The 57671-nt window shown below is 64.1% G+C and carries 54 protein-coding genes and 1 tRNA gene (1 of these 55 running past the window's edge); 35 read left to right on the forward strand and 20 right to left on the reverse strand.

Annotated elements, in window-relative coordinates:
* Window positions 1–191, reverse strand: a 191-nt coding sequence (locus G404_RS0104165; RefSeq protein ID WP_028639974.1) for a transposase, incomplete at its 3' end; no start/stop codon positions are given.
* Between the two features lie 178 nt (window positions 192–369).
* Here G404_RS0104165 and G404_RS0104170 point away from each other — a divergent pair.
* Window positions 370–2598 (forward strand): NACHT domain-containing protein, encoded by a 2229-nt coding sequence (locus tag G404_RS0104170; protein ID WP_028639975.1) that lies wholly within the window; start codon window positions 370–372, stop codon window positions 2596–2598.
* Window positions 2599–2916: 318 nt separating this feature from the next.
* On the opposite strand, the gene G404_RS0104175 is transcribed toward G404_RS0104170, so the two are convergent.
* The gene (locus G404_RS0104175; protein ID WP_028639976.1) at window positions 2917–4974 is read right to left on the reverse strand and encodes a M13 family metallopeptidase; all 2058 of its coding nucleotides are present in this window, start codon (window positions 4972–4974) and stop codon (window positions 2917–2919) included.
* Between the two features lie 55 nt (window positions 4975–5029).
* Entirely contained in the window at window positions 5030–5785 is a 756-nt protein-coding gene (locus G404_RS0104180; protein WP_028639977.1) for an enoyl-CoA hydratase/isomerase family protein, read from the reverse strand.
* 87 nt (window positions 5786–5872) lie between these two features.
* Between G404_RS0104180 and G404_RS0104185 the strand changes: the two genes are divergently transcribed.
* Window positions 5873–7183: an APC family permease gene (locus G404_RS0104185; RefSeq protein ID WP_028639978.1), complete on the forward strand. Its 1311-nt coding sequence runs from the start codon at window positions 5873–5875 to the stop codon at window positions 7181–7183.
* A gap of 32 nt (window positions 7184–7215) precedes the next feature.
* Here G404_RS0104185 and G404_RS0104190 read toward each other — a convergent pair.
* Window positions 7216–7291, reverse strand: a tRNA-Ala gene (locus tag G404_RS0104190).
* A 180-nt stretch (window positions 7292–7471) separates the two neighbouring features.
* Window positions 7472–7789 (reverse strand): FYDLN acid domain-containing protein, encoded by a 318-nt coding sequence (locus G404_RS0104195; protein WP_028639979.1) that lies wholly within the window; start codon window positions 7787–7789, stop codon window positions 7472–7474.
* A 185-nt stretch (window positions 7790–7974) separates the two neighbouring features.
* Between G404_RS0104195 and aroA the strand changes: the two genes are divergently transcribed.
* The 10 genes from aroA (at window position 7975) to G404_RS0104245 (ending at window position 17073) form a co-directional block, all read left to right on the forward strand.
* Window positions 7975–9318 carry a 3-phosphoshikimate 1-carboxyvinyltransferase gene (aroA, locus tag G404_RS0104200; RefSeq protein ID WP_028639980.1) on the forward strand — a complete coding sequence of 448 codons (1344 nt, stop codon included), beginning with the start codon at window positions 7975–7977 and terminating at the stop codon, window positions 9316–9318.
* Entirely contained in the window at window positions 9315–9938 is a 624-nt protein-coding gene (locus tag G404_RS0104205) for a (d)CMP kinase (RefSeq protein WP_028639981.1), read from the forward strand. Before aroA ends, G404_RS0104205 begins: the two co-directional genes overlap by 4 nt.
* 126 nt (window positions 9939–10064) lie before the next feature.
* On the forward strand, window positions 10065–10430 hold the full coding sequence (locus G404_RS18010) for a PilZ domain-containing protein (RefSeq protein ID WP_051280166.1): 366 nt from the start codon (window positions 10065–10067) through the stop codon (window positions 10428–10430).
* 144 nt (window positions 10431–10574) lie between these two features.
* Entirely contained in the window at window positions 10575–10937 is a 363-nt protein-coding gene (gene rpsF / locus G404_RS0104215) for a 30S ribosomal protein S6 (RefSeq protein WP_028639982.1), read from the forward strand.
* Between the two features lie 3 nt (window positions 10938–10940).
* Window positions 10941–11165 (forward strand): 30S ribosomal protein S18, encoded by a 225-nt coding sequence (gene rpsR / locus G404_RS0104220; RefSeq protein ID WP_028639983.1) that lies wholly within the window; start codon window positions 10941–10943, stop codon window positions 11163–11165.
* A gap of 12 nt (window positions 11166–11177) precedes the next feature.
* On the forward strand, window positions 11178–11774 hold the full coding sequence (rplI, locus tag G404_RS0104225; protein WP_028639984.1) for a 50S ribosomal protein L9: 597 nt from the start codon (window positions 11178–11180) through the stop codon (window positions 11772–11774).
* A 121-nt stretch (window positions 11775–11895) separates the two neighbouring features.
* Window positions 11896–12327 carry a VOC family protein gene (locus G404_RS0104230; protein ID WP_028639985.1) on the forward strand — a complete coding sequence of 144 codons (432 nt, stop codon included), beginning with the start codon at window positions 11896–11898 and terminating at the stop codon, window positions 12325–12327.
* A 73-nt stretch (window positions 12328–12400) separates the two neighbouring features.
* Window positions 12401–14206, forward strand: a complete 1806-nt coding sequence (locus G404_RS0104235) for a M2 family metallopeptidase (protein ID WP_028639986.1) — start codon at window positions 12401–12403, stop codon at window positions 14204–14206.
* A 135-nt stretch (window positions 14207–14341) separates the two neighbouring features.
* Window positions 14342–15292 carry an aldo/keto reductase gene (locus G404_RS0104240; protein ID WP_028639987.1) on the forward strand — a complete coding sequence of 317 codons (951 nt, stop codon included), beginning with the start codon at window positions 14342–14344 and terminating at the stop codon, window positions 15290–15292.
* Between the two features lie 89 nt (window positions 15293–15381).
* Window positions 15382–17073, forward strand: a complete 1692-nt coding sequence (locus G404_RS0104245) for a hypothetical protein (RefSeq protein WP_156906187.1) — start codon at window positions 15382–15384, stop codon at window positions 17071–17073.
* Window positions 17074–17085: 12 nt separating this feature from the next.
* Here the strand turns inward: G404_RS0104245 and G404_RS18015 are convergent, their stop codons facing one another.
* Genes G404_RS18015 through G404_RS0104265 form a run of 4 tightly spaced genes read right to left on the reverse strand, consistent with a single transcriptional unit; the run spans window position 17086 to window position 20497 of the window.
* Window positions 17086–17631 (reverse strand): SOS response-associated peptidase family protein, encoded by a 546-nt coding sequence (locus G404_RS18015; RefSeq protein ID WP_051280169.1) that lies wholly within the window; start codon window positions 17629–17631, stop codon window positions 17086–17088.
* 5 nt (window positions 17632–17636) lie between these two features.
* On the reverse strand, window positions 17637–18293 hold the full coding sequence (locus G404_RS0104255) for a pentapeptide repeat-containing protein (protein ID WP_028639989.1): 657 nt from the start codon (window positions 18291–18293) through the stop codon (window positions 17637–17639).
* Window positions 18294–19751: a hypothetical protein gene (locus G404_RS0104260; protein ID WP_028639990.1), complete on the reverse strand. Its 1458-nt coding sequence runs from the start codon at window positions 19749–19751 to the stop codon at window positions 18294–18296.
* Window positions 19748–20497 carry an ABC transporter ATP-binding protein gene (locus G404_RS0104265; RefSeq protein ID WP_028639991.1) on the reverse strand — a complete coding sequence of 250 codons (750 nt, stop codon included), beginning with the start codon at window positions 20495–20497 and terminating at the stop codon, window positions 19748–19750. The genes G404_RS0104260 and G404_RS0104265 overlap by 4 nt, the downstream gene beginning before the upstream one ends.
* 150 nt (window positions 20498–20647) lie before the next feature.
* On the opposite strand from G404_RS0104265, the gene G404_RS0104270 reads away from it, so the two are divergent.
* The 3 genes from G404_RS0104270 (at window position 20648) to G404_RS0104280 (ending at window position 25980) form a co-directional block, all read left to right on the forward strand.
* On the forward strand, window positions 20648–22801 hold the full coding sequence (locus G404_RS0104270; protein ID WP_028639992.1) for a penicillin acylase family protein: 2154 nt from the start codon (window positions 20648–20650) through the stop codon (window positions 22799–22801).
* A 40-nt stretch (window positions 22802–22841) separates the two neighbouring features.
* A complete protein-coding gene (locus G404_RS0104275) occupies window positions 22842–24290 on the forward strand; it encodes an AMP nucleosidase (protein WP_051280241.1) in 1449 nt (482 codons plus the stop codon).
* A 148-nt stretch (window positions 24291–24438) separates the two neighbouring features.
* Window positions 24439–25980 (forward strand): hypothetical protein, encoded by a 1542-nt coding sequence (locus G404_RS0104280; protein ID WP_156906188.1) that lies wholly within the window; start codon window positions 24439–24441, stop codon window positions 25978–25980.
* Between the two features lie 25 nt (window positions 25981–26005).
* Here the strand turns inward: G404_RS0104280 and G404_RS0104285 are convergent, their stop codons facing one another.
* The 3 genes from G404_RS0104285 to G404_RS0104295 all read right to left on the reverse strand — a co-directional run bounded on the left by G404_RS0104285 (window position 26006) and on the right by G404_RS0104295 (window position 28209).
* Window positions 26006–26539: a YbjN domain-containing protein gene (locus G404_RS0104285; RefSeq protein WP_028639995.1), complete on the reverse strand. Its 534-nt coding sequence runs from the start codon at window positions 26537–26539 to the stop codon at window positions 26006–26008.
* 110 nt (window positions 26540–26649) lie between these two features.
* Window positions 26650–27405, reverse strand: a complete 756-nt coding sequence (locus G404_RS0104290) for an alpha/beta fold hydrolase (RefSeq protein WP_028639996.1) — start codon at window positions 27403–27405, stop codon at window positions 26650–26652.
* 18 nt (window positions 27406–27423) lie between these two features.
* Window positions 27424–28209 carry a sulfite exporter TauE/SafE family protein gene (locus G404_RS0104295; protein ID WP_425411614.1) on the reverse strand — a complete coding sequence of 262 codons (786 nt, stop codon included), beginning with the start codon at window positions 28207–28209 and terminating at the stop codon, window positions 27424–27426.
* Window positions 28210–28410: 201 nt separating this feature from the next.
* On the opposite strand from G404_RS0104295, the gene G404_RS18020 reads away from it, so the two are divergent.
* The 9 genes from G404_RS18020 to G404_RS0104340 all read left to right on the forward strand — a co-directional run bounded on the left by G404_RS18020 (window position 28411) and on the right by G404_RS0104340 (window position 37484).
* On the forward strand, window positions 28411–29007 hold the full coding sequence (locus G404_RS18020; RefSeq protein ID WP_051280171.1) for a DUF4402 domain-containing protein: 597 nt from the start codon (window positions 28411–28413) through the stop codon (window positions 29005–29007).
* Complete coding sequence (locus tag G404_RS0104305) at window positions 29004–29561, forward strand: DUF4402 domain-containing protein (RefSeq protein ID WP_028639998.1); 558 nt, start codon at window positions 29004–29006, stop codon at window positions 29559–29561. Before G404_RS18020 ends, G404_RS0104305 begins: the two co-directional genes overlap by 4 nt.
* Window positions 29562–29927: 366 nt before the next feature.
* Window positions 29928–30425 carry a DUF4402 domain-containing protein gene (locus G404_RS18025; protein ID WP_051280172.1) on the forward strand — a complete coding sequence of 166 codons (498 nt, stop codon included), beginning with the start codon at window positions 29928–29930 and terminating at the stop codon, window positions 30423–30425.
* Window positions 30426–30555: 130 nt separating this feature from the next.
* Window positions 30556–31071 (forward strand): DUF4402 domain-containing protein, encoded by a 516-nt coding sequence (locus G404_RS18030; protein WP_084601022.1) that lies wholly within the window; start codon window positions 30556–30558, stop codon window positions 31069–31071.
* Window positions 31072–31350: 279 nt separating this feature from the next.
* Window positions 31351–31863, forward strand: a complete 513-nt coding sequence (locus G404_RS18035) for a DUF4402 domain-containing protein (RefSeq protein WP_084601024.1) — start codon at window positions 31351–31353, stop codon at window positions 31861–31863.
* Window positions 31864–31901: 38 nt separating this feature from the next.
* Window positions 31902–32435 carry a DUF4402 domain-containing protein gene (locus tag G404_RS0104325; protein WP_084601026.1) on the forward strand — a complete coding sequence of 178 codons (534 nt, stop codon included), beginning with the start codon at window positions 31902–31904 and terminating at the stop codon, window positions 32433–32435.
* 50 nt (window positions 32436–32485) lie between these two features.
* A complete protein-coding gene (locus G404_RS18040) occupies window positions 32486–33481 on the forward strand; it encodes a fimbrial biogenesis chaperone (RefSeq protein WP_211230728.1) in 996 nt (331 codons plus the stop codon).
* Window positions 33482–33585: 104 nt separating this feature from the next.
* Entirely contained in the window at window positions 33586–36327 is a 2742-nt protein-coding gene (locus G404_RS0104335) for a hypothetical protein (protein ID WP_051280242.1), read from the forward strand.
* A 146-nt stretch (window positions 36328–36473) separates the two neighbouring features.
* Window positions 36474–37484, forward strand: coding sequence for a LacI family DNA-binding transcriptional regulator (locus G404_RS0104340; protein WP_028640001.1), 1011 nt, complete (start codon window positions 36474–36476; stop codon window positions 37482–37484).
* A gap of 64 nt (window positions 37485–37548) precedes the next feature.
* On the opposite strand, the gene G404_RS0104345 is transcribed toward G404_RS0104340, so the two are convergent.
* Window positions 37549–39924, reverse strand: a complete 2376-nt coding sequence (locus tag G404_RS0104345) for a TonB-dependent receptor (protein ID WP_028640002.1) — start codon at window positions 39922–39924, stop codon at window positions 37549–37551.
* A gap of 166 nt (window positions 39925–40090) precedes the next feature.
* On the opposite strand from G404_RS0104345, the gene G404_RS0104350 reads away from it, so the two are divergent.
* Window positions 40091–41119, forward strand: coding sequence for an AraC family transcriptional regulator ligand-binding domain-containing protein (locus G404_RS0104350; RefSeq protein ID WP_028640003.1), 1029 nt, complete (start codon window positions 40091–40093; stop codon window positions 41117–41119).
* Here G404_RS0104350 and G404_RS0104355 read toward each other — a convergent pair.
* The 6 genes from G404_RS0104355 to wrbA form a co-directional block, all read right to left on the reverse strand.
* On the reverse strand, window positions 41104–41568 hold the full coding sequence (locus tag G404_RS0104355) for a low molecular weight protein-tyrosine-phosphatase (protein WP_028640004.1): 465 nt from the start codon (window positions 41566–41568) through the stop codon (window positions 41104–41106). The genes G404_RS0104350 and G404_RS0104355 overlap by 16 nt on opposite strands.
* A gap of 128 nt (window positions 41569–41696) precedes the next feature.
* The gene (locus tag G404_RS0104360) at window positions 41697–42824 is read right to left on the reverse strand and encodes a glycerophosphodiester phosphodiesterase (protein WP_028640005.1); all 1128 of its coding nucleotides are present in this window, start codon (window positions 42822–42824) and stop codon (window positions 41697–41699) included.
* Between the two features lie 14 nt (window positions 42825–42838).
* Complete coding sequence (locus G404_RS0104365; RefSeq protein WP_028640006.1) at window positions 42839–43759, reverse strand: carbon-nitrogen hydrolase family protein; 921 nt, start codon at window positions 43757–43759, stop codon at window positions 42839–42841.
* Between the two features lie 7 nt (window positions 43760–43766).
* Window positions 43767–44354: a GNAT family N-acetyltransferase gene (locus G404_RS0104370; RefSeq protein WP_028640007.1), complete on the reverse strand. Its 588-nt coding sequence runs from the start codon at window positions 44352–44354 to the stop codon at window positions 43767–43769.
* On the reverse strand, window positions 44351–44758 hold the full coding sequence (locus tag G404_RS0104375; RefSeq protein WP_028640008.1) for a ketosteroid isomerase-related protein: 408 nt from the start codon (window positions 44756–44758) through the stop codon (window positions 44351–44353). Before G404_RS0104375 ends, G404_RS0104370 begins: the two co-directional genes overlap by 4 nt.
* Before the next feature lie 133 nt (window positions 44759–44891).
* Window positions 44892–45491: an NAD(P)H:quinone oxidoreductase gene (gene wrbA, locus G404_RS0104380; protein ID WP_028640009.1), complete on the reverse strand. Its 600-nt coding sequence runs from the start codon at window positions 45489–45491 to the stop codon at window positions 44892–44894.
* Window positions 45492–45807: 316 nt separating this feature from the next.
* Here wrbA and purC point away from each other — a divergent pair, with 316 nt between their 5' ends.
* The 8 genes from purC to purQ all read left to right on the forward strand — a co-directional run bounded on the left by purC (window position 45808) and on the right by purQ (window position 55688).
* Window positions 45808–46593, forward strand: coding sequence for a phosphoribosylaminoimidazolesuccinocarboxamide synthase (gene purC, locus G404_RS0104385; RefSeq protein WP_028640010.1), 786 nt, complete (start codon window positions 45808–45810; stop codon window positions 46591–46593).
* 82 nt (window positions 46594–46675) lie between these two features.
* Entirely contained in the window at window positions 46676–48490 is a 1815-nt protein-coding gene (locus tag G404_RS0104390) for a hypothetical protein (RefSeq protein WP_028640011.1), read from the forward strand.
* A gap of 18 nt (window positions 48491–48508) precedes the next feature.
* Entirely contained in the window at window positions 48509–49402 is an 894-nt protein-coding gene (locus G404_RS20970) for a CocE/NonD family hydrolase (RefSeq protein ID WP_342663692.1), read from the forward strand.
* On the forward strand, window positions 49399–50406 hold the full coding sequence (locus tag G404_RS20975; protein WP_342663693.1) for a CocE/NonD family hydrolase: 1008 nt from the start codon (window positions 49399–49401) through the stop codon (window positions 50404–50406). Before G404_RS20970 ends, G404_RS20975 begins: the two co-directional genes overlap by 4 nt.
* Before the next feature lie 30 nt (window positions 50407–50436).
* On the forward strand, window positions 50437–53280 hold the full coding sequence (locus G404_RS0104400) for a M16 family metallopeptidase (RefSeq protein WP_245584385.1): 2844 nt from the start codon (window positions 50437–50439) through the stop codon (window positions 53278–53280).
* 48 nt (window positions 53281–53328) lie between these two features.
* Window positions 53329–54738 carry an amidase gene (locus G404_RS0104405; protein WP_028640013.1) on the forward strand — a complete coding sequence of 470 codons (1410 nt, stop codon included), beginning with the start codon at window positions 53329–53331 and terminating at the stop codon, window positions 54736–54738.
* 34 nt (window positions 54739–54772) lie between these two features.
* Complete coding sequence (gene purS / locus G404_RS0104410) at window positions 54773–55006, forward strand: phosphoribosylformylglycinamidine synthase subunit PurS (protein WP_028640014.1); 234 nt, start codon at window positions 54773–54775, stop codon at window positions 55004–55006.
* A gap of 1 nt (window position 55007) precedes the next feature.
* Window positions 55008–55688: a phosphoribosylformylglycinamidine synthase subunit PurQ gene (gene purQ, locus G404_RS0104415; protein WP_028640015.1), complete on the forward strand. Its 681-nt coding sequence runs from the start codon at window positions 55008–55010 to the stop codon at window positions 55686–55688.
* On the opposite strand, the gene G404_RS0104420 is transcribed toward purQ, so the two are convergent.
* Entirely contained in the window at window positions 55685–56140 is a 456-nt protein-coding gene (locus tag G404_RS0104420) for an Lrp/AsnC family transcriptional regulator (RefSeq protein WP_028640016.1), read from the reverse strand. The two genes, purQ and G404_RS0104420, sit on opposite strands and share 4 nt — an antisense overlap.
* Window positions 56141–56274: 134 nt before the next feature.
* Here G404_RS0104420 and hppD point away from each other — a divergent pair, with 134 nt between their 5' ends.
* Together hppD and G404_RS0104430 are read left to right on the forward strand one after the other, a co-directional pair.
* Window positions 56275–57405: a 4-hydroxyphenylpyruvate dioxygenase gene (hppD, locus tag G404_RS0104425; protein ID WP_245584386.1), complete on the forward strand. Its 1131-nt coding sequence runs from the start codon at window positions 56275–56277 to the stop codon at window positions 57403–57405.
* Window positions 57402–57671: the 5' end (the start) of a VOC family protein gene (locus G404_RS0104430; protein ID WP_028640018.1), read on the forward strand. The gene runs 273 nt beyond the window's last position; only the first 270 of its 543 coding nucleotides appear in the window; it begins with the start codon at window positions 57402–57404; its stop codon lies beyond the right edge, outside the window. The genes hppD and G404_RS0104430 overlap by 4 nt, the downstream gene beginning before the upstream one ends.

Consider the following 57671-nt stretch of genomic DNA (forward strand, 5'->3'; position numbering starts at 1 on the left):
CAGTCGCGTTCGCGATAGCCGTTGCGCTGGACAAGCCGGTCGGCGGACTTCTCACCGTGACCAGCGCCTGTCAGCCCGCCAACCTCCATCTCCATCAGCCGACCGGCGGCAAACGAGATCATGTCGCGCAAAATATCCGCGTCGGGGGCCTTCTCGACAAGCGCGCGCAAGTGCATCAGGGAATCGGTCATCGTGGTTCTCCAGGTTAGAGCTTCGCAACCCAAACCTATCCGAAAATCACGGTGACCACCCGCGCTGCTGGCCGGACGCTACAGCGCAATATCGAAAGCGCGCGTCCGGCCAGCAGCGCTACCCTCACAACCTACACCACGTACCGGGACGCGACCCAAATGGCATAGGAATGAGACGATGAAACCGCGCTGGAAGAATTTTGAAGAGCAAGTGCGCGAGATAGCCTCTCTGATCTACGCCAGACCGTGCGAGCCGGGGCGAATCGCGGGGAATGATATTGATGGGATCATCGAAAATGACGGTTTCACGCGGACGTTGCTCGAAATAACGGTTAACTGCACGCTGGAAAAGGTCCGGGCGGATATAAACAAGCTGGTACTTGCAAGGAATTCCCTCTTCGGCAGCGGCATCCTGTCGCGTGCGCTAGTAGTTATCGACAAGGAACCTACCACGGCAATGCTCGAAGGGGGGGCGAGCAACAACGTGATCGTGCTTAATCACAATCAACTTGCGGCCCAATTTATCGAATACGAGCGATACAGGCAATGTCGAACGACTTATCCATTTGGAAGTGCGATTGATCCTGAAACCGGAGAAATAGACGGGACTGAATACGTGCCGGTCAAATATGTCGATACGGCTACGTCCCGGGAGGTTTTGCCAGGGGATATCGCTAGCGAACTTCTTAGCGGTAAGAACGTTGTACTTCTTGGAGAATATGGCAGCGGCAAGAGTCGCTGCGTTTCGCAGGTATTTTCTATCGTCGCTGCAGATTGGGGGCTGACCTTTCAGTTCCCTTTGGCAATCAACTTGCGCGAATGTTGGGGGCTCGAACGCGCGGACGAGGTAATCAGGCGTCACTTTAACAAGCTCGGTTTGGACGACATGGCAGCGTCCGCGGTTCGAGCCTACAATCGCAAAAATATCGTATTCTTGCTCGATGGGTTTGATGAGATCGGCACCCAATCGTGGAGCACGGACGACGCCCGATTGCGCCAGCTAAGAGCCAACGCCCTTGTCGCCGCTAAGGATGCCGCGCAGAATGCAGGGGCTGGCATTCTAGTAACAGGCCGCGAACATTACTTTTCATCCACGAAGGAAATGCTCTCTGCACTGGGTTTGGCGCCGAGCAACACTAGAATACTACGGGTGAATGACGAATTTACGACTGACGAGATGCTTGCGTACTTCCAAGCCGCGCAGATCAGTGTCGCCCTTCCGGAATGGCTTCCTCGCAGGCCGCTGATTTGCCAGACAATCGCGCAGCTTGAAGAGAACGAGCGGGAGGACATGTTCGGTGTTGGTAACAATGAAGCAGGGTTCTGGAACTACTTCATCGATGTGATCTGTAAGCGTGATGCCCGTATCAACGCATCCTTTGATGCAAATACTATCTACGAAGTTTTCGTCACCATTGCTGCGGGGACACGTAACAAGCCGGGTGACGTGGGTCCTATAGACCAAAGGGAGTTGCAGGAGGCTTTTGAAAGTGTTGTGGGCCAGATACCTGTCGAGGAGGCCGCAGTTATGCTTCAACGGCTGCCTTCACTCGGCAGGGTTGCTCCAGATTCCGGGGATCGCCAATTCATCGACTCATACATTCTTGATGGACTGCGGGCGCACCACGTCCACAGGCTGGTCATCGGCGACGAGTCAGGAAAACGCAACGCTAGTTCTGAGAAATGGACCAATCCTCTACAACCGCTTGGTCAGAAGGTCCTCGCTTCTCGGGCAACTCTATCTCCCGGCGGCTACCTGAACTTGGCGAAGATGAGCGCGCAAGCTAAAAATCGCACTCTGGCGGGCGACATCGTTGCAGGACTGATGCGGGTCAACGGAGGAACTGACTTCAACGGATTGGCCCTCACGGATGCAGCTATCTCTGAGTTGGACTTCATCGACGGAACATCTGTAAATCTAACGATCGAGCAATCCACAATTGAATTGGTGGTTGTCCCACAGTCGCCTCCGCACGCCACGTTCCTTCGGTCGAATCTGATTGGAAAGATCCAGGGGGCGTCGTCGGTCTCCGGACTTGGGGAGTGGGTTAGAGACAATGAGATTGAAAATTTTGATTCGGTTAGCACGACCAGCCGCATCCGAGATGCGGGACTTTCGCCTTCCCATGAGGTTCTGGTCACGATTATAAAGAAAACCTTCTTCCAACCAGGTAGCGGCAGAAAAGAAGAGGCGCTTTTACGCGGTTTCGCTGCCGGCGCCTTTGGTAAGGTTGCTCCGAAAGTTCTGAATATACTAGTCACGGCAGGTGTCTTGACCTTCTTTCGTGGCGATGAGGGACGCGTTTATGCGCCGAACAGAAGTGCGGCTGGTAGAATGAAAACAATGCTTGATGAACTGCGGTCCAGCGCTGATCAGATATGGATTGAGGTCGGATTACTCCAATAATCGTCTCTGAATGGTCGGCAGGAACAGGAGTGTGATTTGCAGCCCCGGCAGCGGCTATAATGGCGGATTCGGCCGGACGGCCTGACGTAACCCAACTGTCTGATTTTGGCAGATTGCGACGTTCGCGCTGCCCGAACTGATCGTCGCAAACTGGGTCGACACCTGCCGCTTCCGTTCGGGCGCGACCAATGGCAGCTATCCTCCTCCGAGGGTCCGCAACCGGTCTTTCGAGATTCCTCCATTTCCTGCCGTTCATGGTTGACGCAAGACATACGCAATGCGGACAAGCCCTGCGCGGAATGTGTCCGCGCTGCCCGATCACCACACGTGGACGCGTTTGTCGGGTGGCAGGTACAGTTTGTTGTCGGGTTTCACATCGAACGCGGTGTACCAGGCGTCGACATTGCGCACGACCGCGTTCACCCGCACCATGTCGGGGCTGTGCGGATCGCCCAGCAGCTGTTCGCGCAAGGCCTCGTCACGGATCTTGGCCTGCCAGCTTTGCGCATAGGCCAGGAAGAACCGCTGATCGCCGGTCATGCCGTCAATCGTCTGCGCATCGCCATGGCGCTTCTGATACAGTTTCCACGCGGCATAGGCCGCCTCCAGCCCGCCCAGGTCGGCAAGGTTTTCGCCCAGCGTCAATGCGCCCTTGATATGGACCCCCGGGATCGGTTCGATCGCATCGTATTGCTGGACCAGCGCATCGGTATGGATCTTGAATTTGGCCAGTGTGGCCGGTGTCCACCAGTTCTTCAACCGGCCCTGCCCGTCGAACTGGCGCCCTTCATCGTCAAAGCCATGGCCCATTTCGTGGCCGATGGTGGCGCCGGCGGCGCCATAGTTGACCGCCGGATCGGCATTGGGATCAAAGAACGGCGGCAGCAGTTCCGCCGCCGGAAAGGTGATCTGGTTGGTGGTGGGATTGTAATAGGCGTTCACCGTCTGCGGGTTCATTCCCCACACGCTGCGATCGACCGGCCCGCCATAGCGTTTGACCCGGACGGCCTGCTCGAACCGCGCCGATTCGATCGCATTGGCCACCGGGTCTTCGCGGCCGGGATGAAAATCGGTGTAATCCAGCGGCACTTTGGGCCCGGCCACGCGCGCATCGAACACCGCCAGCTTGGCCAGCGCGGCGCTGCGCGTGGGCGCATCCATCCACGATGCCTGGCCGATCCGTTCGCCATAGGCAGCCTTCAGGTCATCCAGCATTTCACCCATCTGGGCATCGGCCTCTTTCGACCAATGCGTCTTCAGATAGATCTGTCCGACCTCCTGCCCCAGTTCGCGGTTCAACAGATCGACCCCGCGTTTCCAGCGCGGCCGCTGTTCGCTGACGCCCTGGAGCACCCTGCCGTAGAAATCGAAATGCGCGTTGTCGAATGCTGCGGGCATATAGGGCGCCAGATCGCTGATCAGGCGGAACAACAGGTAATCTTTCCACAGCGCGATCGGATCGTGCCCCAGATGGGTGCCGATCGCGCGGATTGCGCTGGGTTCGCCCACGACGACCACTTTCGCCCTGGCCACGCCCATCCGGTCAAGCATGGCATCCCAGGCAATGCCCGGCGCATACGTGGCGAGGCGCGCCACCGCCACCGGGTTATAGGTTGCCACCGGATCGCGCAGCCGTTCGGGCGCCCAGTGTTCCTGGGCCAGCGTCATTTCCAGCGCCATGATCGCGTGGGCGCGATTGGCCGCGTCGGACACCCCGGCCAGCGTGAAGATCTGCGCGATATAATTGACATAGGCCTGGCGTACCGCGTCGTACTTTTCGCCGGTTTCCAGATAATAATCGCGCGCGGGCAGGCCCAGTTGGCCTTGATCGGCCTCGACAACGTAGCGCGTCGGCTCTTTCACATCGGCCTCGATCGACAGGCCGATCGGGTTGGCAAAGCCGGGTTCGGCCATCAGCGCCATCAGTTCGCGGCGGGTTTTTACCGCAGAAATCTTTGCCGCCAGCGGCTGCAACGGGCCAAGCCCACGCGCGGCAATGCCCTTTTCATCCATCCATGCAGTCCACACCGCGGCAATGCGCTGCGCCGCGGGGGTATCGGGGTGGGCCACGGCCTGTTCGGCGATGGCGCGCACATCGTCGGCCACTTTGTCTTCAAGATCATAGTTGTAGCCGATGCGCGTCTTGTCCGCAGGGATCGACGTGTGATCGACCCAGTTGCCCTCCATATAGGCAAAGAAATCATCGCCCGGTGCGATGTCACGATTCATATTGCCCGTGGCCAGGCCCAGGCTGCCATATTGCGGCATGTCCGGATCGGGTGCGCTGTCGGTATCTTGGGCGCTGGCTGCGATCGGCAGCAAGGGCAGAACTGCGCATGCCACGCGGGTGGCGCGCCGGAACCAGGTCGTGGTCATCAAACCTCCGTGGAACAACGCAGCCCGGCGGTGGGGGGACGGGACGCGTGTTGTGTCAACGCGCGCCATAGCACGGGGGCCGCCGTTCGCGAAAGGCAGCCAGCCCTTCGCGGAAATCCGGCCCGGCAAACGCGCTGTCAAAGGCGGCATCAAGCGCCGGATCATGGCCGCGCGGGGCATGCGCCACGCCTCGCTTGAGCGCGGCCAGACTTGCAGGCGATTGCGCCGCCATCACCAGCGCCAGTTCGGTCGTGCAGCCGGCCGCGTCGTCGGATGCAATTTCGACCAGCCCGATTCGCGCCGCCTCTGCCGCATCGATCCGTGCGGCTGCAAACAGCAGCCGCGCCGCTTGCCCGGGCCCGACCAGCGCCACCAGCCGGGCAATGTCCTCCTGCGGATAGGTAATGCCCAGTTTGGCAGGCGTGATCGCAAAGACCGCGCGCGGGCCCGCCACGCGCACATCGGCGGCCAGCGCCAGCGCCACCCCGGCGCCAAAGCAATCGCCATCGATTGCGGCAATGACCGGCATCGGCAGGTGCGACAGCGGTTCCAGCGCATTGCGCATCGCCATGCGAAACGGCGCGCGCGCCGCAGCATCGTCGGCCAGCAGGGCAATTTCGCGCAAGTCCGATCCCGAACAGAACATGCCGGCGCCGCTTGCGCGCAGGACCACCACACGCGGGCACGCAGCGCCCACTGCCGACACCGATCGCGCCAGCGCGTGCCATCCGGCCAGCGACAGCGCATTGCGCGTAGGCTGCGAATCGAGCGTGATCGTGGCGATGCCATCGGATATTTCGTGCGTGATCATGCCCCGGCCTTATCGCTGCGGCGCCAGCCCAACAACAAAAACGGCCCTGCCGCTGGACGAAGCCGCTTCAGGCGGTATCCCGGGGCGATGGACCATGCGCCCCCTGCCCCGCGCCCGCACCTGGCGCTTGCCCCGGCCATGTTGGTCGCGCTGGGCATGATCATGTCGACCGACGTGCTCAAGACCGCGCCGACCGTGGCGCAAAACGTTGCGCCTGGCCTGTTCGTGTGGCTGTGGATCGGCGGGGGCCTGGTCTCGCTGGTCGGCGCACTGTGCTATGTCGAGATGGCCTGCGCCTTTCCCGATGCGGGCGGGGAATACAGTTTTCTGTCGCGCGCCTGGGGGCCACGGGTGGGAGCGCTTTATGCGTGGTCGCGGTTTGCGGTGCTGCACACCGGATGGATCGCGTTGATGGCGCACCTGCTGGCCGACTATGCCAGCGCGCTGGTGCCGATGGATGCAGCGATGCGCACCGTGTTTGCGCTGATGGTGGTGGCACTGCTGGCGCTGATCAACTGTGCCCACGTGCGGATCGGATTTTTGACCCAGGCGCTGATGGTGGCGCTGGTCGCGCTGGGCTTTGCTGCGGTGATTGCCGCAGGCTTTGTCGCCGCACCCGCGCACGCGCAAACCTTGGCAATTCCGGCGGGCGATCGCCAGATCGGCGTCGCGCTGATCTATGTGTTCCTGGCCTTTGGCGGATGGAGCGATATTGCCACGCTGTCGGCAGAGCTTCGGGGCGGGCCGCGCGGCATGGCGATCGTCACCGTGGGGGCGATCGTGTTGTTGATGGCGCTGTACATCGCGCTTAACCAGGGCATGGCGCAGGGGCTGGGCCTGGGCGCACTGGCGCGCAGCACTGCGCCGGGCGCCGATGTTGCGCGCGCCGCGTTCGGTCCGGCGGGCGCGGTGCTGGTGGTGCTGGTGGTGGTCATATCGGCGGTGGCGAGCATCAATTCGACGCTGATCGTTGGTGCTCGGATCACCTGGGCCGCAGCACAAACGATCCCGGTGCTGCACCCGATCGGCCAGTGGCATGCCGGACGCGGCACGCCGGTTGCGGCCGTGATCGCGGTTGCGGGGTTTTCAGGCGTGCTGACCGTGCTGGCGGGCATGACCGGCAACGGTTTCGGCGCGATGGTCGATTACATGTCGCCGGTCTACTGGGTGTTCATCCTGCTGGGGATGGGCGCAGCTGTCCGGCTGCGCCGGGGTGCTGCCGGGCATCGCTTTCCCGTGCGCACACCGCTGTTTCCGCTGTTCCCGGTTGTCTTTGGCGGGGTTGCGCTGATCATGCTGTGGTGGTCGCTGACCGAGCTTGGCCGCGGCGCGCTGGTCGGTGCCGGCGTGATGGCGCTGGGCCTGGTGCTTGAACGGCTGGCCGGTCGCAGCACCTGATATTGCAGGCTGTTTCGGGATGATCGGGAAACTGGTGGAGCCAAGCGGGATCGAACCGCTGACCTCTACAATGCCATTGTAGCGCTCTCCCAGCTGAGCTATGGCCCCACACGTTTCGCCGAAGCGCTTCCCGTTTTTCCGGCACCCTGGGGGGTGGCGGCGGCAGCTTCCTGCCGGGAGCCGGGCCTTTAAGGTAGACCCGGCAGACTGACAAGACCAAAAATCATGTCGGCCCGATTTTTACCGCCCGCCCCGGACCCGTGCGGGCCGGGGCGAAGCAGTGCCGGATCAGACTTCTTCGTCTTCGCCGTCGTGACCGGGCACGCCCAGATCGTCATCACCGCCAAGATCGACATCGTTGTCAGGCGAATCGCCGTCTTCGTCGATATCGAGATCTTCATCGGCCAGATCGACATCAGCCACCACGTCGACCTTTTCCTTCTGAATTTCTTCATAGGGAATCGGCTGCTTCGACTTCAGCACCGGGTCCGGATGCCAGGAATAACGGCATTCGATGCACGTTACCGGGTCACCATTGCCCATATCGTAAAAGCGGGTGCCGCACTTCGGACAGCTGTGCTTGGCGCCCCATTCCGGCTTGACCATGAAATTTCCTCAAGTCCTGTCGGCGGTGGACCGTTCCAGCGCCGACTATCAACAGGTTGGCCATGGCCGACCGCTGGCAAGCAGGTCAAGCCCCATGGCACGAGGGGCGCGCCTTGCCATAGCCATGCGTCGCTGTCAAAAGCCGCGTGATTTTCCCCCCTTCCCGATCCTGAAAGGTCGTGTTCGTGTCCGCTTCTTCCGCCCCCGCCCAGCCCCGCCGGTTTGCTGCCCAAGGGCCACTGACCGGCCGCATCCGCGTACCGGGGGACAAATCGATCAGCCACCGGTCGATCATGCTGGGCGCGCTGGCAGTGGGCGAAACGCGCGTCACCGGCCTGCTTGAGGGCGAAGATGTGCTGTCCACCGCTGCGGCAATGCGCGCCATGGGCGCCGTGATCGAGCGGCAGGCCAATGGCGACTGGCTGGTCGCCGGGGTGGGCGTGGGCGGATTGCTGCAACCGGCCGGCGCGCTCGACATGGGCAATTCCGGCACCTCGACCCGGCTTTTGCTGGGGCTGGTTGCCAGCCATGCGATCACGGCCTGCTTCACCGGCGACGCCAGCCTGTCGAAACGTCCGATGGGCCGGGTGATTGCGCCGCTTGGGCAGATCGGCGCCGCATTCACCGCCTATCCCGGCGGACGCCTGCCGCTGATCGTGCATGGTGCCGATACCCCGGTGCCGATCACCTATCGCCTGCCGGTCGCTTCGGCTCAGGTCAAAAGCGCGGTGCTGCTGGCCGGGCTGAACACGCCGGGCGTGACCACGGTAATCGAACCGATTCCGACCCGCGACCATTCCGAACGCATGTTGCGCGGATTTGGCGCCGATCTGCGCGTGGAAACCGACGACGACGGCGCGCGCGTGATCCGGCTGACCGGGCAGCCCGAATTGCGCCCACAGACGATCACCGTGCCCGGCGATCCGTCGTCGGCCGCGTTTTTCGTGGTGGCAGCACTGATCGTGCCGGGGTCTGACCTGATCGTCGAAAACGTCGGACTGAACCCGACGCGCGCGGCATTGTTCGACGTACTGCGCCTGATGGGGGGACACATAGACGCCTTGAACCTGCGCGAAGTTGGCGGCGAACCCGTGGCCGATCTGCACGTGCGCGCCAGCACGCTGCATGGCATCACGGTCGATCCCGCAGTCGTGCCGGCGATGGTCGATGAATTTCCGGTGCTGTTCGTTGCCGCAGCGCTTGCCCGGGGACGCACAGTGACGAGCGGGCTTGATGAATTGCGCGTCAAGGAATCGGACCGGATTGCCGCCATGCGCGCCGCGCTGGAACTGGCAGGCGCAACGGTGACAGAAACCGACGATGGCCTGATCATCGACGGCACCGGTGGAACGCTGCTGCCCGGCACCGGCGCCGACACCATCGCCACGCATCTCGACCACCGCATTGCCATGGCGATGGCGGTGGCGGGCCTGGCCAGCGAACGCGGCGTGACAGTGGACGACACCCGGCCCATCGCCACCAGCTTTCCGATGTTTGAACGCCTGCTGGCAGAAACGGGCGCGGCATGATCATCGCGGTCGACGGCCCGACAGCTTCGGGCAAGGGCACGATCGCGCGCGCGCTGGCACGCCATTTCGGCCTGCCGCACCTTGATACCGGTTTGTTGTACCGCGCCGTGGGCTGGCAAGTGGCCGCATCGGGCGGGGATCCCGACCAGGTCGCCGACGCATTGGCGGCAACCACGTTTCCCGATCGTCTGCTGGCCGATCCCGCGCTGCGCAGCGAAGCCACCGGCGCGCTGGCCAGCCGCGTATCGATCCATCCCGAGGTGCGCGCGGCGCTGATGCAGCGCCAGCGCGATTTTGCCGCACAACCGGGCGGCGCGGTGCTCGACGGGCGCGATATCGCCACGGTGATCGCACCCCACGCCGATGCCAAGCTGTTCATCACTGCCAGTGTCGCATCGCGCGCGCTGCGGCGTTATATCGAAATGCGCAAAGCAGGCGAAGATGTCAGCCGCGAAAGCATCGAGGCCGATCTGGCCGCGCGCGACGCCCGCGACACCGCGCGCAGCGCCGCCCCCTTGCGCCAGGCCGAAGGCGCCGCCTTGCTCGACACATCGGCCCTGCCGCCCGAGGTCGCCATTGCCGCGGCCATCGCCCTGGTCGAAAAGCAGACCGCGCGATAAGGGTTAACACACGCAATAACCCTGATCCGGTGCATGCCGGACTGAAACCCTGACGCGCCTAGTCGTCCTTACATGGTGTGGTAAATGGCGGCCGTCCGCCTTGCCAATCAAGGGGGGTCGATTGCCATGGAACATGCCACCGATCAGTTTGCGACCAAGCGCCGCGCGCCGCGGGTGGGCTTTGAGCTGCTGGTGCGCTGCAAGCAGGGGCTGGTTCGGTCAACGGTCATGCTTAAGGACATGACCCGTTTTGGCGCGCGTGTCGAAGGGCTGGACAAACCGCACGAAGGCGAAGCCATCAGCCTGATGCTGCCCGATCAACCGCCGCGGATGGCGTTTGTAATGTGGACCCGTGGTGGCGCGGCAGGTCTGGAATTCGGCGATCCTTTGCCTGGCGATGCGTTTGATGCGATCATCCGCGATTATGCGATCGGGCTGCAACAACCCCACGCCTTGCCATCGCCCCTGCCCCAGTCGCTTGTGGCGGCCTAATTGTCTTGCATTCACTGCCGTAGTCGCTAAGGGCCACCGCTTCGCCGGGCCATCGGGGCTTGACGGAATCGAAGAAAGCCGGAGGGGCCCCGCAATCCCGCGGATCAGCCAGCGATCGGTTATAGTGATAAGGACGCATGATACATGCCGCTTTACGAGCATGTCTTCCTTGCGCGTCAGGATCTGAGCCAGGCTCAGGTCGACGCGCTTGCCACCACCGCCACCGAAATCGTGGAAGCCAACCAGGGCAAGATCACCAAGGTCGAAACCTGGGGCCTGCGTTCGTTGGCCTACAAGATCCAGAAGAACCGCAAGGCGCACTTTGTGCTGCTGAACATCGATGCCCCTGCGGGCGTCGTTGCGGAACTGGAACGCCAGACCGCGATCAACGAAGACGTGATCCGTTTCCTGACCGTCCGCGTGGACGAACTGGAAGCCGGCCCGTCGGTGATGATGCGCAAGAACGACCGCGAACGCACGCGTCGTCGCGAACGCGAAGGGGAATAATCCATGGCCCGTCCGTTTTTCCGCCGCCGCAAGAGCTGCCCGTTCTCGGGCAAGAACGCTCCCAAGATCGACTTCAAGGACGTGCGCCTGTTGCAGGGCTTCATGTCTGAACGAGGCAAGATCGTGCCCAGCCGCATCACCGCGGTTTCGGCAAAGAAGCAGCGCGAGCTGGGCCAGGCGATCAAGCGCGCCCGGCACGTCGGCCTGCTGCCGTACATCGTCAAGTAAGGAGCGCACACAATGCAGATCATCCTGCTCGAGCGCATCGAAAAGCTGGGCACCATTGGCGACGAAGTCACCGTCAAGGACGGCTACGCGCGCAATTTCCTGTTGCCCAACAAGAAGGCGCTGCGCGCCAACGACGCCAACCGCAAGATCTTTGAATCCAACCGCGCCCGGATCGAAGCCGAAAACGCCGCACGTCGTGAAGACGCCAAGGGCGAAGCCGGCAACGTTGAAGGCAAGGAAGTCGTGCTGATCCGCGCGGCATCGAACGCCGGCCAGCTGTATGGTTCGGTTTCGGTGCGCGATATCGCCGACGGCCTGATCGCCCAGGGTTGCAAGGTAACCAAGGGCATGATCGTGCTGGAACGCCCGATCAAGACCATCGGCGTGTTCGATGTGCGCGTTTCGCTGCACCCCGAAGTCGCCGTTACGGTCAAGGCCAACGTCGCGCGCTCAGCCGACGAAGCCGAACTTCAGTCGAAGGGCGTCGATGTGATCGACGCCATGTTCGACACCGAAGTCGGCGGCTTTACCGAAGCCTATGACCCCAATGCCGAACCGGGCGAAATCCCGGCGGACCTGCTCGATGAAGCAGGCACCGCCGAAGCCTGATCGCTTCGGTTACGGTTTGCAAAAAGGGCGCTTCCGCAAGGAGGCGCCCTTTTTCGTGCCGATCGCCTCTGTCACCGGCCGGCGCGGCGCGTTATGGCGCGGGCCGCAAAGGAGCCTGCCGATGACACTGCGTCCATTCCACCTTGCCTTTCCGGTGCACGATCTGGACGCCGCGCGCGCGTTCTGGGGCGGGGTGATGGGGTGCCCCGAAGGGCGCAGCAGCGACGAATGGATCGATTTCGATTTTTTTGGCCACCAGATCGTGGCGCATCGCGTGCCCGGCATGCCGCAACGCGCGGATCATGACAGCGGCGCCAATGCGGTGGACGGGCACGACGTGCCGGTCCCGCATTTCGGGATCGTGCTGACCATGGCCGACTGGCAGACGCTGGCCGACCGGCTGATGGCCGCTGGCACCCGCTTTGTCATTGCGCCTTATGTGCGTTTCAAAGGCCAGCCGGGCGAACAGGCAACGATGTTCTTTCGCGATCCTTCGGGCAATGCGATCGAGATGAAGGCGTTTGAGGATCTGGGGCAATTGTTCGCCAGATAGGCACACGCGACGCTTGACCCACGGCCCGACCGGGGCCAGCATTTGGCCAAATTTCGCCGGAGAGGTCCCGATCATGCGTGCATTCGTTTCTTTGCTGGCCCTTGGCGCCGCGCTTGCAGCACCTTGCGCCCAGGCGCAGTCAACGCCCGCCGGCGTGACCGACTGGATCAGGACGACCGACAAGGCGCTGGCCGAGCAGACCGTGGCCTCGGGCCACGCCGAATGGGTTTACGAGACCTATATCAACGAAGACACCGAAGTGATCTCGGCCAGCGCGGGCGCGGCGATGACCCGGATGCAGGTGGCCAATGCGGGTCGCGCGGCGCAGCTGGCCAAAGTCCCCGGGCTGTCGCCTGAAACATTGCGCCAGCTGACCATGCTGCGCACCGCGATCACGTCGCCCGCACCGTCAAGCCCCGGAGCGGCCGAGGAATTCGCCACCCTGCAGGCGCATATCCAGGGCCTTTACGGCAAAGGCCATGGCACGCTTGACGGCCAGCCGATCAACGGCAGCGATATCGAGGCGGCAATGGGCACCAACCGCAACCCCGACCAGCTGAAGGAAATGTGGACCACCTGGCACGACAGCGTCGGCGCGCCGATGAAAGCCGATTACGTGAAGATGGTCGACATTTCCAACGCCGGCGCGCGCGAACTGGGCTTTGCCGACACCGGCGCGCTGTGGCGGGCCAATTACGACATGGATGCCGATGCCTTTGCCGCGATGACCGACACGCTGTGGTCCGAGGTCAAGCCGCTGTACCAGCAATTGCACTGCTATGTGCGGATGAAGCTGCACGACAGATACGGTGATGCGGTGCAGGGCAAGACCGGCCCGATCCGCGCCGATCTGCTGGGCAATATGTGGGCGCAGGAATGGGGCAACATCTATGACATCGCCGCGCCGCAGGGTTCAGGCGACATCGGTTATGACACCGGGGCGCTGTTGCGTGCCAAAGGCTATGACCCGGTGAAAATGCTGCGCGCGGGCGAAGGGTTCTATTCGTCGCTGGGATTTGCCCCCCTGCCCGCCACTTTCTGGGCCCGGTCGCAGATCACCAAGCCGCGCGACCGCGAAGTGGTGTGCCATGCATCGGCCTGGGATATCGACAACAAGGACGATCTGCGCGTCAAAATGTGCATCAAGGTCAACGACACCGACTTTGTGACGATCCACCACGAGCTGGGGCACAACTATTACCAGCGCGCCTACAACACCCAGCCGCTGCGTATCTATATGGAGGGCGCCAACGACGGGTTTCACGAAGCCATCGGCGACACCATGGCGCTGTCGATCACGCCCGAATACCTGGTGCAGATCGGCCTGCTCGATCGCGCAGCGGTGCCCGGGCCCGACAAGGACATCGGGCTGTTGCTGCGCCAGGCCATGGACAAAGTGGCGTTCCTGCCGTTCGGCCTGTTGATCGACAAGTGGCGTTGGCAGGTGTTTTCGGGCCAGATCAAGCCCGCCGACTATGAAACCGCGTGGAACCGCATGCGCCTGCAATACCAGGGCGTGGTACCCCCGGGCGCCCGGCCCGACGATGCCTTTGACCCCGGCGCCAAGTACCATGTGCCCGCGGTGGTGCCTTATACGCGTTATTTCCTGGCGCGGATCCTGCAATTCCAGTTCTATCAGGCGGCCTGCCAGACCGCCGGCTGGACCGGGCCGCTGCACCGGTGCAGTTTTTACGGCAACAAGGCGGTGGGTGCAAAGCTGAACACGATGCTGGCGATGGGCGCGTCGAAACCCTGGCCCGACGCGCTTGAAGTGTTCACCGGGTCGCGCCAGATGAGCGGCAAGGCGATGCTGGCCTATTTCGCGCCGCTGTCGGCCTGGCTGAAACAGCAGACCAGGGCACAATCCTGCGGCTGGTAGCGGTCCCGCCCACAGGCCTGTAGCAGCTGTCATGAATTTGTAGGCGAAGCATACAAAACGCCTTTGCGGCCGAGGGTGCTTATCCGCTATCGGAACGGGGTTTCGAGGCGGACCGGCCTTTCGTGGGAGAATGACATGACGCAACTGCGCCGCATCGGGCAATCGGATCTGACCACTGTCCCGCTGATCCTGGGGGGCAACGTGTTCGGGTGGACCGCCGACGCAGCCGCGAGCTTTGCCGTGCTCGACGCCTTTGTCGCGGGCGGCGGTACGGTGATCGACACCGCCGATGTCTATTCGGCCTGGATTGCGGGCAACCAGGGCGGCGAATCCGAAACCGTGATCGGTGCGTGGCTGCGCGGGCGGGGGCGGCGCGACGATGTGGTGATCACCACCAAGGTCGGCATGCTGCCGATCGGCGAAGGCAAAGGCCTGCAACCCGCGCACATCACCGCTGCGGTCGAGGCATCGCTGCTGCGGCTGGGCACCGATTACATCGACCTGTATCTGGCGCACCAGGACGATGACACGCAAAGCCAGGACGCGGTGGCCGAAGCGTTCGGCGCGCTGGTTCAGGCCGGCAAAGTGCGCGTGATCGGCGCGTCCAATTTCAGCGCAGAACGGCTGGACAGCGCGATCCGCGCGCAAGACGCACGCGGTGTCGCGCGTTATCAGGTGCTGCAGAACGAATACAACCTGATGGAACGCACCGGGTATGAAGGCGCAGTGCAGGATACCTGCATTGCGCACGGCATCGGCATGACCCCGTGGTTTGCGCTGGCCTGCGGTTACCTGACCGGCAAATACCGCACGCCCGCCGACGTCAAAGGCCCCCGCGCCTATCGCGTGGGCAAATTTGTCGAAGGGCACGGGCCCCAAGTGCTGGCGGCTCTCGACACCGTGGCCGACGCGCACCGGGCGACGCCGGCGCAAGTGTCGCTGGCGTGGCTGGCCGCGCAGCCCGGCATTGCCGCGCCGATTGCCAGCGCGACCAGCGTGGCCCAGGTGGAAGATCTGCTGGGATCGATCGATCTGACGCTGACGCCTGAAGATCTTGCCCTGCTCGATGGCGCCAGCCGCACCTGACCGCCGGGCGGCGCCTCTTGCGCAGCCCCCGATGCACTGCCACAACGCCCCGGCCACCCAGTGGTCGGGGCAAAAGTCATGAGGTCGGCGTGAGCTACGAATACTCCAGCAGCAGTCAGAACTTCACGTTCCCGAACCCGTTGCGCGAACACAATCTGTTTGTCGGCGCCGCAGCAGCGGTGGCCGGGCTGACCGGCTTTGTCCTGCTGTTTCAGGCGCGCAGCGCGCTGCACACCGGTGCCCACCTGCAGGCGCTGGCCGTGGCACTGGTGGCGTTCGTGCTGATATCGGTCGGCGGCACTCTGCTGTTTCAGGTGTTCAGCCAGCTGCGGTTTTTCTTCGGGCGCGGGCGGCCGCACGGGCTGGCCCCGCAATTGCAGCCCGACCAGACCGGCACGAGCACGGTTGCCGACAGCTATATCAAGGAAACACTGCGCCAGCAGGCGCTGGACTATCCCGAACCGGGCGATCCGCTGTCGGGCCTGCTGTATTACCTGGTGCCCGATCTGATCTATTCGCCGCGCCCGGTGCGTGCCTTTGCCGAACGGCAGTTCCAGGCGGGCATCCTGACGCTGGCGCTGCTTGGCGGGCTGCTGGTTTCGGCGGTCCTGGGCAGCGGCAACGGCGATGGCCGCGTGTCGGGTTGGGTGGCGATCATCCTGTTCGTGATTTCGGCGCCCAGCCTGCTTAACCCCAGGGCCGGCGCGCGCGGCCAGCCGGGGATTTCCGCCCTGTCAGTGCCGATGATGGCGGGCCTGATCGCGTTTTCGGTGCTGGGTCCGGTGGCCATCGCGCTGGTCGGCAATGCCCTGCCCCCGTCACCGTTCGGCATCGGCACGACCACGCTGCTGCTGCTGCTGGTGCTGGCGGGCGTCTTGCACGCGCTGTTTTTTGCCGCGGTGATGCGCCACCAGATGAAGGCGCCTTCGACCAATGTATCGATGGTGCAGGACACGTGGAACATCTCGGTCAACCCGTCGATGATTTCCGACGAATTCATGCGCGCGATGCAGGACGCCTGGTGGGAAAAGATCCCCAACCGGCGCTATTGCCGGATCGATCCGGCGGTAAACCTGCAACAGCGTTCGGGCACGTTTCACGGCAGCATTGTCGAAGAGACACAGCCCGTGCCCTTCACGCTCGACGGCGCGGGCGGCGATCGACCGTTTTCTTCGGGCAATCCCGCAATCATCACCGCGATCAACGGCTATGCGCTGGCGCTGACGCTGGTGGCGTCGATTGCCAGCTATATGCTGGTGGGCGCACTGACCGCTGGCGGCGCGGGGATCGGGTCGCTGGCGGCCTGCACGCTGTTTGTCTGGGCGCTGGCCAAGGCGGCCTTTGACGTGGCGCGGTTCCTGACGCTGCGGTTCGATTTCCGGTCCAACGTGATCTGGATGGACATGAACGGCGCCTATGCCGCGGCTGAAGTCGCCCAAGGCAATCGCTATACCTCGAACCTGCATTCCAGCAGCCAGGTCGTGCAGGTGGAAGGCATGACATTCCGCCTGTGGATGGCCGAAGTGCATTCGGTGGCGTTCGGCAAGGACGGGCAACGCTTCATCGTGTCGATGATGGGCAAACCCGACGAGGCTGCGGGCCTGGCCAAGCGGCTCAAGGATTTCATCACCAGCCAGGCGGTGATGGTTTCGGTTGGCAGCAGCGGCGATCAGGAACGCGCCGCGCGTGCGGGCATGATGAATGCACAACTGAATTTCGGCAACGTGGCGCAACCGTTCGACCGCATTCCAGGGCGGCCCGAGCCGGACCAGGACCGGTAGCGCTGCATTCGCCTATGACGGCACCAGATCGAGCGGCGAATGGCCCAGCGTCACCAGCCGTTGCGCGCGTTTCCAGTCACCGCACAGCCATTCGTGCCAGTGTTCGCGCGGCAGGATCAACGGCAGGCTGACGATGCCGCCCAGCGATCCTTCGGTGGTGACGATGGCAAAGCTTGGAATTTCGCTGTCGCGCCAGATCCCGGCAAAGGCGATAATCGGGTGGCCCGGCACGCCCAGCCATTGCGCGCGCGTCCCGCGCGTGGCGCAAAACGAGGTGGCCGGGACCAGACAGCGGAATTCGGTATGCCGCAACGTGCCGATCCAGAACGGGCTTTCCAGGTTGCGCACATGCGTCACGGCATGGGTCCCGCGCGGCGGTGGCGGCACGCCCCACAGCCGCGGGATCAGATAGCGCGCGCGGTCTTTGCCACGGATCACCACCGGGGCAAAACTGCCGGGGATCACGCTGCCGCGTTGCCACACGTCCCTGCCCGGATCGGCGCCGAGCGCTGCACCGATCACCTGCGCCGGCGCATCGAGGCGATAGGGATGCACCATCGGCCCTAACCCAGGCGCAGGCCAAGCTGCGCCAGCAATTGCGCCGCCTGGTCGTGCGAAATTGTCGCGCCCCGGAACAGACGCGCATCGGTCAATTGCATTCCGCCCAGATCGCACCCGCGCAAGTCCGCCTTGTCGAACCGCGCACCGTCCAGAACCGCATCGCGCAGGCTGCAGGTCCGAAACACCGTCTCGCGAAAATCGCATTTGCGCAAATCCGCCTGCCCCAGATCAACGCGGTCCAACGTCTGGCGGCGAAACGACTGCCCGGGCAATCGGGCATTGATCAGCAGGCATTCGGCAAAGCGCGTGTCGACCAGCGCCGCATCGGTCAGATCCGCCCCGGTCAGCTTGCACCCGGCGAACCCCGCCCCGGTCAGGCGCGCGCTGCGCATGGCGGCGTTGTTGAAATCGCTGGCGGTGCATTGCGCATCGGTCAGATCGGCCCCGACCATTCCGGCAAAGGCGGCGCGCACCGATTGCCAGCGCGTCGCCTCAAGCCGGGTGCCGGCCAGGCTGGTGCGGCGCATGTCGCACCGTTCGAAATGCCAGCCGGCCAGATCCAGCCCGGACAGGTCCGCCCCGGACAGATCGGCGTCGACCAGATGCGCAGGGCCATCGCCCGCCATCGCCACGATATCGGCGCGTGTCAGCATGGTCATTCAATCGGCCGTCAGCCACCAGGCCAGCCCCGATGACACACCGGCCAGCACCAGCGCGGTGAGCATGACCAGCAGATTGGCCGCGATCGACGCGCCCTTGTTGCGGCGGCCGAACTGTTTGCGGGGCATCGGCCGTTCAAGTGCAAGCTGGATGCGCGCCGCCGCTGCCGATCCGGCCAGGCCGATCGGCACCACCACCGCCACCAGCACTGGCGCGCGCACCGCCAAAACCACCGCGACCAGCGCCAGCAGCGGCGTGGCCATCGCCACCGCCGCCAGCATCTTGGCGCGGTTGATCAACGCCCGGGCGATCGGCGCAACCATCATCAGATCGGGGGTGTCTTCGCCCGAAATCACCAGCCAGGCCAGATCGCCGGTCAATTGCGTGGTCACGAATACGCCGATAAATGCGAGCGCTGGCAGCAATGCGCCCTGTTCGCGCAGCACGACCAGCATCAACGGCACCAGATAGACCAGCCGCAGCAGCATCGTTGCCAGGATCTGGGGATCGCGCCGCAACAGCGCCAGTTCCTTGGCCATGATCGTGCGCACCAGCGACGGGCTGAACCGCGCGCGCATGCCCGATCGGGCGCCCGCGCGTGCGGCGCGCCGCGCCGGCCGCCCCAGATGCGCCGATTGCTGGAATGCTGTCAGGAAAACACGTTCAAACACCAGCCCGGTGCCTGTGAACAGGCCAATTGCCACGATCAGCACCCCGGCATCGGCCAGGACATTGCCAAAACCCGCCTGCCCGATCACGCTGGCCCAGCCGGTCTGGCCCAGATGATGCGCGCGCGCCCAGCCGAACACCACCGCAAAGCCGTTGCGCGCGCCATGCGATCCGCTGCCGAAACGCATGGCCTGCGATGCGATCACCATGGCCCCGCCAAACAGCGCGACCAGGACTTGCGCCGTGCTGCGCGCGGCACGCGTGCCAGCCAGTCGCACGATCATCAGCATCACCGTCAGCCCGGCGCAAGTCGCAACCATGACCAGTGCCAGCAACAGCACGATCGCCCCGCCCATCGCCGGATGCCCCAGCACGATCAGCGGCACCAGCGGCGGCAGCAGGAACATCCCTTCGGATACCAGCACGGTTGCGGCGATGCCCAGCAGTTTGGCCCACAACACCACGCGCGGTTCGACCGGCGCGCCCAGCAGCAGATCAAGATCGCCCTGCCCATACAGCGTTGCTTCGGCGCGCGCCAAAGCCTGGCTCAGGCCAAAGGTAAACAGCACGATGGCAACCAAGGTGATCAGTGTCAGACCGGTGGGCGTGGGCTCGATCGGCCAATCGCGCAAGGTCCACGCCACCGCCACCCCGCCCATCACATAGGCACCCAGCAGGCCATAGACCACCATTCGCTGCCACGCGCTGCCGCGCGCGCGCGTCCGCCAGGCGATCTGCATGTTGTGTGCGACCATCCAGGGCAGGGTCGCCGGCGCAAACCGGATCATCGCGGCGCTCCGCCCGGGCTGGTCAGACGGATGAACGTATCTTCCAGAGTGGCGTCGCCTGGCCCTGCCAGGGCGCGCAATTCGTTCAGTGTCCCTTCGGCCAGCAAAGTGCCGCCCGCGATGATGCCGATGCGATCGGCCATGCGCTCGGCCACGTCAAGGATATGCGTGGTGATGATCACCGTGGCGCCGGCATCGACTTGCGCGCGCAGCGCATCCTTGACCGAACGCGCCATCGTCGCGTCGAGCCCGGTCAGCGGTTCATCAAGGATCAGCAGACGCGGCTTGTGGATCAGGGCACCGGCCAGCGCCACTTTCTGCTTCATTCCGCGTGAAAAACCTTCGCAGCGCGTGTCGCGTTCGTCCCACAGGTCCAGCCAGCGCAACAGGCGTTCGGCCTCTGCCTGGGCTTCGGCCGGGTCCATCCGCCACAGCCCGGACACGAACGCCAAGTATTCCACCGGTGTCAGCTTGTCATAGATCATCGGTTCATCGGGCAGCCACGCGGTCATCGCCTTGGCCACCAGCGGTTCGCGTGCGGCGTTGTGGCCAAAGATCTCGACGCTGCCGCCGTCGGCACCCAGCAGGCCCGTGACAATGCGCAAGGTCGTGGTCTTGCCCGCGCCATTGGGGCCCAGCAAGGCATAGAGCTGGCCCGGCGGGATCGTGAGCGACAGATCGCGCAGCACCGGCTTGTCGAACGATTTGCGCAAGCTGGTGATGCGCAGTGCCGCCGGTTCGTTCACGTTGTGCCCCCTTCGCGCCGATGATCGGGCGCAGCGTCGATCCTGAAACGGATCGCCGCCACAGGCAATCCCCCGCGAAAAAAGCGATATCCAATCGGCCGTGCAATGGATTAGCACGGTCGCACGACCTCCTGCACCGGACCCACGCCCATGCTTTTGCCCCGCCGCCTTGCCGCCGTGATGCTTGCCGCCCTGATGGGCACCTCGGCGATGGCCAAGCCGGCCGATCGGGTGACGATCGTGCGTGACGAATGGGGCACCGCGCATGTGCACGGGCACACCGATGCCGATGCGGTCTATGGCATGATCTATGCACAGGCCGAGGACGATTTCCCCCGGATCGAGCGCAATTATCTGGTCAATCTGGGTCGTCTGGCCGAGGCCGAGGGCGAAGGCGCGATCTGGCAGGATCTGCGCCAGCGGCTGTTCATCGATCCGGCCGTGCTGCAGGCCGACTATGCCAAAAGCCCGGCATGGCTGCGCGCGCTGATGCAGGGCTGGGCCGACGGGCTGAACGCCTATCTGGCCGATCATCCCGCGACCAGGCCCAAGGTGATTCGCCATTTCGAACCGTGGATGGCGCTGTCCTTTACCGAGGGCAGCATCGGCGGCGATATCGAACGCGTGCCGCTGTCGCAGTTGCGCGCGTTTTATGAACACCGTCAGGTGGCCATGACCGCGATGGAACGCGGGCTGATCTGGCGCGAACCGGGCGGGTCAAACGGCATGGCGATCGCGCCGGCGCGGACAAAGGATGGCCATGCGCTGCTGCTGATCAATCCGCACACCAGTTTCTTTTTCCGGTCGGAATTGCAGATGACCAGCGATCAGGGGCTGAACGCCTATGGCGCGGTCACCTGGGGGCAGTTCTTTATTTATCAAGGGTTCAATGCCCACGCCGGGTGGATGCACACGTCGAGCGGGGTCGACAATGTCGATGAATTTGCCGAGACGCTGGCGCCGACCGCCGATGGCGGCCAGGGCTATCGCTATGGCGACCAGATCCGCCCGTTGACCCGATCGACCATCACGCTGCGCTATGCGCGTGGCGATGGCACCTTCGGCACGCGCAGTTTTGCCACCTGGGCCAGCCATCACGGGCCGATCGTGCGCGAAGACCATGGCAAATGGATCGCGTTTGCGCTGATGAACCGCCCGGTGCCCGCGCTTGAACAGAGTTTCCTGCGCACCAGGACGCACGATCTGGCCAGCTTTCTCAAAGTGGCACAGCTGCGCGCCAACAGTTCGAACAACACGCTGTTTGCCGATGACCGCGGCGAGATCGCCTATCTCCATCCGCAATTCGTGCCGATCCGCGATGCGCGGTTTGATTACACCAGGCCGGTCGACGGCAGCGACCCGGCGACCGACTGGCATGGTCTGCATGCACTGGCCGATCTGCCCAGCGTGCTCAATCCGCCCAACGGTTGGGTCTACAACACCAATGATGCGCCGTGGCACGCCGCCGGGCCCGACAGCCCGGTCAAGTCGGCATACCCCGCCTATATGGACCAGGCCGGCGACAATCCGCGCGGGCCCCATGCCACACGCGTGCTGGGCAACCGGCGCGACTTTACCATGCAGGGGCTGATCGATGCGGCGTTTGACCCGTGGATGCCCGCGTTCGACCATCTGTTGCCGCCGCTGTTTGCCGCCGCCACCGCCGATCCGGGCAATACCGACCGGCAGGCGGCGATCGCGCTGCTGAAAGCATGGGATCACCGCTGGGCCGCCGGGTCCACCGCGACCACGCTGGCGGTGAACTGGGGCGAAGCATTGTGGGCCAGGCGCGGCGACAACCCCGACCCCGATGATGACAGCACGTCGGTGTGGGACTGGATGGAACGCCGCGCCAGTCCGGCACAGCGGCTGGCCGCGCTGGACGAAGCGATCGCCCGGCTGCGCGCCGATTTTGGCGACTGGCGCGTACCATGGGGGACGATCAACCGCTATCAGCGCAATGATGGCGCGATCGACCAGGTGTTCGATGATGCCAGACCATCTCAGCCGATCCCCTTTGCCAGCGCGCGCTGGGGATCGCTCGCTTCGTTTGGCGCGCGGCGTTATCCGGGTACCAGGAATTACTACGGCACCAGCGGCAACAGCTTTGTCGCCACGGTTGAATTCGGCCCGCGGGTCACGGCGCGCGCGGTCAGCATTGGCGGCGAAAGCAGCGATCCAAAATCGCCGCACTTTGCCGATCAGGTGGATCGCTATGCCAAAGGCGATCTGCGCGCGGTGCATTTCTGGCCCGAAGACCTGGCGGATCATGTGGTCGGGCGCACCGTGCTGGTCCGGCGCTGACGCCTTTGCCGTGTCACCAAATCAGGCTAGGCGGATGGATATGAACGATCACGAAGGCATCATTGCCGCGGCACTGGCCGAATTGAACCGGCTGTACGACACCGCCGTTGCCACCTTGCGCGCCGATATCGCGCTGTTTGCTGCCAATGGCACGATCCCGCCTGCCGGCCGGCGCGACGACGGGTCGTATGCCTATCCCGAATTGCGCATCGACATGGCCCGCGACCCCGACAATGTATCGACCGGGCGCGCGTTCGGGCGGCTGACCCAGCGTGGCACCTATACCACCACGGTGACCCGTCCGGTGCTGTTCGGTGCCTATCTGCGCGAACAGTTGCAACTGATCCTGGAAGATTACGATGTGACGCTGACGGTCCACGCCTCGCGTCAGGAAATTCCGTTTCCCTATGTACTGGACGGCGCGTTCGGTGCGGAAATCGGCGTGGTGCGGCCATCGGATCTGGCGCGGCATTTTCCAACGACCGAGCTTGCCGCGATCGGCGACGAAATCGCCGATGCCGAATATGTTGTCGGTGACGGGCCAATGCCGCTGTCGCTGTTCGACGGCCTGCGCACCGATTTCAGCCTGGCGCGGCTGGCGCATTACACCGGCACGCGCACGCAGGATTTCCAGCGTTATATCCTGTTCACCAATTACCACCGGTATGTCGATGAATTCGTCGACTGGGCCGGGCGGCAACTGGATGGTACGCGGTTTGTGGCGCTGACCGGCGCGGGCGGGCTGTCGATCGATACGCGGACCGACGATGCGCGCGCACGGCTGTCGGACACCGCCTGGCGGCGGCACCAGATGCCCGCCTATCACCTGATCGCGCCCGACGGTACCGGCATCACGCTGGTCAATATCGGCGTGGGCCCGTCGAATGCCAAGACGATCTGCGACCATCTGGCGGTGCTGCGGCCCGAGGCATGGTTGATGATCGGCCATTGCGGCGGCCTGCGCCCGACCCAGCAGATCGGCGATTACGTGCTGGCGCATGCCTATCTGCGCGATGACCATGTGCTCGATCCGGTGTTGCCGCCCGAAATCCCGATCCCCGCGATTGCCGAAGTGCAAGTCGCCCTGCAGACCGCCGCAGAGCAGGTAAGCGGGATCGGCGGCACCGATCTGAAGCGGCGCATGCGCACCGGCACCGTGGTCACCACCGACGATCGCAACTGGGAATTGCGCTTTGCGCATTCGGCCCGGCGGCTCAGCCTGTCACGCGCGGTCGGGATCGATATGGAATCGGCCACGATCGCAGCCCAGGGCTATCGCTTTCGCGTGCCCTACGGCACGTTGCTGTGCGTGTCGGACAAACCGCTGCATGGCGAGATCAAGCTGCCGGGCCAGGCCAACCGGTTTTACGAGGAAGCAATTGCCGCACACCTCGCCATTGGCACGACCACGTGCGAATTGCTGCGGCAGCAGGGCGCACGCCTGCATTCACGCAAACTGCGCGCGTTTAACGAGCCGCCGTTTCGTTAATCCGCGAATAACGAAACAATTAACGTTGCAATTTAGTCGCTTAAACGGTTAAACAATCCGCCCTGCCCGCCAATAAAACGTGGTTGGAATAATGCCAATTTTATGACATTATTAAGGTCCGCCGCGATGGCTAGGTGGGGCCCTGCGCATGAGCAACAGTCTATCGACGGAAATGGCTGGCGAGAACGCCGACGAACCGATCCCGGTCGGGCCGCAGGTTCCGCTTACCATGAAAGATGCAATCTTTACGCGGCAACTGGCCGAAGTCTATTTGTTGATCGACAACGTATCGAATTTTCCGAACAAGGAAATTCCCCGCGCACCGGAAAACAATAAGCCATTTGAAGATGCGTTTGGCGATGACAACTGGCTTATGACAATAACAAACATACCCTGGCCACCACATGTCGATGTCGACACTCAAAAAATGGCAGCGCAACTGATCTTTGCGCGAGATTTGTTGAACAATGCAGCCGCGCCAGCCAACAGTATGACTATCGCGTTCACCCAGATGGTGTTCGAGCAACGCCGCCCGGCGCTGCTGCGAATGTTTCGCAGGGGTCCAGCCGTCCAGGATGACCGTCGCAGCCCAAACGGCCGCGACCCCGGCGCGACCACGCAGGAAAGCCTTGCGCGCGATATTTCCAACGGAGCACTGGGCCGGATCGCCTATGGCAAATTGCGGCGCGAAGCCGCGTCGTTTCTAAGTTACGCGACGTGGCTGGCCTTCTTCATGATCGTGTTCACGATCATCACATTTGCGCTGTCCTGGACCGTGGCCACTGGCAGCGAACTCGTAGCGAACGAATTACAGGCGCGGACCGAATTTGCGAGCGCCAGCGCCAGCGTGCTGACAGCTGAACAAAGCAGTGCGATCGCATCGTATAAAGACCCGAACACCGCGCAAAAAAGCACACCCGCAAATCTCAGCCCGTCACAACCTGGGGCACCAAAGCCCAATTCGACGATCGCTGGCTCTGGCGGCGATGCGCCACCCGTAACGTATGGTTACACTGCCGATATTTATTGTCGCACACCGCCTGCGCCTGCGCTGATCATCGGGTCGCCAACATCCGACCCTGACTGGCTGCAGATCCAACGCCACTCGCTGTGTGCCGCCTATGCCAGGGCGCACGCACGCCTGGCCATGGCCGAAAGCAATTTGGCCGAATGGAATGCGATCGAGAGCCGCTGGTTCATGCCCGTCGCGTTGCGTTATTTAGGCATGGCGCCTCTGCCGATCGGGCATGGCAGCGACAAGTCGCAAGCAACCGCGGCACCCCCTTGCCCAAAAGGCAGCCTGTGCGACATCGCTGACACCGATACGCAATGGACTGCAACCTGGGTGCACGTCATGGGCGGAATCATACTCCCGATCTTTTACGGCGTTCTGGGCGCGGGCGTGGCGGCGGGACGTTCGCTTTCGGCAAAGTTGCGCGACAACACGCTCAGCCCGCGTGACGGCCTGCTATCGTGGGTCTATGTGGGGCTAGGCAGCATTATTGGCGGCTGCATCGGCCTGATCATTACGCCCAACGATGTCGCCACAGCTCCGGCCATCAATCATTTGTCAACATCGGCGCTGTGTTTCCTGGCCGGGTTCAGCGTCGATGGCGTGTTTCAGATGCTTGAACGCCTGTCAGCTGCTGCCTTTAACAACCAGCCCCCTGCCCAGCCCAAAAAACACTGAGGTCAGCCCGGTCGGGCTCGATCGATTACCGGGTTGCACTGGCCAGGTGCGGGCGGTGGGCGGGGCTGAACACCTCGCTGCCGATCGTGTCGAGCGCCAGGCGATAGCTTTTGACGACCAGCGCAAACACCGACGGGTCGATGCCGCGCCCGGTGATCACGTCCCAGGTGACATTGACCGAGCGGTCAGGACCGACGGTAACCGCGCCAAACCGGTTGTCGCGTACAAAGGCAGCAGCGGCGGTCGCGTCGAAGGGTTTTTCGGGCATGAAGCTGGCGCTGAATTGCAGCGACTGGCACGCGGCATGGGTGATTTCGTTGCAATCGTAAAACACGATCTGCGTTGCCCAGCCGCCGATGCTGGCCTTGATCAAAGGATCGCCGCTGTCATCACGGGTAACGACCGCATCGTGTCCCGCCGCCTTCAGCGCGGCGGCAACGCTGGCGGGTTCGGCCGCGGCCACCCCGTCTGCCGGGTCGGCAAGCGCAGGCGTCGCCAGACCGACGCAAAGCGCCAGCGCAATCAGGTGACAGGCAATCGGGGCAAGCACCGACTTCATGAAGACATCCTCGGGTTATTTTTTATCTTCCCGAAACGTCTCATAAAGCCGATCAGGCGGCAAGCAGGGATTATCCCCCTTGATCGCGACCTGTCGCGATTGTCGCGCGGTCAGTCCTGCGCAAGGAATTCCACCAGGGCGTTGCCCATGTCCGGCATGGTCACGCTGCTCATATGGGTGCCGGGGATGGTGACGCGCGTGGCGCGGGGCAATGCCCGGGACAGCCGGTCTGCTGACCCGTTGTCATCATCCTTGTCGCCGCACAGCACCATCGTCGGCATGGTGATCGCGGCCAGCGCGTCGGGCGCGGTATCCTCCATCGTGCCCAGCAACAGGCGCACGGCCACCCGGTCGGTGTTCGACGTCTTCAGGAATTGCTGCGCCATATAGGCGGGATCGCCGGGGCGGATGGTACCGAACCGGTCGATCACATCGCGAAAGAAATCCTGCCGCCGGTTCCAACCGGCCAGGCCCTCGAGCCCCATCCCCGCCAGCACCAGCCGACGCGGCGCCATGCCGCGGATCACGCTGCGCGCCGCGGTGCGAGACCCCAGCGAAAAGCCCACCAGATCAAAGTCATCGAGCCCAAGATGCGCCACCAGTGCCGCTGCATCGCGCGCCAGCACATCGGCCGGATAGGCCGCCGGATCGTGCGGCGCCGCACTGGCGCCATGCGCGCGCAGATCGGGCATCAGACAGGCAAAGCCCGCCCGCGCCAGCTGCGCCGCGGTGCCATAGCGCACCCAGTTGACGTGGGCCGACGAAAACAGCCCGTGCAGCAGGACCACCGGCCTGCCCTTGCCCAGTCGGGTCAGGGCCAGCGGTGCGCCATCGAATCCGGGAAACGTCTCTGTGGTATCGGTCATGCCGGCTGCGATAGCCGGTCAGGCGAGCAGCTTGTAGCCCGAAATCATCAGCACGACCGCCAGCGCCGGGCGCAGCACATGATCGGGCGACCGGGTCGACAGCAGGCTGCCTGCCACCACCCCGGGGATCGATCCGATCAGCAGATTGACCAGCAGCGCCAGATTGACATCGCCGATCACCCAGTGGCCGAGCCCGGCGATCATCGTCAGCGGCACGGCATGGGCAATATCGGTGCCGACAATGCCCGCCACGCGCAAGGCCGGATACAGCAGCAGCAAGGCCGTAACCCCGATTGCGCCCGCGCCAACCGACGACAGCGTGACCGCCACCCCCAGCACCACGCCCAGCACAACCGTGGGCAGCAGGGTCTTGCGGGGTTCAAGATGATCGGCGCGCTTTGCCAGCGCCGCCAGCTGCTTCTGGAACAGCGTCGCAATCGCGGTCAGGATCAGCATCGCGCCCAGCGCCAGCAGGATCGTGTGATTGGCTTTGGCAGGCGGATGGCCCAGCCGTGCCAGGATCACCAGCGTGATGACCGCCGCCGGCACGCTGCCGCTGGCCAGCCGGCGCACGATCACCCAATCGACTGTGGCGCGGACGCCATGCACAAATGTTCCGGCAATCTTGGTGGTCGAGGCAAACAGCAGATCGGTGCCCACCGCTGTTGCCGGACTGACCCCGAACAACAGCACGAGCAGCGGCGTCATCAGCGAACCGCCCCCCACGCCGGTCAGCCCGACCAGAAATCCGACCAGCAATCCGGCGACGGCATGAAGTACATCGAGTTGGGCCAGCATGGTCATTCCTGCACAGGGCGGTTGGCGATCGTCATGATCATGACCTTGCATAACGGCGCAGACGGCCCCACCGCAAGGACCCTGCACACAATCTCTACTTTATGACTTGGGATTTTACCTATCAGCGCCGACATTGTCTCGCAACCGGACGCTGCCAGGGTTGACGATTGCTTGCCGCACCGCACGAGGCGTTGTAGATTTTTCACCATGCTTGTTCAGCGCGCGCTTCGCCGGTTGCGCAACCGGTGTCCACAGTGGCGGGGGCCGACCTCGACCATCTGTGCGCTTGCGCTGGCAACACCGCTCCTGATCGCAGGCCCGGCGCGCGCCGCGACACCGGCGTCGTTCGTTGCCACTGCCATCCAACCGCTGGCATTCGGTACGCTGGTTACCGCCAGCGGCGGGTCGCGCACTGTCAGCCCCGACGGGTCGACCAGCAGCAACGGCGTGTTTCCGCTGGGCGACAGCGCCAGCACCCCGGCCGAGTTCACACTGACGTATACGCGTCCTTCGGGCACCTTTCTCAGCGTGCTGGTGACCTTCCAGTTCAGCCTGCCATCCCCCCCCACGGTCAATATCCCCGGAATCCAGGGGAACCTGTCGTCCTTCACCACCGACCTGCCTGGTGTTGCAACGCTTCAGCCGGGTCAGACGGTCAGCTATGTCATGCCCGCCTGCGTATCCGCCACCTGTTCGGTCACGTTCCATATTGGCGGCACCCTGACGATCACCCGCAGCAGCGGCGGCGGCAACCTGACCTTTCCGTTGACGCTGCTGAGCACTGTCACGACGGTGCTGGGATGATCGCATCGCGCGCCCCGATGCGCATCGCGCTGCTGCTGGCGCTGGCCATGGCGGTGCCCGATGCGCAGGCCGCCACGGCAAGCGCATCGGGCACCGCCATGGCCACCGTGATCCGGCCGCTGAGTGTCACGGCCATTGCCGACATGGATTTCGGCACGATCACCCACCTGCCCGGCGTCGGCGGAACGGCGACGGTCAGTCCGGGCAGTGGCGGGGCCAGCTTTGCCGGCGGCGCCAGCGCAGTGTGCAGCGGATCGGATTGCGCATCGGCCCATGCCGCACGCTTTGCCGTGACGGGCGAACCGCAGCGCAATTATACGATCCGGTTGCCCGGCACGGTCACCGCCACCGGATCGACCATCGGCATCGGCGGCACAGCACCGCCGCTGACCATCAGCGCGCTGACACTGCGCACCCGCGGCGGAACCGGCATGCCCAGGCTCGACGCCTCGGGCAATGACGGGTTCGAGGTGGGCGGCACGATCACACTGCCGGCCGATCTGCCCCCGGCACGGTATCGCGCCAGCTTTGCCGTGATTGTCACGTACATCTGAAAGTCTGACCCAAAATTCGTGACCTGGCGCATTTGGACGATGGCACCGGCCCTATGTCAAAAGTGCCGGTCGCGGTTCCACGACAGTGAACCGACCAAGATCACAAATTCGAAACATGTATTAAAAATTACCGCATCAGCAATTGTGGCCGTGAAACTGCGCGTCTGCAGCAGCCATTTTTAGCGATATCTTAAGCAAGATTTTTTCCGGGGTAAGTATAAATCCTAGGCCATCCTTCAATTCACCCGACTAGTAAATGTGCATCGCCGGATCGTTTGGCAAGTAACGCACGACCATCCGACGACCTTTGGGGAATATCCATGCCAGGCACAAGGGACGGCCCGGCAGTCGATTGGGGAATTGGTCATGAAAAAGATTTTGCTTTCAGCCGTTGTTGCGCTGTCGTTCGCGGCGCCCGCCTATGCCGCTTCGGGCAATTCGTCGCAGGCCACCGGTACGGCAAATGCCACCGTGGTTGCCCCGATCGTGCTGACGCACGGTGGATCGGCCGCGTTGAATTTCGGCAGCTTTACCGTGGGAAGCGGCGGCTCGGTGGTGGTCACCGCGGCCGGCGTGGGCAGCGTGCTTGGCGATGTGGGCCTGGTTCCCGGTTCGTCGGAAACCGCTGACCAGTTCACCGTGAAGGGCGACCTGAACCGCAACTTCTCGATCACCACGGGCAGCGGCTCGGTGTCGAACGGCGCGGTCTCGATGGCCTTCAGCACGGTGCCCTCGGCAGCAGCGGGCAAGCTGGATTCGACCGGCAGCGGAGCGTTCACTGTTGGCGGCACGCTGACGGTGGTCGGCACCGAAGTCGCCGGCACCTATACGGGCACCTACAACGCCACTGTCGCCTACGACTGATTGCACGACCGGTCGGTGCGCCGATCGCCGGGGGAACGGATGATATCCGACGGAACGGGGCCAACCCGTTCCGTCCCCTCCGGTCCGGCGCAGTCCGGTCGGGCGCGCCAGCAAAAAGGCGACCAGATCCATGCAAACACGCTTTTCTTCGGCCGCGGGCCTGGCTTTGCTGGCGGGGATGGTTCCCGCGGGACCGGCCCTGGCGGCATCGGGCGAAACCGCGAACGCGGCGGGCGCCGCAGCGGGCAAAGTGATCAAACCGATCGTGCTGTCGCATACCGCAGGCGCCGCGCTCAGTTTTGGCACATTTACCACAGGGTCCGGCGGCAGAGTCGATGTCAGCACCAGCGGGGTTGGCAGCGTTACCAGAACGGTTGCCTTCGTGCCCGGCCTGTCAGCGCCGTCGGCCGATCAGTTCACGCTGACCGGCGGCAAGCGGCAGACCTTTACGATTGTCACGGGCAATGGTTCGGTGACCAACGGGTTGAACACGATGACCTTTACCACGGCGCCATCGTCCACCAGCGGCTCAACCAGCACGACCGGCACTTTCAGCTTTACCGTCGGTGGCAAACTGACGGTGGCCGGGGGCGAATCCGGCGGCCTTTATTCGGGTACATACTCGGCCACGGTGGCCTACAACTGATCCGGGCACGGGCACGGGCACGGGCACGGGCACGGGCGGGCTGCGCGGGGGGCGCAGGCCCCCCGTCCTGCGTCATCGGGCGCGCGAAATCATGCTGTAAATTCCCTTACGCGTTAACCCTAACCTGTTGTTAACCATATTGGCTTAGCAACCCGAACTGCAGGCAGGCGGTGGGCAACGAGCCCGGTCATCTCGAGACCCGGATCGCTCCACCCACTGCGGCAAGGGGTAACTGGCGAACGCACCTAGGGGGCCTTCGCGCAACAGACGGGATTTCGCATGACACACACCAAGCGCATTCTGGCAGCCGTCGCGATCGCTGCCACTTTCGGAAGCGTTGTCGACGCCAAAGCCGCTTCGGGCAATTCGTCGACAGCAGCCGGTACCGCCTCGGCCACGGTGGTCGCACCGATCGTGCTGACACACACCTCGGGCTCGGCGCTCAACTTTGGCAAGATCACGGTTGGCGCTGGCGGCACCGTCGTGGTTACGTCGGGTGGCAGCGGGTCGGTTACGGGCGATGTCGGCTTTGTACCAGGTTCGACCAACGCGGCCGACGCGTTTTCGCTGACCGGTGACAACAGCCGCAATTTCGGCATCACCACCACCAGCGGCACGATCACCAACGGCACCAAGACGATGAATTTCACCACCGCCGCATCGTCGGCCACGGGCACCACCAGCTCGACCGGCACCTACAGCTTTACCGTTGGCGGCACTTTGACCGTGACGGGCACCGAAACGCCCGGCAGCTATACCGGCACCTACAACGCCACGGTGACGTACCAGTAAGGCATACTGGCCAGGCTGCCCCGGAAAGGGAACAGACCATGCACCGGTTGTTCCGTGCATCCAGGGCAATCCTGGCCTGTATCGCCATGATGGCAAACCATCAGGCGCTGGCCGCTTCGGGCAACACCACCGTGGTGCCCGGAACCGCCAGCGCCGTGGTGACAGCCCCGATCCAGCTGACCGCTGTCGCACCACTGCAATTCGGATCGATGGCCCAGCCGGTGACCGGCGGCACGCTGGTCCTGACACCGTCAGGCACAATCACCACCACCGGCGATGTGGGCACGGCCCGCGCGATCGCCCAGGCCGTCACGCCGTCGGCTGCCACCTTCAACGTAACCGGCCTTGCCGGGACGCTGTTTACAGCCAGCGGAGTCAGTTCCGTGACGATCAGCAATGGCTCTGCAACAATGACGGTGGGGCAGTTCACGATCAACAGTTCGTTTTCCGGCGGACAGATCGGAACCAACGGCACAGCAACTTTCAACATCGGTGCAACCTTGACGGTTGCGCCGCGTCAGGCCATCGGCAAGTATACGGGGACGTTTCCGATAACCGTCGCGTATTACTGAACCGGGATGTTCGGCCTATTTGCGGACATCTCCACCGGAGTTGACCTGCCATGACCGTGCCACGGACGGCATCCTTGTTCGGTTTTTCCTGTTTCGCCCTGCTGATTGTGTCATTGCCATCGGTTGCAGCCGCGCAAGTGGCCACCCTGTCGACCGGCGGCGCGCAACCTGCCGGCACGCCTTCACCGGCCACCGACTCCCCCAAAAGCGAAGGCCCGACCAATTCCCAGGCCCCGTCGGGCGCAGTGGGCGGGATGGGTGATATCAATCTTTATCCCAAACGCGTGGTGATCGACGATCGCAACCGGGTTGCCAGCGTGGGCGTCTACAACAAGACCGCCAACACCGGCGACTACGAGATTTCGATTGCCGACATGATGATGACCACCGACGGCCGCCTGGTCGAACCGGCCACGGTCAAACAGGGCGATGCGACGCTGGCACGGCTGAAGGGCGCTGTCGAAATGGTGCGCTTTTCGCCGCACCGGTTCACGTTGCCGGGCAATGAATCGCAGATGGTCCGGCTGATGGCGCGGGTTTCGCCCGATCTGCCGCCGGGTGAATACCGCACCCATGTGTCGGTGATCGCGGTGCCGCCGGGCGATGACGGGCTGACCATCGACGAGGTGACCAAGGGCAAGCCGGCGACCAATGGCATCGGTGTGCGGATCACGCCGCGCTTCGGCATTTCGATTCCGATGATCGTGCGTGTCGGCGAAACGACCCTGACCGCGGGGCTGAAGGACCTGTCGGTGGCGACCGCGCCTGACGGGCAAAGGCTGATCCGGCTGATCGTCACGCGCAGCGGCACGCGCTCGGCATTTGGCGATATTACCGTCACCGCGCCCGGGGCGCCCAAGCCGGTGGCGATGATCCGCGGCGTGGGCGTCTATCCCGAAGTTGACGAACGCGGCGTTGTCCTGCCGATCGATCCGTCGGTCGATGCGCGGTTTACCGCGCGCGGCACCAGGCTGACGGTCAGCTATGTCGATGATGATTTTGCCCCCGGCAAGACCCTGGTCCGGCAGGAATTCGTCGTTCCGTGACGCGATCGGGGGCAAACGGATACGTCTCCCCGATACCTTGCCCTTTGCCTGCGCGCCAACGCAGCACGGGATTCAGTTCTGCGACCGCGCTGCTGGCGCTGCCGATGGCGGCCGGTCCGGGCGTGGCATTGGCCGCACCCGGCCCGACGCCGGGGCCGGAACCGGGCCCACCGCAAACGATCGCTCCGCCCAGCACCCCGCAGCAGGCATCCCCCGGTCAGCTTGCGCGCCCGGGCCAGCCGATTGCCAGCGGTGCCCCGGTGCTGTCCGACGACAACGAGCTGATCCTGGAAATCCGCACCCAGCACCGCGAAATGACCGACACGATTACCGCGCACGGACTGCGTGGCGGAATCTATCTGCCGATGGGCGATCTGGCGCGGTTCCTGGACCTGCCGATCAGCATCAGCGACGACGGTCACTATGCCAATGGCTGGTATCTGTCGCCCGGCCGGACGATCTCGATCAACCTGCGCGCAGGCACGATCGTTCAGGGCGGCAAGGAGGCGCCGCTGCCCAAAGGCGACTTTGTCGCCCATGACGGCGAATTGTGGATCAGGGCCGACCGGCTGCAGGACATTCTGCCGATCCGCATCGTCACCGATTTGCGCGCGCAGACGGTGGTGGTGAAAACGCTTGAGGCGTTTCCCTTCGAACAGCGCCTGGCGCGCGACGCCGCGCGTGAACGGCTGACCAGTCTGGGGGGCCGCGCCCCGGCCCAGACGTATCCGCGCCAGCCAACGCCCTATCATGTGATCGACACCCCGATTGCCGAGGTAGAACTCCGTGCCGCAGGCGCACAGGGCATTGCGGCCCATCTGGAAACCGATCTGCGCGCGTCGGGCGATGTGCTGTTCATGACCGGGCGGTTCTTTGCCAGCCTGTCATCAACGAGCGGACTTGTCGCCGCGCGCATGGAACTGGGCCGCCGCGATCCCGAAGCGCATCTGCTGGGGCCATTGCGGGCGACCGAATTCGAACTGGGCGATGTTGCCACCGAGTCAATGCCGGTCGGTCTGCGCGGGGTGGCCGGACGCGGTCTGATGCTGACCAATGAACCGTTGGAACACGCCTCGGTGTTCGAGACGATGGATTTTCGCGGGCCCCTGCCCTCGGGCTTTGAGGTCGAACTGTATCGCAACGATACGCTGGTGGGATCAACCGGCACCGCGGTGAACGGCGATTACGAATTCCTGCATATCCCGGTCGATTTCGGGCTGAACGTGTTTAGGCTGGTATTCTACGGGCCCCAGGGGCAGCGCCGCGAGGAAGTGCGCCGGATCAGCGTGGGTGATGGCCGCCTGGCCAAAGGCGCGTTCACCTACAACGTGTTCGCCGTGCAAAAGGACAAGGCCGTCATCAACGCGACCGAGCCCGGGTTTCAGCCCACGCTCGATTACGGCGACTGGCGCGAAGGTTTTGCCGTGCAATATGGCCTGACCAGCGCGATCACCGTGGTCGGCAGCGGCGCGCTGTATCAGACCACAGGCACGCCTGGCACCACAGCGCGCTGGCTGACCTCGGCCGGCCTGCGCACCGGCATCGCCGGCTGGGCGGCCAAGCTTGATGCCAGTGTCGGCACAGGCGGGGCCACCGCGATCGAGGCAGGGGTGGCGGGCAAAGTGTTCGACACCAGCGTGGTCGCCATCCATGCCGAATATGGCCATGGCTATATCGACGAAGTGCGATCACCCAGCGATCTGCCCTTGACCTCGATGACCGAGTTCGACCTGTCCAAAACGCTGCATTTCGGGCCAAAGACCGTGCCCCTGGCATTCAGCTGGCAACATCTGACCTTTGCCAATGGCCAGGTCACCGACACGGCAGCGTTCCGGCAGACGGTCACGTTCGGTCGGGTCATGGCCGCCAACGTGATCAACTATATCGACACCGCCACCCCGGGCGCCCCCACCACCCACACCACCAATGGCGTGTTCGACCTGTCGACCTTTGCCGGCAGCCACACCCAATACCGTGCCGAGGCGAGCTATACCGTGGGTCCTCACCCGGTGCTGGTGTCGCTGGGCGGCGAAGTCGCGCATGACATCGATGCGCGCACCACCGTGCGTGCATCGCTGAACCAGACCTTCACCACCCGCCAGACCACCGCCGGGCTGTCGGGCACGCGCAAGTTCGGTCCGTTTGCGCTGTCATTCGATTCGACCTACACGCCGCAGTCGCGGGCGTATGCCTTTACCATGCGGCTTGGTTTCAGCTTTGGCCGCAATCCGCTGAACGGGCGGATGTTTGTGGCGCGGCCGGGCCTGTCCAGCAGCGGCGCTGTGGCGGTGCGCGCCTTTTCCGACACAAACGGCAACGGCCTGTACGATCCGGGCGAACCGGTTATCGGCAATGTCAGCTATTTTACCGGATCACAGCATGTGACGGCGGGTGCCGAGGGCAACGCGGTGTTGACCGGCACCGGCGATGGCACGCGTGCCGCGGTACGGATCGACACCGCCAGCCTGCCCGACATCGCAATGGCGCCAACGCGCGCCGGCGTCGAAGTGATCGCACGGCCCGGCCGCATTCCGGTGGTGGACTTCGCGATCCAGCAGTTGAGCGATATCGAAGGCACCGCGGTCTATGCCGATGGCAGTCACAAGCGCGGCGTGGCCGGCCTGAACCTGCAACTGATCGACACCCACGGGCGTCGGGTGGCGCATGCGCGCAGCGAAGGCGACGGTTTCGTGCTGATCGAACAGGTCCGACCGGGGGATTATCGCCTGGAAATCGTGCCCGACCAGGCGCGCAATCTGAAAATCCGCCTGCTGAGCGATGACGCCGTGCATGTCGGCACCAAAGGCAAGGTGATCCGCCTGAAGATCGTTGTGGCATCGCAATAACGTAATGCAGCAAAAAAGCCGAACTTTCGGCTTTGCGCAGACTATTACAATGTCGTAACGTTACGGCGTGCCTGGCGTTGTCCGATGGACCGCTGCGTGCAGGAACGGCCCCGCTAAGGTCATGTCCCCAAAAGGAGCACGCCGCGATGACTTCGGTGATATCCCCGGTGCGCAGCATTTCCGACCTGGCGCGCATTGCCGGAGTTTCGGTTTCGACCGTATCGCGCGCATTGACCGGCAAGGGCACGCTGAACCAGTCAACCCGCGATCGCATTCGCGCGATCGCCGATGACCACGGGTTCCGTCTGAACGTGGCGGCGCAAAACCTGCGGCTGGGACGGACCGGGGCGGTGGGCGTGCTGTTGCCGCTGGGCCATGAACGCGCGCAAGCCCTGTCCGATCCGTTCTTTTCCGAAATGTTTGCGCATCTTGCCAATGCGCTGACCGACCATGGCTATGACCTGCTGGTGTCGCGCGTGCTACCGCAAGGCCCTGCGTGGCTTGACGATTTCGTGCGGTCTGGCCGCACCGACGGGATCATCCTGGTCGGGCAGTCGGATCAGGGAACGGTGCTGAACCACATCGCCGCGCATTACCGGCCGATGGTGGTGTGGGGCGCCTATGCGCCTGAAAACCTGTACACCACGGTCGGGTCGGACAACCATGCCGGCGGGGCGATGGCGGCAAAACATCTGTTGCAGCGCGGATGCCGGCGCCTTGCCTGGTTCGGCCATGCCAGGGCCCCGGAATTTGCCGCGCGCCAGGCCGGATTTCTGTCCAGCCTGCCCGACGATCTGCGCCAGGCCTGCGATCTTGTCCCCGTACACATCACGCCCGAGGGCAGTCGCGCGTCGGCCCATGCGTATTTCGAGGCGGGACACCGCCCCGACGGAGTGTTCGCCGCCAGCGACATCGGGGCAATCAGCGTTATCGCAGCCGCCGCGGAATTCGGCATTCGCGTGCCCGAGGACATGGCCGTGATCGGGTTTGACGATATCGTGCTGGCCCGATTGAGCCGGCCGCCGCTGACCACCGTGCGCCAGGATATCGAGGCCGGCGCGCGCATGCTGGTCGATCTGCTGCGGCGCCGGATGGCCGGGGTGGAAACCCAGTCGGTGCAATTCGCGCCGAAACTGATCGTGCGCGAATCCGCCTGAACGCCAAAACGACAACGGGCCGGCGCGTGGCAAGACGCGCCGGCCCGTTGATTTCAAATCGCGCTCAGAACGTGGCGTGCAGACGTACGCCAAAGGTGCGCGGCGGCGCCATATAGGCGTTCTGGGTGCCTGTTTGCAGCGGGGTTTCAAAGACCTGCGACTGATAGATCTTGTTGGTCAGGTTCTGTACCCAGCCTTCGAGCGTGTAGCGGTGCGCGATTTTCACGCCCAGATTGGCGTTGATCAGACCGACCGAGCCCTGGATGTTGTTGCCCGCGACGTTGTTGTACTGGCTGCTGGTGTACTGGTACTGCACCCGCCCGATCAGATCGACGTTGTCGGTCATCGGCGTGTCGAGCGTGGCGCCGACGTTGGCGCTAAGCTTTGGCGCAAAGCGGAACCGCGAACCCGACAGGTGCTGATCGATGTTGGGATCGACGCCATACTGCGCGTGCGGGATCCAGGTGGCATCGGCATTCAGCGTGATCGCCTTGGTCAGGGCGAACGTGTTTTCGATTTCGGCGCCGTAATCAACCGCCGATTTGGCATTGAGCACGGTGAACCGCAGGCCGACGAACTGGGCGATCTGCAGGTTTTTCAGATCATAGTAGAACACCGAAATATTGGTGCGCGCACGGTGGTCAAGATACTGGACCTTGGCACCCACTTCGAACGCGTTGATCGTTTCGGGCTTGTATGATGCATCGAGCGGCGCGGCGGGTGCAGCCCCCCCGGCCAGCGCCGAAATCAGGTATCGCAGTTGCGGCGGCAAGGCACCGAAATAGGCCGCGTTGTTCAAAACGCCGCCAGCCGCGTTTTCGTCCATGTTGATTCCGCCGGCCTTGAAGCCGCGGTTGTAGGTGGCATAGCCCATGGCGTTGGGGGTAAGCTTGTATTGCAGTCCGAAGGTGCCCGAAACCGCCTTGTCGGTGTGGCTTTGGTCATAGGCCGGCGCCGGACCCAGGTTGAGCAGCGTCGCCCACGACGTGGGATTGGGATCGAAGTGATCATACGCGAACGACCCGGTCTTGTGCTCGATCGAATAGCGCAGGCCCCCGATCACGCTGAACTGGTCGGTCACCTTGAAATCGCCATGCGCAAACACCGCATAGGAATCGGTCGAACCATGCATCGATTCCTGATCGAGCAGACCAGGCGATGCCTCGGCCGTACCGAAGGGCAGCCCGGCCACGCCGTAGAGCACGCGATCCCAATAGGTCTGCGCTTCAACTCCGTTGAACAGCGAACGGCCCGACTTCAGCTTTTCCGACGAGACAAAGCCGCCGACGACCACGTCGGCGTTGAGCGACGGAATGCGCGTGTTGTAGGTCAGTTCCTGCGAGGCGAAAACGCTGTGGAAATCCTCGTCATAAGGCAGGATGTCGGCGCCCGAAAAATCGGCGTCTTCGTTCAGTTGCACGACATCGAACCGGCGATAGGCAGTGACCGACTTCAGCATGCCCGCACCCACCGCGGCATCGACCAGCAAAGTCACGCCGCCATCCTTGGTCGACTGATAACCCAGCGAATTGAGCGACACCTGGAACTTCGACGGATCGGTCGACGGCAGCGTGTTGCCAATCGCCTGCGTCAGCGCATCGACCAGCGGCGCGGTTGGCCCTGCGACGACGCGTTCCGTGGCATAGCAGCATGCGCCATGGCTGGCCGAATAGTCACCGATCAGGCGCACGGTAACCGATGACGACGGTTCCCACAGCAGCTGTGCCTTGCCAGCCAGGGTCTTGTTGCCGTCGACCGGCCGACCGGTGTTCACATCGGTGAAGAACCCGTCGGTGCCCGAAGCAAGCCCCGACACGCGCACCGCCAGATTGCTGGCCAGCGGCACATTGACCGAGCCCTTGAGCGAATAGGTGTTAAAATTGCCATAGGTGCCGTCGAACGAACCGCCCATTTCGGTGGTCGAAGGCTTGGTCGATGCCAGCAACAGCGCGCCTGCGGTGGTGTTCTTGCCGAACAGCGTGCCCTGGGCACCGCGCAACACCTGCAAGTTGTCGATATCGAGGAAATCCTGCAACGCGGCGGCCGCACGCGTGCGATAGACCCCATCGATGAACACGCCGACCGAGCCTTCGAACGAACGGCTGATCCCGGCAGTGCCCAGGCCGCGAATGATCAGATCCGCGCTGGACGAGGCGATGTTGGTGACGCGGAACGTGACGCTGGGCGTGATCGCACCGATGTTCGACACATTTTCAACGCGCGCCGTCGCCAAAGTATCGGCGTTTGCCGCGGTGATCGAAATCGGCACGTTCTGCAGCTTTTCCGAACGGCGCTGCGCGGTCACGACGATTTCCTGAAGGCCGGACTGCGGGGCGGTGCTCGCCTGATCGGCGGCAGGGGCTGCATCCGCCAGCGCCGGCGTTGCATAGACCGATGCGGCAACAGCAAGGGCCGAACCGGCCCGCCAAATGGCTTTCATGATAGTTCCTCTTCCTTCTGGACACGCTGTCTCGCGCGCTTGAACGGGTCCTTCTGATGGCCGGGATGGGCGGCCAGGGCGAAGGAACGCGGTGTGGTCCTGCGTCAATTCATCGTTTAAATCTTGACAAATTGCGCCTGTATCATGACAAATCACGCCTGAACCCATGGTGTTGCCGCTTGCCCACACTGCCTCGTTGCAGCAATTCGAACGCTATGCGCGGATCGCCGGGATCGATCTGGACGCCATCCTGAGCGACGAACACAAGGCGGTGCTGGCCGATGCCCGCGTCAGCGAGCTGGTCTCGGCCCAGGCCATTGTCGATATTTTCCAGATCGTGGGCATTGCCGCGCGGCGCGGTGACCTGGGGGTGGGGTTTGCCATGTGGTGCAACCTGCACGGCTATGGCCCGCTCAGTCTGTTGTGGGATCATTGCACGTCGGTCGATCAGTTGCTGCGGCTGGGCGGGCGGTATCTGCATCTCGAAACCGAGGCGATCGGATCATCGGCCAGCTTTGAAGGTGACGAGATTGCGGTGCAGCAGTTTGTCACCGTGCCGACGCTGTTGGGCGGCAGTCAGTATCTTGAATTGACCTTGACGCTGCAATTGCGGACGATCCGCCTGATCCTGGGCCAGCAATGGCACCCGGTGCGGATCGAATTCAGCCATCCCGCGCCGGATCAACTGGGCTTTCACCGCAGCGTGTTTCGTTGCCCGCTGGTGTTCGGGGCCGATCGCACCGCGCTGGTGCTGCACCAGGACGATCTGACGCGCGAAAGCGCCAACGGCAACGCGCACCTGACCGCCTATCTCGAACGCCAGCTCGAGGCCGCACGGGCCAGCCGCCGCGATGACGTGCTGCGCCCGCTCGACCGGTTCATCACCGCGCACCTGGCGGGCGGCGGCATGACGCTGGAACGCGCCTGTGCGGGGCTGGGGATCGGCGGCCGCACATTGCAGCGGGCCCTGGCCACCCGCGGCGTCACGTTTTCGGATGTGCTGGGGACAGTGCGGCGGCGCATCGCGGACGACTATTTTGCCTATCAGCGCAAACCCAACCTGGCCGAGCTGGCGCACCGCCTGGGCTATGCCGAGGCGAGTGCGGCCAGCCGGTTCCTTCGCGAAACCTACCGCACCGGCGCGCGCGCGCTAAGCCGGCGGGCGCGCATCGAGCGGGATCAGCGCAACAGGTAGGTGACAATGTGCCTGGCCGCTTCGGCGACATCGTCCCACGCTGCGGCAAAGTCGTCGGCATCGCCATAATAGGGATCGATCACCGCCTGGCCGGCACGCCCCGGCACGCGATCAAGCACAAGGCCCAGTTTGGCCAGCGGCCGGCGCGGGGCCAGCCGATGCAGATCGCGCAAATTCTGCGGATCGAGTGCGAAAATATGCCCGAAATGCATAAAATCGTCCTCGGTCACCATCCGTGCGCGATGTCGCGACAGATCGATGCCATGGCGCTGCGCCTCGGCAATCGCCCGCGGATCAGCGCCTTCACCGGCGTGAAGTCCGCTGGTGCCCGCAGAATCGATGGTCAGCGCCAGGCCCTGCGCCACTGCCTCGGCACGCAGGGCGGCTTCGGCCATGGGGGACCGGCAGATATTGCCCAGGCATACGAACAGAACAGCTTTTTGGCTCATTGCGGGATGCAGATCCTTTAACCGATGCGACACGCGAACCCGGTCAGATATGCACCCTCTCCCAATTGCGTAATGTCCCTAGGATTTGGCGAAAAGTCCAGTGCTTTGGCAGCGCGGCCAGAAACCGATCAGGTTGCCGCCGCCGTGTCGAGCGCGCGCCGCCCAAGCGCCGGGTCATCGGTAAAGAACCCATCCAGGCCTTCGCCCACATAGCGACGGATTTCGGCCACGCTGCCCTCGGGATTGCGCGCATTGGCGCCTGCATCATTGCGGAAATCGGCAGCCAGGTACTGGTTTTCGGGACGGAATGTATAGCAGCCGACCAGCAGCCCGCAGCGATGCGCATCGGCGATCACGGCCTTTGGTTCGGCCAGCCGGTCGCCTGCGCCCAACGGAATCAACTGGCGGGTCCACGGCGCGACCCAGTCGGCATAAGCGGCAATCGCGGCAAGCCCGTCGGCCGTCATCATCTGGCCATAGGTCAGCGTGCCACCCGCTTTGGCGACATCGGCCGGACGCAAGCCGTCGTCATCGATCAATTGCATGAACTGCACGTTGGGCATATCGCCCAGAATGCCGCGCAGCGATTTCAGATTGGCGATCTCGAAGGATTGCAGGATGACAGGCGCGCTGCTCAGGTACCGCGATGCATTGAGTTCGCGAACGAACCGGTCCTCCATGGTCAGGCCGATCCCGGCGAAATAGGTCGAATGCTTGATTTCGGGAATAAGGCCCACGGTGCGCCCGCGCGCAGCGGATTCGGCGGCAAGAAAATCGCCGATTTCGGCCAGGGTCAGGATGCGGAACATGCCGTCGTAGGAATGGCTTTCAACCCGCAGGCCATCGCCGACCATCCGTTCCCTGGCGCGCAACGTGCGCAATTCGTCAAGCGTGAAATCTTCGGTGAACCAGCCGGTCTGCGACACCCCGTCGACCAGCTTGGTGGTCTTGCGCGCAGCAAATTCGGGGTGCGCGGCAACATCGGTGGTTTCGGCGATATTGTTTTCATGCCGCGCCACCAGCACGCCGTCCTTGGTCACCACCAGATCGGGTTCGATATAATCGGCGCCATCGGCAATCGCCTTGGCATACGATCCCAGCGTGTGTTCGGGGCGCAGCGCGCTGCACCCGCGATGGCCCAGCACCACCGGCTTGACCGGGCGCGTCACCGCCCGGGCCGTGGTGCTCAGGCCTGCCAGCAGCGCAGCGGCAAGGCCGCCCCCTGCGACAAGAATGTCCCGCCGTGCCATGCGCATTGGTAGCAAACTCCTCAGGTCAGATCGACGATGGTCACATGCGGCAGGCGATCGGCACCCGGCTGTTCCACCCAGTCGCGTGCGTTCAGCACCCCCCCGTCGGCGCGCAAGGTGGCAACGTGGTTCAGGTCCAGATCGGCAAACACCCATTGCGCCGCCGATTCGTCTCCGATTGCCAGGACGCCGTCTTCGGGCATGGCAAAACCCTGGCCCGCGTGCCGGTCGGGCGGGCCATAGATCCCGGCGGCGCCGCGGTTGTGATCCATCGCGGGCGACCAGTCGACATCGCCCACCGTCGGGCAATGCACGGCATAACATTGCCCTTCGAGCGCGCGCGCCTGGCTGCCGATGCGCACGCGCCAGTATCCGTGCATGGTCTCGGTGCAACTTGGCACCAGCAGCACCTCGGCGCCGGCCTCGACCGCGGCGCGCGCCAGCAGCGGAAATTCGCTGTCATAGCAGATCAGCACCGCCAGCCGCCCCAGCGGAGTGACAAACAGGTTGATCCCCTGCCCGCCGACAATGCCCCATTCTTCGCGTTCGAACCGGGTCATCAGCAGCTTGTCCTGGCGCCCTGCGCGCCCGTCGGGTGAAAACAGCCGTGCGGTGTTGACAAACTGCCCGTCGGTCCGTTTGCGCGGCGCACTGCCCGCCAGGATCCAGATGCCGTGCCGGCGAGCAAGATCGGTGTGCAGCGCATCGACACGCGGCAACAGCGCCGACACCGTTTCGATCGAACCCTGCAGATCGCCCATTGTCGCAGGGTCCAGGCTGGCCAGTTCCATCGCGGCGTATTCGGGAAACACCGCCAGCACCGCGCCGCCTGCCGCAGCATCGGCCACCCATCGCGACAGCTTGGCCACATAGGCGTCCCAGTCGGCCAGGGCTTCGATCGGATATTGCGCGGCGGCCACGCGCCAGGCGGACATCACCATCGTGAAATCACCATTGCCGCAGCCAGTATTGCATGGGTTTCAAGGTTTCGCCCACGTCGCCGTGATCCTTCCAGCCGAGCTGCGTGATCAGCCCTTGCACCGGTGCATAGCCGCGTTTGGCCCAGAACGCATCATGCGCAACATGGCCCGCGGGCCGCGCCGGGTGATGGTCGGGCCGGATCACCGCGGCAAAACACGCGGCCTTGGCACCGCATGCCACGGCGTGTGCTTCGCGATGGTCGAAAAAGGCATGGCCGACGCCGCGGCCGCGATAGTCGGGCAGCAGCACGCTTTCGCCGAAATAGAACAGCCGGGCAACATCGATACCGCGCGCCGCAAACGGGTCACGGAACCCGGTCTTCTGGTGCACCATCGGTGCCGCCGTTGCCGCGCCGACCACGCGCGCGCCATCGAATGCCGCCACCAGCACCGCATCGGGCGCCGCGGCAAATTCCTTCAGATAGTCCGCTTCGTAGGCGGCATCGCCATCATACAGATAAGGCCATTCGGCAAAGACCCGGATGCGCAAGGCCGCCAGATCAGGCAATGCCGCCGCCAGTTCGGCGCCGGTCAGCGCACGAACGACAAGGCTCATGCCACTTGCGCCGTCCAGTCGGCCAGATTGTAATACATCGTCAAGCGCACGATACGCCCGTCGGCCACGCCGATGAATGCACCGGCAGGCAGGACGTACGTCTGGCCGGTTGCCTCGGGCAGGCCTTCGTCGGTGGCGATATAGGCACCATGAACGACGAATTCGGCCGCCGCACGCGTGCCGTCGTCGCTGGCCATCAGCACGACGTCTTCAAGCCGTTCCTTGTAGCATCGTTCCATATGCGCCAGAAACGCGGTGAACGCGGCCTTGCCCGATTGACGACTGCCCTGGTTGGTGTCGTGCGCCACGTCGTCTGCCAGGCAATCGAGCATGCCCTGCCAATCGCCCGCGTTGAATGCGGCATAGTAGCGTTCGAGCAAGGCAAGGGTGGCGGCACGGTGCATCGATCAGGGTCCCCGGCAGTGGTTGGAACCCGCCTCATAAAAGCGCGAGGGGCCCCCGCGCCATGGCAAAGTGATGCGATCAGAAAAATGAATACGGGCGCGCCCGGCGCAACGCCCCCGCGCCACACCGCGTTCAGCCGAACAGCTTGGTTGCGGTTTCGGCCACACGCTTGCCCAGATAGCGCGCGCTGTCCAGTTCCACGCCGCTTGGCTGACGGCTGCCATCGCCGCCGGCAATCGTGGTCACGCCATAAGGCGCCCCGCCCTTGACTTCATCGTGGCCCATCTGCCCGGCAAAGCCATAGTCGAGACCGACGATCGTCATACCGAAATGCAGCAAATTGGTCAGGATTGAAAACAGCGTGGTTTCCTGGCCGCCGTGCTGGCTGCCGCTGGCAGTAAATGCCGCGCCCACTTTGCCGTTGAGCGCTCCGCGCGCCCACAGCCCGCCAGCCTGGTCAAGGAACGCCGCCATCTGCGAGCTGATCCGGCCAAAGCGCGTACCGGTGCCCACCACGATCGCGTCATAATGTTCCAGATCGGCAATCGTGGCGACAGGCGCCTGCTGGTCCAGCTTGAAATGCGCAGCGGCAGCGATTTCGGCGGGAACGGTTTCGGGCACACGCTTCACGTCGACCTGGGCGCCGGTCGCGCGCGCGCCTTCGGCAATGGCCTGGGCCAGGGTTTCAACATGGCCGTACGTCGAATAATACAGGACAAGAACTTTGCTCATCGCGGGGGATCCCTTTGCTGTTTGATGGCCTGCGATCTATCCCCCACCGGGATCGCGCAGCAGCGGTATAATCCCGCACAAACCGTTCGGCTTTTTCGAAAAGTCGGCGTAAATGTCGCGCCCGGGCCTGACCGATTGCGCAAGGTCGCGTTTTCGCCTAAGGGGCCAGCCTCGTGAAAGCCCCGGCCGGGCTGTGCGTGCGTGCCGATCATGCCCCGGGCGCACCGGTTTTGCCGGGTTTTTTAACTGGCTTGCGTTGCGGTCGCTTTCAAAAAGGCGATACCGTGAACGCCCGCTGCCACAGGAAGAATGCCCCATGTCCCGTCGCCGCCAGATTTACGAAGGCAAGGCCAAGATCCTTTACGAAGGTCCCGAGCCCGGCACGCTGATCCAGTATTTCAAGGATGATGCCACCGCGTTCAACGCGCAAAAGCGCGGTACGATCAACGGCAAGGGCGTGATCAACAATCGCATCAGCGAATATGTGTTCACCCGGCTTGCGCATATCGGCATCCCGACTCACTTCATCCGCCGGCTCAACATGCGCGAACAGCTGGTGCGCCAGGTCGAGATCATTCCGATCGAGGTCGTGGTGCGCAATGTGGCCGCCGGATCGATTTCCAAGCGGCTGGGCATTCCCGAGGGCGAACCCCTGCCCCACACACTGATCGAATATTACTACAAGGACGATGCGCTGGGCGACCCGTTGGTGGCCGAAGAACACATCGCCTGCTTTGGCTGGGCCAACAACGAGGAAATGCACGACATTTCGTCGATGGCGATCCGCGTCAACGATTTCATGTGTGGCATGTTTGCGGCGATCGGCATCCGCCTGGTCGATTTCAAACTGGAATTCGGCCGCATCTGGGACGGCGATTTTGCGCGCGTGATCCTGGCCGATGAAATCAGCCCCGACGGCTGCCGCCTGTGGGATATCGCCACGGGCGAAAAGCTCGACAAGGACCGGTTTCGTCGCGATCTGGGTGGCGAAGAAGAAGCCTATCAGGAGGTTGCGCGCCGCCTGGGCCTGCTCGACAACGAAGGTGGCCCGTCCGAAGTGCTGGACCTGGGCGCGCATCGGAAACTGCGCACCAAGAAGTAGGCGTTTGATCCGGTTTCATTACCGAATTGACTGAATTGACCCGCTTGATACCCCTGCCGTGCAAACGGCAGGGGTATTGTGCATGGGGCAGACACAAGCAGCGCGATCGACCCTGTTTGACGGCTGGCGCGGCGCGGTTGTGGCGGCGTTCTGCCTGGCCATGGTCGCGGTGGGTGCCGCAGAAATCTTTGCCTCGGCGGAGCGCTATGGCCTGCTGGGCGAAGCGCAGGTCGGGCGCATCGGCGTGGGCTATCACATCGAAGACCAAAGCCCCGGATGGGTGGTGATTGATCGCATCGATCGCGGTGGCAGCGCGCAGCGCGCGGGCATCGGCGTCGGCGATGCGATGCGCTTTGCCGATCCGTTGATCAGGTCCAGCAATCCCCCGCCGGGCACCAGCGTCGATTTGACATTGCGCCATGCCGGGCACGTCCGGTCGCTGCGGTTGCAGGTCGAGGCGTTGATGCCGACAGATCAGCAATTCTGGCTGCGGGTGTGGTTGACAGCCATCGGCGGCAACGTGTTCGCGCTGTTGCTGGGCGCGCTGGTATTGTGGCGGGGTTGGGGCAGTCTGCCCGCCCTTGCGCTCGGGCTCGGGTTGATCGGCGGGATTACCGGCGACACCTTGCCGTGGTGGATGCTGGCATCACCCGCCAGACCGGTGTGGCTGACCGTGATCATGATCTGCGACTTGTGTCAGATCGGGCTGATGCTGTTTCCGATTGTGCTGTATCACACGCATGTCGCAGCACTCCGGCGCGGGTGGTGGTTTGCGATTGTCATTGTCACCGGTCTGTCGAGCCTCAATGCCGTGCTGCTGAGCAGCGAGCAATGGTTTGCATGGTCGGTCTGGCCCCCGCTACGCATTGCCGGAACCGCGGTCATGGTGTCTGCCGTGGTGCTGGCCTGCTGGTGGAGCTGGCGCGGCCGGTGCGACAGCTACGGCGCGGAACGCAGCCGGTTTTCCATCCTGCTGCTGGCCTGCGGCCTGTTTCTGGCAGGGGCCCTGATCTGGGTCGTTGAAACCGAAGGCACCAATCAGTTCAGCCCCCGCGCGCAGCAGTTGCTTGGCGCGACCAACCTGTTGCTGCTGCAGATCGCGGTGCCGCTGGCGCTGGCCTATGCGGTGTTGCGCCACAGGGTGATCGATCTGGGTTTCGCGCTCAACCGCACGGTGGTCTATGCCACTTTCAGCGCGATCCTGCTCGGCAGTTTCGGCCTGATCGAATGGGGCGTGGAGCACCTGTTGCCCGAAGAGCTGGTCAAGGCCAGCGCCTGGGTCGATGCGGGGGCTGCGGTGCTGGTCTATCTGGCGTTTCACCGGGTGCACGATGCGGTCGAACAACGCGTCGAGCATCTGTTCTTTCATCGCTGGCAGGCCAACGAAGACGCCTTGCGCCGGTTTGTCGCCTCGGCTGCGCATTTCGAGGAGACCGGCGCGCTGGCGCGGGCCTTTGCCGATGAACTGTCGCGCTTTGGCGGAAAGGCGCGCGTGGCGCTTTACCGCCGCACCGATGGCGTGCTCGACCGCGAGGCAGGCACCTGGGACAAGGCGCCCCGGCATTTCCGCGATGACAATGCCGCGTTTGCCCTGATGCGGGCCGAACGCGCCCCGCTCGATCTGACCGACATCGCCACCGACCTGCCCGGCGTGCTGGCACTGCCGATGCTCGATCACGGCGTGCTGGCGGGGCTGGTGCTGCTTGACCTGAAGGGCAATGGCGCGCTGTATCGGCCCGACGAGGTTGCACTGCTGGGCCGGGCTGCGCATGACGTGGGGCTGGCGCTGGCCGCGCTGCATGCCGGACGGATCGAAACCGAAAACCGTCTTTTGAAGGCGCAACTGTCGCGCCTGACCGGAATAATCGGCGACCGGCTTGAACGCGTCGGCGCATAACTGGGACGAGGGATTACGATGACGTCGAAATTTGTGATTTGCGCCGCCTTGCTGGTCGGCACGGCCAGCGCGGCGCTGGCTGCGCCGCCGACCCCGGTCTATGACGAGCGCCCGGCCAAGCTGGAAGAGCCCAGGGATGTGCGCGATTTCGACCGCCGCGTGGTCGACATTCCGATGCGCGACGGGGTGAAGCTGCACACCGTGATCCTGGTTCCCAAAGGCGCGCACGGGTCGGCCATGCTGCTGACCCGCACGCCCTACAACGCCGAGGAACAGACCAGCTATGGCCATTCGCCGCACATGGCCGCGCGGATCGATGGCTATGACAGCGCGCCCGATGTGGTGTCGGCAGGGCATTACATCCGCGTCATCCAGGACGTGCGCGGCAAATACGGCTCTGAAGGGGCCTATGTGATGAACCGGCCGTTCGTGGGCTCATCGCTGAACCCGACCAAAGTCGACCATGCCACCGACACCTATGACACGATCGACTGGCTGGTGAAGCACGTGCCCGAATCAAACGGGCGGGTCGGCATTCTGGGGATCAGCTATGACGGGTTCACCGCGCTTGCAGCACTGGTCCACCCGCATCCGGCGCTGAAAGTTGCGGTGCCGATGAATCCGATGGTCGATGGCTGGCGCGGCGATGACTGGTTCCACAACGGCGCGATGCGCATGCTGGGCAACGATTACGTGTACAACCAGGTGGCCGCGCGCGACAGTTCGGCGGTCTATGAATATGCCGAAGCCGACATGTACACCCATTTCATGCGCTATGGCTCGGCGGGTGCCGCGGCGAGCGCGCACGGGCTGGACCAGATCGGTTTCTGGCAGAAGATCAAGGCGCACCCTGCCTATGACGCGTTCTGGCAGGAACAGGCGATGGACCAATCCTGGCAAAAGAGGGTGTGACCGTGCCGACGATGCTGGTGCATTCGTTGTGGGATCAGGAAGATATCTATGGCGCGCCGGCGGTGTGGAACGCGTTGAAGCCGCTCGACAAGGATGGCAAACTGTACCTGTCGATGGGGCCCTGGTTTCACGGACAGGAAATCGAACGTGCCGACGCGCTGGGCCCGGTGCGGTGGGACAGCGACACCGGCAAATGGTGGCGCATGCACGTGCTTGCACCATTCCTGGCGCATTACCTGTATGACGCGCCGATGGATGTGGCGACCGTGACCGCGTTTCAGTCGGGCGCCAACGCGTGGCAACGCCTGCCCGGCTGGCCCACCGCCAGGGCCGAAACCAGGCTGTACCTGAGCGCCGACCAATCGCTGGGCTTTGCCCCGCACGACAAGACCGCGCAGCTGGATTACCTGTCCGACCCGGCCAATCCGGTGACCTATATGCCGCGTCCGAACAAGGCGGTCGGCTATGACAACAACCCCTGGCCGACCTGGCTGACCAGCGACCAGCGCACGGTATCAAGCCGTCCCGACGTGCTGACCTTTACCGGCCCGGTGCTTGACAGGCCGGTGACGATTGCCGGCCAGCCGACGGTGCACCTGGTCGCCGCGACCAGCGGCACCGACAGCGACTGGGTGGTCAAACTGATCGATGTCTATCCCGATGAAGTGCCGGGCGACAAGGCGATGGGCGGCTATGAACTGGCTGTCGGCATGGACATCTTTCGCGGCCGTTATCGCGAAAGCCTGTCGCAGGCGAGGCCGATCACCCCCAATATGGCGCTGACGTATGACTTTGCGCTGCCGCCCGCCAACCACGTGTTCCTGCCCGGCCACCGCATCATGGTGCAGATCCAGTCAAGCTGGTTCCCGCTTTATGACCGCAATCCGCAGACGTTTGTGCCCTCGATCATCGATGCCAAGCCGGGCGATTTTGTCAGGGCCACGCAAAAGATCAGCGTGGGCGGCGCCGATGGCACGTATATCAATCTGCCCGTGGTGAACTGAGCCCTGCGCATCCACCACACCTTTGCCCTGTTGCTGGCCTGTGCCCTGGTGCTGGGCGGATGCGCCACGGCAGACCCGCATCGCGCGCTGCACGCTGCGCAAACGCCCGACTGGGCCTTTGCGAACAGCGATGTCCCGCCCGATCCGGTATTCCGCTTTGCCCGGATGCCGTCTGGCCTGCGCACGATTGTCGCGCACAACGCCACGCCGGCAGGCACCGCCATGGTACGTATGGTGGTGCAGACCGGTTCGCTCGATGAAACCGCTGCGCAGCGGGGCCTGGCGCATTTTGTCGAACACATGGCGTTCGAAGGCAGCACGCATGTGCGCAGCGGCGAAATGGTCAAGCTGTTGCAGCGCGACGGGCTGGCATTCGGGGCCGATACCAATGCGTCGACCTCGTTCGAACGCACCACGTATCAGCTCGATCTGCCGCGCGCCGATCCGGCATTGCTGAACACCGCGCTGATGTTGATGCGCGAAACCGCAAGCGACCTGGCGTTTGATCCCGCGGCGGTGGATCGCGAACGCGGCGTGGTACTGGCCGAAATGCACGAAGGGCACGGGGCCGCGCTGTCCGACTGGCAGGGCATGGCGGCGTTTCTCTATCCGCGCGCAACGTATGTGCACCGTCTGCCGATCGGCACCGCGCAAAGCGTCGGGCGCGCCGATCCGGCGGCCTTGCGCGCGTTCTGGCAGGCGCATTACCGCCCCGAACGGACGACGCTGGTGGTGGTTGGCGATTTTCCGCCAGAGGCGATGGAACGCGCACTGGCTGCGCATTTTGCCGATTGGCACGGCGATCCGGCACCGGTTCCGCCGCGCATGGATGCAGGCACGGTCGATCCGGCGCGCGCCGATCGGGTGGACATCCACATCGATCGGGCACTGAGCGAGCGGATCACCGTGTCGCGCCACGGCGCCTGGCTGCACGAGCGGGATACCATTGCCAACCGGCGCCGGGCGCTGCTGCGCACGATCGCAACGCGCATTATCGACCGCCGGTTTCAAAGCCTGGCGCGCCGCGTCGATCCGCCGTTTCGCGGCGCGGGGTTTGGCACATCGCAGGTGTTCCACATCGGCCGCACCACCAATCTGGTGATCGATACGCGCGATGGGCAATGGCGGCGGGGCCTGGTTACCGCAGCCGCGGTGCTGCGCCAGGCGCTGGCCGAGGGGTTCACCCGGGCAGAGCTGGACGAACAACTGGCCGACCTTCGCACCGCGTTTGAAAACGCCGCCGCCGAGCAGGCGACGCGCAGCAACGCGGCGCTGGTCGGCGCAGCTCTGGCGTTGGTCAACGACGACGAGGTGCCCACCGCACCCGCCGATGCGCTGGCGCGGTTCAACGCGTTTGCGCCCACGATCACGCCGGCGCGCGTGCTGGACGCCTTGCGCGGCGAGGCGGTCGCGCTGACCACGCCGCTGATCCGGTTTCAGGGCCGGCTTGCCCCGCAAGGGGGCGCAGATGCGTTGCGCGCGGCCTGGGCCGAGGGGCAAAGTGCAAAGGCACAAGCGTTCACGCCGGTGGCGGGCGTGTTTGGCTATGCCGGCTTTGGCACCGCCGGCGCGGTGGTGTCGGACACGCGCGAGCAGCACCTGGGCATTCGCATGGTGCGCTTTGCCAACGGTGTGCGGCTCAATCTGCGGCACACCGATCTCGATCACGATCGCATCCGCATCACGCTGGCGCTGGCGGGCGGTGAGCCCGTGGCGACGCGTGCCAATCCGCTGGCCGTGGTCATGCTGCCGTGGCTGGAACAGGGCGGGCTTGGCAGGCACAGCGCCGACGATCTGCAAACGCTGCTCGCCGGGCATTCGGTGGGGGGCGGATTGGTCGCGTCGGGCGATGCCTTTGTGGCCGGTGCGACAACCACCCCGCGCGATCTGGCGCTCGAATGCCGCTATCTCGCCGCGCTGATCAGCGATCCGGGCTGGCGGCCCGAAGCGGAAAGCCGGTTTCACGAGGCCATGGCCGAACGGCTTATACGCCGCGATGTCACGCCAGGCAGCGCGCTGGCCTATGCGCTGGGCGCGGCACTGACCGACAGCGACCCGCGTTTTTCGATTGGCACCGAAGATGCCTATCGCGCGCTGTCATTCGCCCGGCTGCGCCGCGATATTGGCGAACGGCTGGCGCATGGTGCGATCGAGATCGGCATGGCAGGCGATCTGGACGAGAACGCAGCGATTGCTGCGGTGGCGCGCACGCTGGGCGCGCTGCCGCCGCGCATCGGTGATTTCCAACCTGATCCCGCCGCACTGCAACGGCACTTTACCGAGCGACGCGGAGCGATGGTGGTGTGGCACAAGGGGCCCGGGGATCAGGCGATCGTGCGCCTGGAATGGCCGACCACCGATGACCACGACCCGCGCGAAGACCTGACCCTGGACCTGTTGCGCGAAGTGGTGACAATCGCGGTGCAAGACACCTTGCGCGAGGCGATGGGCAAGACCTATTCGCCGCGCGCCAGTTCGGCGCAATCGGACCTGTGGCCCGGCTGGGGCACCTTTTCGGTTCAGGCGGCGGTAACCCCGGCCGATGTGCCGGCCACGCGCGCAGCGATCCGCCGGACGATTGCGGCGCTGATCGCCGCACCGGCCGATCCGGACCTGATCGCCCGCGCGCGCGCACCGCTGATGCAGCGCCTGGACAACCGACTGAAGGGCAATGGCGGCTGGCTGGCGCTGGTGGCGCGCGCACAGACCCGGCCCGACCGGATCGACCGTTACCTGGCGGCCACGGCCACCTTGGCCACAATCTCCGCTGCCGATATTCAGGCCGCCGGCGCCCGGTATCTGTCACCCGATCGTGCGGTCGAACTGCTGGTGATGCCGCAGGGCAATGTGAAAACGGAAAAAACCGGGGGATGATTGCACGGCGCGCTTGCGGGGCGCGCGCAGGGGGCCATGATACGGGGCATGACCGATCTTGCCGATCTGCCCGCAACCGCCATGGCCCCCGCCTTTGCCAGCGGCGCGCTGTCGCCGGTCGACGTGATCGACGCCGTGCTGGCGCGGGTGGCGCAGTGCGAACCGGCGATATGCGCCACCTATGCGCTTGATCGCGAAGGGGCACGCGATCAGGCGCGCAGGGCCGAGGCGCGTTGGCGCAGCGGCACCGCGCTGGGCCCGCTCGACGGGGTGCCGGTCACGATCAAGGAAATGATCGCGACCCGGGGTGTGCCCACGCCCATGGGCACCGCGGCCGGCGATCCGAGCCCGGCACCCGCCGACGCACCGACCCCGGCGCGGCTGCGCGAGGCAGGCGCGGTGATCTTTGCCAAGACGACGGCGCCCGATTTCGGCATGCTGTCGTCGGGTCTGTCGAGTTTTCACCCGCTGACGCGCAATCCCTGGGACCTGACGCGCAATCCCGGAGGTTCAAGCAGCGGCGCGGGCGCGGCAGCGGCGGCGGGCTATGGCCCTTTGCACGTGGGCACCGATATCGGCGGATCGATCCGGTTGCCGGCAGGGTGGTGCGGGATTTTCGGGCTGAAGCCATCGAATGGCCGGGTGCCGATCGATCCGCCCTATATGGGCCGGGTCGCGGGGCCGATGACGCGCACGGTGGCCGATGCTGCATTGATGATGACCGCGATCACCCGCCCCGACGCGCGCGATTACACGAGCCTGCCGGCCGCCGACCTGCCGTGGATGGATCTGCAACGCGATGTGCGCGGCCTGCGCATCGGACTGTTGACCGAAGCCGGCGCCGGCACCCCGGTCGAACCCGCGGTCAGTGCATGCATAGAGGCCGCGGCGGCTCTGTTCGAAGCCGGCGGCGCGATTGTCGAGCCGGCAGCGCCCTGGTTGACCGAGGCAATGTTCGAAGGGTTCGACACCTTTTTCCGCACCCGGTTCTGGGCGGTGACGCGCGCTTTGCCCCACGACCGCTATGCAATGATCCTGCCCTATATCCGGCAATGGGTCGAAGGCGGCGCCAATGCCAGCGGACTGGCGCTGTACGAAGGGTATCAGCAGTTGATGGCCATCCGCGAGGTGGGCGTGCGGTTCAGCCAGCGGTTCGACTATGTCCTGTCGCCGGTTGCGCCGATGCCGGCCTATGCTGCCGAATTGCCGGGGCCCAACAACGATCCTTCGCGGCCCTTCGACCACATCGCGTTTACGATGCCCGCCAACATGACCGAGCAGCCCGCAGCGTCGATCGATTGCGGCCAGACCGCCGATGGCCTGCCGATCGGACTGCAGATCGCGGGCCGGCGCTTTGACGATATGGGGGTCTTGCGCGTGGCGCAATGGTTTGAAACGGCGCGCGGGCCCGCGCGCAACTGGCCCCGGCCTTGCCCTTCGCCGCCGCTGGAGGCATAGGGCGCGCGACTCCCTCATGAAAAGAGTGCGAACGATGAAAGTGCGTGTCCATGTCAGCCTGAAGAACGGCGTGCTCGATCCGCAGGGCCGCGCCATCCACCATGCGCTGGAAGGCATGGGCTTTGCCGGGATCAACGACGTGCGGGCCGGCCGCCTGATCGAACTCGATGTCGCCGACGATGTGACCGACGCCGCGCTTGACGACATGTGCCGCAAACTGCTGGCCAACCAGGTGATCGAAAACTATCGCATCGAAAAGGTCGCCTGAGATGTCCTTTACCGCCGCAGTCATCACCTTTCCCGGATCGAACTGCGATCGCGACATGGCCGTGGCGATCGAGACGATCACCGGCGGCACGGTCCACCGGGTGTGGCATGGCGATGCGACGCTGCCCGGCGGTCTTGATTTCATCGCCCTGCCCGGCGGGTTTTCGTATGGCGACTATCTGCGGTCGGGCGCGATGGCGGCGCGTTCGCCGATCATGCAGGCGGTGATCGAACAGGCCGCGCGCGGCGTGGCGGTGCTGGGCGTATGCAACGGGTTCCAGGTGCTGACCGAAGCGGGGCTGCTGCCCGGCGCGCTGCTGCGCAACGCAGGCCAGCGGTTTGTCTGCCGCGATGTCGTGCTGACCGTCGCGACCAGCCAGTCATTGTTCACCAGCGGCTATTTCAAGGATCAGCGGATCACGGTGCCCGTGGCGCACCATGACGGCAACTATTACGCCGATGCAGCAACGCTTGACCGGCTGGAGGGCGAGGATCGCGTGGCGTTCCGCTATGCCGAACCGGTCAACGGGTCACAGCGCCAGATTGCAGGCGTGCTGAACACGGCCGGCAATGTTCTGGGCATGATGCCCCACCCCGAACGCATGATCGAGGCGGCGCACGGCGGCAGCGACGGGCGCGTGGTGTTCGAAAGCGTGCTGCGCGCGGTGGGCGTTGCGGCCTAAGCCAACGGCAGCGCAGTGGTGCGCTTGATCACGTTCAGCGTGATGCTCGACCGCACATTGTCGACATCGCCGTGGCCCAGAAGTTCCTCGTTGATCAGACGTGACAGGTCCTTCAGATCGCGCGTGACGATCCGCAGCAGATAGTCCGAATCGCCCGTGGTGGCGCAACAGTCGAGGACTTCATCAAGCGCGCTCACCCGGTCCTGAAACCGGCCGACCACATCGCGCGCATAGGATCCGAGCGTGATCGACACATAGGCCTCGACCATCAGGCCCAGCGCCTGTTCATCGAGTATCGCCACCTGTTTGCGGATCAGGCCGTCGTGCTGCATCCGGGCGATGCGCCGCGATACCTGGCTGGCCGACAGATGCACGGCATCACCCAGGTCGGCGTGCGATCGCGACGAGTCGGCTTGCAATTGCATCAGAATCTTGCGGTCAATGTGATCCATGCGTCAATATTGCAGCATAAGTCAATTTGTCGCAACAAATATGCACCATAGGCTGCTTTGACCGTACTGTTCGCGCTGACATTGCAGGGCAATCAGGTGTATGGTTGCGCATAATCGCATCCGGGAGATCCGCCTTGAAAGCGCCGACGCACGCTGTGCCGCATGCCACCGATCTGTTTGACAACCCGCTTGGCCTCGACGGGTTCGAATTCATCGAATTCTGCGCGCCCGATGCCGGCGCGCTGGAACCCGTCTTTGCGCGGATGGGCTTTGCCCATATCGCCAATCACCGGTCCAAACAGGTGCAGCTGTGGCGCCAGGGCGGGATCAACCTGATCGCCAATTACGAACCGCGCAGCCCGGCGGCCTGGTTTGCCGCCGAACATGGCGCATCGGCCTGCGGCATGGGCTGGCGTGTGCGCGATGCGGCGGCTGCCTATGCCGAGGCGCTGGCGCGCGGGGCCGAGCCCGTCGCCGTCAGCACCGGCCCGATGGAACTGCGCCTTCCGGCCATTCGCGGCATCGGCGGGTCGATCATCTATCTGATCGATCGCTATGACGGCGATGGCCGAGGCGGCCTGTCGATCTACGACATCGACTTCGTCTATTTGCCCGGTGTCGATCGGCACCCGGTGGGCGCGGGTTTTCACACCATCGATCACCTGACGCACAACGTCTATGGCGGGCGCATGGCGCATTGGGCGGCGTTTTACGAGCGCGTGTTCGGATTTCGCGAGATCCGCTATTTCGATATCAAGGGCGAATACACCGGCCTGACCAGCAAGGCGATGACTGCGCCCGACGGCAAGATCCGCATCCCGCTGAACGAAGAGGGCGGCCAGGGTGGCGGCCAGATCGACGAATTCCTGCGCGCGTACAATGGCGAGGGGATTCAGCACATTGCCTTTGCCAGCGAAAACCTGATCGCGGGCTGGGACGCGCTCAAGGCGCTGGGCAATCCGTTCATGAGCCCGCCGCCTGCGACCTATTACGAAATGCTGGATGAACGCCTGCCCGGACATGGTGAACCGGTGGCAGAATTGCAGAGGCGCGGCATCCTGCTCGACGGATCGACCACCGCGGGTGATCCGCGGCTGCTGCTGCAGATCTTTTCCGAGACGCAGATCGGCCCGGTGTTCTTCGAATTCATCCAGCGCAAGCGCGACGAAGGCTTTGGCGAGGGCAATTTCAAGGCACTGTTCGAAAGCATGGAGCGCGATCAGGTGCGCCGCGGCGTGCTGAATGTGGCGGAGATGGCCAAGTGAGCGCGCCCGTCCTGCACCGCATCCACCATGTCGCATACCGCTGCCGCGATGCCAAACAGACCGTCGAATGGTATGCCCGCGTGCTGGGCATGACTTATACCACCGCCTTTGCCGAGGATCATGTGCCGTCGACCGGCGATTTCGATCCTTATATGCATGTGTTCCTCGATGCCGGCGGCGGCAATGTGCTGGCGTTTTTCGAATTGCCGCAACAACCCGAAATGGGGCGCGATCCGGCCACCCCGGCCTGGGTGCAGCATATCGCG

It is taken from the genome of Novosphingobium acidiphilum DSM 19966, from assembly GCF_000429005.1.
Lineage (GTDB): Bacteria > Pseudomonadota > Alphaproteobacteria > Sphingomonadales > Sphingomonadaceae > Novosphingobium > Novosphingobium acidiphilum.

Coding starts and splice junctions, on each gene's coding strand:
- G404_RS0104325 (WP_084601026.1), top strand. CDS start 31,902: ATGCACCGGTTGTTCCGTGCATCCAGGGCAATCCTGGCCTGTATCGCC.
- G404_RS0104390 (WP_028640011.1), top strand. CDS start 46,676: ATGGGGCAGACACAAGCAGCGCGATCGACCCTGTTTGACGGCTGGCGC.
- G404_RS0104305 (WP_028639998.1), top strand. CDS start 29,004: ATGATCGCATCGCGCGCCCCGATGCGCATCGCGCTGCTGCTGGCGCTG.
- G404_RS0104235 (WP_028639986.1), top strand. CDS start 12,401: ATGCGTGCATTCGTTTCTTTGCTGGCCCTTGGCGCCGCGCTTGCAGCA.
- wrbA (WP_028640009.1), bottom strand. CDS start 45,491: ATGAGCAAAGTTCTTGTCCTGTATTATTCGACGTACGGCCATGTTGAA.
- G404_RS0104365 (WP_028640006.1), bottom strand. CDS start 43,759: ATGGTGATGTCCGCCTGGCGCGTGGCCGCCGCGCAATATCCGATCGAA.
- G404_RS0104195 (WP_028639979.1), bottom strand. CDS start 7,789: ATGGTCAAGCCGGAATGGGGCGCCAAGCACAGCTGTCCGAAGTGCGGC.
- G404_RS0104170 (WP_028639975.1), top strand. CDS start 370: ATGAAACCGCGCTGGAAGAATTTTGAAGAGCAAGTGCGCGAGATAGCC.
- G404_RS18010 (WP_051280166.1), top strand. CDS start 10,065: ATGGAACATGCCACCGATCAGTTTGCGACCAAGCGCCGCGCGCCGCGG.
- G404_RS0104345 (WP_028640002.1), bottom strand. CDS start 39,924: ATGAAAGCCATTTGGCGGGCCGGTTCGGCCCTTGCTGTTGCCGCATCG.
- G404_RS0104270 (WP_028639992.1), top strand. CDS start 20,648: ATGCTTTTGCCCCGCCGCCTTGCCGCCGTGATGCTTGCCGCCCTGATG.
- G404_RS18015 (WP_051280169.1), bottom strand. CDS start 17,631: ATGGTGCATCCCTATCGCCTCGATGCGCCGGCGCAGGTGATCGGTGCA.
- G404_RS0104285 (WP_028639995.1), bottom strand. CDS start 26,539: ATGAAGTCGGTGCTTGCCCCGATTGCCTGTCACCTGATTGCGCTGGCG.
- G404_RS0104290 (WP_028639996.1), bottom strand. CDS start 27,405: ATGACCGATACCACAGAGACGTTTCCCGGATTCGATGGCGCACCGCTG.
- G404_RS0104230 (WP_028639985.1), top strand. CDS start 11,896: ATGACACTGCGTCCATTCCACCTTGCCTTTCCGGTGCACGATCTGGAC.
- G404_RS0104175 (WP_028639976.1), bottom strand. CDS start 4,974: ATGACCACGACCTGGTTCCGGCGCGCCACCCGCGTGGCATGCGCAGTT.
- G404_RS0104180 (WP_028639977.1), bottom strand. CDS start 5,785: ATGATCACGCACGAAATATCCGATGGCATCGCCACGATCACGCTCGAT.
- G404_RS0104255 (WP_028639989.1), bottom strand. CDS start 18,293: ATGACCATGCTGACACGCGCCGATATCGTGGCGATGGCGGGCGATGGC.
- G404_RS0104350 (WP_028640003.1), top strand. CDS start 40,091: ATGGTGTTGCCGCTTGCCCACACTGCCTCGTTGCAGCAATTCGAACGC.
- purQ (WP_028640015.1), top strand. CDS start 55,008: ATGTCCTTTACCGCCGCAGTCATCACCTTTCCCGGATCGAACTGCGAT.
- G404_RS0104420 (WP_028640016.1), bottom strand. CDS start 56,140: ATGGATCACATTGACCGCAAGATTCTGATGCAATTGCAAGCCGACTCG.
- G404_RS20970 (WP_342663692.1), top strand. CDS start 48,509: ATGACGTCGAAATTTGTGATTTGCGCCGCCTTGCTGGTCGGCACGGCC.
- G404_RS0104240 (WP_028639987.1), top strand. CDS start 14,342: ATGACGCAACTGCGCCGCATCGGGCAATCGGATCTGACCACTGTCCCG.
- G404_RS0104360 (WP_028640005.1), bottom strand. CDS start 42,824: ATGCGCATGGCACGGCGGGACATTCTTGTCGCAGGGGGCGGCCTTGCC.
- G404_RS0104260 (WP_028639990.1), bottom strand. CDS start 19,751: ATGATCCGGTTTGCGCCGGCGACCCTGCCCTGGATGGTCGCACACAAC.
- G404_RS18025 (WP_051280172.1), top strand. CDS start 29,928: ATGAAAAAGATTTTGCTTTCAGCCGTTGTTGCGCTGTCGTTCGCGGCG.
- G404_RS18020 (WP_051280171.1), top strand. CDS start 28,411: ATGCTTGTTCAGCGCGCGCTTCGCCGGTTGCGCAACCGGTGTCCACAG.
- G404_RS0104405 (WP_028640013.1), top strand. CDS start 53,329: ATGACCGATCTTGCCGATCTGCCCGCAACCGCCATGGCCCCCGCCTTT.
- G404_RS0104185 (WP_028639978.1), top strand. CDS start 5,873: ATGGACCATGCGCCCCCTGCCCCGCGCCCGCACCTGGCGCTTGCCCCG.
- rplI (WP_028639984.1), top strand. CDS start 11,178: ATGCAGATCATCCTGCTCGAGCGCATCGAAAAGCTGGGCACCATTGGC.
- G404_RS0104295 (WP_425411614.1), bottom strand. CDS start 28,209: ATGACCATGCTGGCCCAACTCGATGTACTTCATGCCGTCGCCGGATTG.
- G404_RS0104335 (WP_051280242.1), top strand. CDS start 33,586: ATGGCGGCCGGTCCGGGCGTGGCATTGGCCGCACCCGGCCCGACGCCG.
- G404_RS0104275 (WP_051280241.1), top strand. CDS start 22,842: ATGAACGATCACGAAGGCATCATTGCCGCGGCACTGGCCGAATTGAAC.
- G404_RS0104340 (WP_028640001.1), top strand. CDS start 36,474: ATGACTTCGGTGATATCCCCGGTGCGCAGCATTTCCGACCTGGCGCGC.
- purS (WP_028640014.1), top strand. CDS start 54,773: ATGAAAGTGCGTGTCCATGTCAGCCTGAAGAACGGCGTGCTCGATCCG.
- G404_RS18030 (WP_084601022.1), top strand. CDS start 30,556: ATGCAAACACGCTTTTCTTCGGCCGCGGGCCTGGCTTTGCTGGCGGGG.
- purC (WP_028640010.1), top strand. CDS start 45,808: ATGTCCCGTCGCCGCCAGATTTACGAAGGCAAGGCCAAGATCCTTTAC.
- G404_RS18040 (WP_211230728.1), top strand. CDS start 32,486: ATGACCGTGCCACGGACGGCATCCTTGTTCGGTTTTTCCTGTTTCGCC.
- G404_RS0104355 (WP_028640004.1), bottom strand. CDS start 41,568: ATGAGCCAAAAAGCTGTTCTGTTCGTATGCCTGGGCAATATCTGCCGG.
- rpsR (WP_028639983.1), top strand. CDS start 10,941: ATGGCCCGTCCGTTTTTCCGCCGCCGCAAGAGCTGCCCGTTCTCGGGC.
- G404_RS0104375 (WP_028640008.1), bottom strand. CDS start 44,758: ATGCACCGTGCCGCCACCCTTGCCTTGCTCGAACGCTACTATGCCGCA.
- G404_RS0104280 (WP_156906188.1), top strand. CDS start 24,439: ATGAGCAACAGTCTATCGACGGAAATGGCTGGCGAGAACGCCGACGAA.
- rpsF (WP_028639982.1), top strand. CDS start 10,575: ATGCCGCTTTACGAGCATGTCTTCCTTGCGCGTCAGGATCTGAGCCAG.
- G404_RS18035 (WP_084601024.1), top strand. CDS start 31,351: ATGACACACACCAAGCGCATTCTGGCAGCCGTCGCGATCGCTGCCACT.
- G404_RS0104370 (WP_028640007.1), bottom strand. CDS start 44,354: ATGAGCCTTGTCGTTCGTGCGCTGACCGGCGCCGAACTGGCGGCGGCA.
- G404_RS0104205 (WP_028639981.1), top strand. CDS start 9,315: ATGATCATCGCGGTCGACGGCCCGACAGCTTCGGGCAAGGGCACGATC.